Genomic DNA, 47,626 nt, shown 5'->3' with positions numbered 1-47,626 from the left:
CTTCCCTGATATCAATCAACCCCGACCCACCCCCCTGGCCCCCTAAAATATCCCCGCCGCGCCTGGTCACCCGGACGACCATCCATCGCGAACTACAGGCCCCCACGCCTGCGTCACGGCAGCGCACCCGCGGCAGGGAAAGCGAATGCCTCCCCGGGCCTCGCTTTCCACCCACAGGGTTCGGAAAAAGCAGCCATCACGGCTTTTTCAGCCTCTATCCCATGCAAAAAAGCAATGGCCCGTGGGCCTGGAACACCCGTTCCATTTGCTTTTCCCCATGCCGATTGTGCATGGGGTAGCCGTTTCCGGCATTAGACGCGAAGAAGGGGGGTGGGAATCATGCGCCCTTTTTTTCGCCACCCCGGCCATCCCGGTGGCGGGCGAAACCCCCGACTTCCACAAGAACCAAGGGTGAACACATATGGGCAAAGCCAAGCTCAGCCTCGCCTGGCAGATCGTCATCGGTCTGGCACTGGGCATCGCCATGGGTACCGTGCTGAACCACTTCAGCGCGGAGAAGGCCTGGTGGATCAGCAACATCCTGCAGCCGGCGGGCGACATCTTCATCCGCCTGATCAAGATGATCGTGGTGCCGATCGTCATCTCCTCGCTGATCGTCGGCATCGCCGGCATGGGCGACGCCAAGAAGCTCGGGCGCATCGGCCTGAAGACCATCGTCTACTTCGAGATCATCACCACGGTGGCCATCGTCGTCGGCCTGGTGCTGGCCAACCTGTTCCAGCCCGGCGCCGGCATCGACATGAGCACCCTGGGCACGGTGGACATCTCCAAGTACGCGCAGACCGCCAAGGAAGTGGAACACCACCACGCGTTCATCGAGACCATCCTCAACCTGATCCCGTCGAACATCTTCGCCGCCATGGCCCGCGGCGAGATGCTGCCGATCATCTTCTTCTCGGTGATGTTCGGCCTGGGCCTGTCGTCGCTGCCGGCGCCCACCCGCGAGCCGCTGGTGAAGATGTTCCAGGGCGTGGCCGAGGCCATGTTCCGCGTCACCCACATGATCATGCTCTACGCGCCGGTCGGGGTGTTCGCGCTGATCGCCGTGACTGTCGCCAGCTTCGGCTTCGCCTCGCTGCTGCCGCTGGCCAAGCTGGTGCTGCTGGTGTACTTCGCCATCGCCTTCTTCGCCTTCATGGTGCTGGGCCTGGTGGCGCGGCTGTTCGGCTTCTCGATCATCAAGCTGATGCGCATCTTCAAGGACGAGCTGGTCCTGGCCTATTCCACCGCCAGCTCCGAGACCGTATTGCCGCGCATCATCGAGAAGATGGAAGCCTACGGCGCGCCCAAGGCGGTGAGCAGCTTCGTGGTGCCCACCGGCTACTCCTTCAACCTCGACGGCTCGACGCTCTACCAGAGCATCGCGGCGATCTTCATCGCCCAGCTCTACGGCATCGACCTGTCCATCGGCCAGCAACTGATGCTGGTGCTGACGCTGATGGTCACCTCCAAGGGCATCGCCGGCGTGCCGGGCGTGTCCTTCGTGGTCCTGCTGGCCACCCTGGGCAGCGTCGGCATCCCCCTGGAAGGCCTGGCCTTCATCGCCGGCGTCGACCGCATCATGGACATGGCGCGCACCGCGCTGAACGTCATCGGCAACGCCCTGGCGGTGCTGGTGATCTCCAAGTGGGAAGGCATCTACGACGGCAAGCAGGGCGCGCTCTACTGGCAGGCGGTGGAACAGGGCCGCGGCGAAGAGCTGCTGAGCGACGCCCGGCAGAACACCGCGCACTGAGCCAGGCCGAACGGCGGATAACGCGAAGCGTTATCCGCCGTTACACCGGGCGCATGCCCGGCTTCGGGATCGAGCCCGGAGGCGCTTTGCGGCCTTGGCGTTTCTGGCAGCGATGCACGCGCGCCGTTATCATCGCGGCCAACGTCCTTGGGGGGATACCCATGCTCAACGGCCTCTGGCTCGGCTTTTTCCTGGTCGCGGCGGTCACCGCGCTGTCGCGCTGGCTGCTCGGCGGCCAGGCCGACGTGTTCGCCGCCATGGTCGAGAGCCTGTTCGCCATGGCCAAGCTGTCGGTGGAGGTCATGGTCCTGCTGTTCGGCACCCTGACGCTCTGGCTGGGCTTCCTGCGCATCGCCGAGAAGGCCGGCCTGGTGGAGCGCCTGGCGTGGCTGCTGGGCCCGCTGTTCCGCCGGCTGATGCCCGAGGTGCCGGCCGGTCACCCGGCCATCGGCCTGATCACCCTGAACTTCGCCGCCAACGGCCTGGGCCTGGACAACGCCGCCACCCCCATCGGCCTCAAGGCGATGAAGGCGCTGCAGGAACTCAACCCCAGCAGCACCACGGCGAGCAACGCGCAGATCCTCTTCCTGGTGCTCAACGCCTCGTCGCTGACGCTGCTGCCGGTGACCATCTTCATGTACCGCGCGCAACAGGGCGCGGCCGACCCCACCCTGGTGTTCCTGCCGATCCTCCTGGCCACCAGCGCCTCGACCCTGGTCGGCCTGCTCTCGGTGGCGGTCATGCAGCGCCTGCGCCTGTGGGACCCGCTGGTGCTCGCCTACCTGGTCCCCGGCGCCCTTGCCCTGGGCGCCTTCATGGCGCTGCTGGCCGGGCTTTCCGCCACGGCGCTGGCACAGCTCTCCTCGCTGCTGGGCAACCTCACCCTGTTCGGCCTGATCGTGGCGTTCCTGGTGCTCGGCTGGCTGAAGAAGGTGCCGGTCTACGAAACCTTCGTCGAAGGCGCGAAGGAAGGCTTCGACGTGGCCAAGAACCTGCTGCCCTACCTGGTGGCGATGCTCTGCGCCGTCGGCGTGCTGCGCGCCTCCGGGGCCCTGGAGATGGTGCTCGGCGGCATCCGCTGGACGGTCGAGGGCCTGGGCTGGGACACCCGCTTCGTCGACGCCCTGCCCACCGCGCTGGTCAAGCCGTTCTCCGGCAGCGCGGCGCGCGCCATGCTGCTGGACACCATGCAGAGCCAGGGCGTGGACAGCTTCGCCGCGCGCCTGGCGGCCACCGTGCAGGGCAGCACCGAGACCACCTTCTACGTGCTGGCGGTGTACTTCGGCTCGGTGGGCATCCAGCGCGCCCGCCACGCCGTGGGCTGCGCCCTGCTGGCGGACCTGGCCGGGGTGCTGGCGTCCATCGGCGTGTGCTACTGGTTCTTCGGCTGAAGCCCGGTCGTTTAATTAACAAAAGCGGAAAATATTTGAATATCCTTATTCTTCTGAAGTTTCTTTCAGAAACAATTAGGTAATTGGATTTTTAATTAAGGATTCGCGCCACTTAATAGGGTTAATTTTCCATAAGAACTTTCCTTTAATCGAAATTAGATTTTCCTCAAATCAAATTAAGGAAAATCGCAATGAGAGGGAAAGTTAGCTGCCTGGCGCTGTGCGCCCTGCTGGCCGGCTGCAACGGCTGGGTGAAGCCGGAAGTCGATGGCCAGCTCAATTCGCGTTATTTCACGGTGTTGTCCGGCCTTCCGGCGCCGGGGCTGATGGTGGCTTCGGCGGTGCAGTGGAACGCCGACTATGCGGTGACCGCTGCCCACGTGCCCTATCTGTCGGACCTGGCCTATTCCTGCAGCACCCGCTGCGACCTGGTGTTCATCCGCCGCAAGGCCGACGGGCCGCTGCCGCACTGGCGCGCGCCGCGCAACGGCGAGGCGGTGACGGCGCTGGGCAGCAGCACCCTGCTGCTGCCGGTGAGCTCCCGCGGGCGGGTGTGGCCGGTGCCCTACCGCAACCTCAACGAGCCCAACGAAGAGCTGTACGGCATCCATGACGCGGCCCTGGCCCAGGGGATGTCCGGCGGGCCGCTGGTGGCGGCCGACGGCAGCGTGCTGGGCATGAACATCGGCTACAAGGGCACGGCCTGGGGCGGCGTGCAGCACCCGGGGCTCAAGGGCGCCAAGCGCATCAGCGTGTTCGTGCCCTACGCGGTGATCGAGCGCGAATGGAAGCTGTTCCAGGTGAAGCTGGCGCGGGAACGGGAAGCGGAAATGGGGCGCCGGTTGCAGGCGAGCAATCCCTAGGCAGGAATGACGCTTGCCATACCTGCCAATCTTTTGTGAATTTTCCGACGAGCTGTCACGAAGCTTTCATCAGCCTTTCAAACCCTTGTAATTCGGGCCTTTCAGCCATTTTTCATTTGATCTCGGGCAGTTTTTACACATAGGGTTACAAATATCTTCCCGGCCGCTGCCTGCCTGCTCGCATCCGGGAAGGGCCCCGTGATCGTCAGAATGGTGTTTCCCATGGCTTCCAAGAATTCCAAGGCCAAGGCCGTGTTCCGCGTGGTCAGCGGCAACTTTCTCGAGATGTACGACTTCATGGTGTATGGCTTCTACGCCACCGCCATCGCCAAGACCTTCTTCCCCGGCGACGACCCCTTCGCCTCGCTGATGCTGTCGCTGGCCACCTTCGGCGCCGGCTTCCTGATGCGCCCATTGGGGGCCATCTTCCTCGGCGCCTACATCGACCGCCACGGCCGCCGCCAGGGCCTGATCATCACCCTGGCGCTGATGGCCATGGGCACCCTGCTGATCGCCTTCGTCCCCGGCTATTCCACCCTCGGCGCGCTGGCGCCGCTGCTGGTGCTGCTCGGCCGCCTGCTGCAGGGCTTCTCCGCCGGTGTCGAGCTGGGCGGCGTGTCGGTGTACCTGGCGGAGATCGCCAGCCCCGGCAAGCGCGGCTTCTTCGTCAGCTGGCAGTCCGCCAGCCAGCAGGTGGCGGTGGTCTTCGCCGGGCTGCTGGGGGTCATCCTCAACCACTGGCTGAGCCCCGCGCAGATGGGCGAGTGGGGCTGGCGCGTGCCCTTCTTCGTCGGCTGCATGATCGTCCCGGCGCTGTTCGTCATCCGCCGCTCCCTGGAGGAGACCGAGGCCTTCCAGCAACGCAAGCACCACCCGCGCCTGGGCGAGGTGCTGCGCTCCATCGGGCAGAACTTCGGCCTGGTGCTGGCCGGCACCGCCATGGTGGTGATGACCACCGTGTCCTTCTACCTGATCACCGCCTACACCCCGACCTTCGGCCGCAATGAGCTGCACCTGTCGGACTTCGACGCCTTGCTGGTGACCATGTGCATCGGTCTGTCGAACTTCTTCTGGCTGCCGGTGATGGGCGCGCTGTCCGACCGCGTCGGCCGCCGCCCGCTGCTGCTCGCCGCCACCGTGCTGGCGCTGCTGACCGCCTATCCGACGCTGTCCTGGCTGGTGGCCGAGCCCAGCTTCGCCCGCCTGCTGACGGTGGAGCTGTGGCTGTCGTTCCTCTACGGCAGCTACAACGGCGCCATGGTGGTGGCGCTGACCGAGGTGATGCCGGCGGACGTGCGCACCACCGGCTTCTCCCTGGCCTACAGCCTGGCCACCGCCACCTTCGGCGGCTTCACCCCGGCGGCCTGCACCTGGCTCATCCACGCCCTGGACAACAAGGCCGCCCCCGGCCTGTGGCTGAGCGGCGCGGCGTTGCTGGGCCTGGCCGCCACCCTGGTGCTGTTCCGCCGCCGCGGCCGCGCGGCCACTTCCGGCGGCGCGCTGGCCGGCGCCTGAGGGGCTGCGGCGCTTTGCCACTGGCCGCCCCCGGCCGGCCTTGACCTCGGTCAAGGGTGGCCGGGGGCGGCAGGAGAAGGATAGGTCAATGACATTTCCTTCTTCTCCTCGGAGACAACGCCATGCCCACCCCCCTGCACCAGCAAGCCGCGGCGCTCGCCGCCGGCGGCCATGACCACTGGATCGAGACGCTCGACGACGGCAGCCACGTGCTGATCCGCCCGCTGCGCGCGGAAGACCGCGAACTGGAGCGCAACTTCCTCGAACGCCTGTCGCCGATGACGCGCAAGCTGCGTTTCCACGGCGAAGTGAAGATCAGCGACGCGCTGCTCGACAGCCTGATGGACGTGGATTACCAGGACAACATGGCATTCGTCGCCCTGGTGCACGATGACGGCGAACTGCGCGAAATCGGCATCAGCCGCTACGCCAAGGTGGACGCGAACCAGTGCGAATGCGCCCTGACCACCGCCGACGACTGGAAGCGCCGGGGCCTGGGCAAGGCGCTGATGCGCCACCTGATCGACGTGGCGCGGCGCAACGGCTTCACCCAGATGTACAGCATCGACCAGGCCATCGACCGCGACATGCGCGACCTCGCCGTGGAACTGGGTTTCCGCGCCCAGCGCGACCCGGACGACGCCACCCGGGTGATCCGCCGCCTGGCGCTGTAAGGCTCAGCGCTTGCGCCGGCGGCACCACAGCCACAGTGCCGCCGGCGGCAGCAGCACCAACAGCACCGCGCCGGCGGCCAGCGGGTAGACCATGTCGTCGTCCAGCAGCGGCTTCTCGATGCGCAGATAGCCTTCGTCCTTGAACAGCTGGCGCGCCGTGTCGTTGGCCAACTGCAGGCTGACCTTGGCCAGGCGCCGGTCCTCGTTGGGGAACTGGCTGCCGTCGTAGTCGCCCAGCGCGCCCCAGTAGTAGTCGGCGAGGCTGGCGTTGCTCGGCGTGCTCCAGGCCAGCTGCGCCCGCTGCACCCGCTGGATGCGGGCGAAGCGCTGGGCATCCAGGCCGTGCTGGCGGATGTTCTCCACCACCTCGCGCAGGGCCTTCAGGGTGGCGTCCTCATCCTCCCGGGCGATGTCCGCGTTGAGGCTGAGGAAGCCCTGGTTGGCGTAGGAGGTGCGCTCGCTCCAGGGCCCGTAGGACAGCTCGCGATGGACCCGCAGGTCGGCATAGAGGGCGTCGCTCAGGTAGGCCTGCAGCAGGTCTAGGGCGGCGCCGTCGGCCTCGGCCGGCTCGGGGAAGATCCAGTGCACCACCGCGCCCTCGCCGAACAGGCCGCTGTCCAGCGTCCGCTGGCGCGCCGCCGGGCCCTGCATTTCCGGCAGTTCGCGGCGTTCCGGCGTAGCCCGGTCGGGCAGGCTGCCGAAGGTGTGGCTGAGGTAGGCGGGCAGGCGCGGGTCGAGGTCGCCGACCACGATCAGCGTCATGTTGGCCGGCACGTACCAGTCGCTGCGCAGCTGCTCCAGCTGGGCCTGGGTCAGGTGCGCCACCTGCGGGCGCTCGGCGCAGGCCAGGCCGAGTTCCACGGCCAGCTGTTCCTGGCCCGGGCGGCTGGTGTTCTGGTGGTCGAGGAAGCGCTGCAGGTGCGAGTAGTGGCCGCCGTCCTCGCGGATCAGCACCTGCTTGGTGGCCTCCACCTTGGCCTTGTCCAGTTGCGTGCGGGTGAGCACTTCCAGCAGCAGGTCGAGCACCTGGCGCTGGGTGGCCGCCGGCGCCTCGATGACGAAGGTGGTGTCGCCCTCGCTGGTGTAGGCGTTCCACTGGCCGCCCAGGGCCTGCATGCGCGCTTCCAGGCCGGCCTCGTCGCCGCCGTCCAGGCCGCTGAAGAACAGGTGCTCCAGCAGGTGCGGCAGCTGCCGGTCATGGCAGCTGAAGTCGGAGAAGCCGACGCCCACCACCAGGCGGATGGACACCGAGCCGCGCTGGCTGGTCGGCTTGAACAGCACGCCCATGCCGTTCTGCAACTGGTAGCCCTCCACGGTCGAGCGCGAATCGGCCAACGACCAGCCGCCGCCGAGCAGGAACAGGAGGGGGAGGAACAACCAACGCATGGGCCAAGCCTGGAAAAAAGCAAAGCCAGGAGAATAGCGGATTGCCGCCGATCCACCTACCCATGGGCGGCACCCTTGGCGACGGGCTGCGACCTGCCCCGGCCCGGTCTATCATCAGGCGTGGCGCGAAGGGTGATTGATAGCCTTTCGCTAGCGGCATCGCCCTGCCGTATCGTCCAACGCGGAGGCCGCTCCCATGCGCGTCCTGATCACCGGCGCGGCTGGCCACATCGGCCAGAACCTGCTCAACGAACTGGCGGTCCAGCACCGCGACTGGACGCTGGTGGCCGCCGACGTGCGCAGCCTGCCGACGCAGCACCTGCGGCCGAACATCGAGCCGGTGCAGCTGGACATCGGCCACCCCAGGCAGGTCCGCGAGTGCGTGCGGCAGTGGCGCCCGCAGGCCATCGTGCACCTGGCCTCGGTGGTCAACCCGCCGCCGCAGATGTCCGCCACCCGCCTGCACACCATCGAGGTCGGCGGCAGCCGTGCGCTGTTCGAGGCGGCGGTGGAGCACGAGGTGGGCCAACTGGTGGTGGCCAGTTCCGCCGCGGCCTACGGCTTCCACCCGGACAACGCCGAGCTGATCGACGAGAACCACCCCCTGCGCGGCCAGTCGCAGTTCCCCTATGCCCGCCACAAGCACGAGATCGAACAGCTGCTGGCCGGCCTGCGGCAGAGTTGTCCACAGCTGTGCCAACTGGTGCTGCGCCCCGGCACCATCCTCGGGAGGGGTGTGCACAACCCGGTCACCGACCTGTTCATGGGGCGTTCGGTGCTGGGGATAAGTGGGCGCTGCAGCCGCTTCGTGTTCATCTGGGACCAGGACGTGGTGAACATCATCCGCCAGGGCCTGGAGCAGGGCAGCGAAGGCATCTACAACCTGGCCGGCGACGGCGCGCTGAGCCTGCGCGAGATCGCCGGGCTGTTGCGCAAACCCTACCGCACCCTGCCGGCGCCGCTGCTGCGCGGCGCGCTGGCCATGCTGCGGCCGCTGGGCCTGGCGCCCTTCGGCCCGGAGCAGGTGGACTTCATGCGCTACCGGCCGGTGCTGGACAATGCGCGGTTGAAGCGGGAGTTCGGGTATCAGCCGCGGTATTCGAGCCGGGAGGCGTTTCTGGCGTTCATCGCGGCGCGGGGGTTGCGGGCGGGGTAGGGGGGCTTTTCGTAGGAGCGAGCTTGCTCGCGAACGGGGCTCAGCGGTGATTTCGGTGTTTTGGTTTGGCTCCGTTCCCTCTCCCCAACCCTCTCCCTGAAGGGAGAGGGGGCTTGTCCGTGCCGAGAAGGGATTTGGTGTCAGCCGGGTACTCGGTACAAGCCGGCTAACGCCGAAATATCAGCATCTGCCCAACGGTCCCCTCTCCCTTCAGGGAGAGGGTTAGGGAGAGGGCGCTCTGAACCCCAACACCCGCAGCTCCCAGGAAACACCATTCGCGAGCAAGCTCGCTCCTACGAAGAACAACGCCCTCATTCAAGCGTTGCGCCGCCCCTCCCAGAAATTCCCCGCCATCATCCTCAACCCCGCCGCCAACTCCGCCACCCGCGCCGCACTGGCCTGGCTATGGCTGGCGCTGGCGGCGTTACCGTCGGCCGACTCACGGATGGCCAGCAAACTGCGTTCGATCTCCTCGCTGGCGCAACCCTGTTCCTCGATGGCGCCGGCAATCTCCAGGCTCATGCGCTGGATCGCCGAGACCTGCCCGGCGATTTCCTCCAGCGCGCCGGCGGCGCGGCCGGCCTGGTCGAGGCTGGTGTGGGCCTGTTCGCAGCTGTGGCGCAGGGCCTGCACCGAGGCGCCGGCGCCGCGTTGCAGGTCGCCCACCAGCCTGTGGATATCCAATGCCGAGTCGGCGGTGCGCGAGGCCAGCGCGCGGACTTCGTCGGCCACCACGGCGAAGCCGCGCCCGGCCTCGCCGGCGCGGGCTGCCTCGATGGCGGCGTTGAGCGCCAGCAGGTTGGTCTGCCCGGCGACTTCCTGGATCACCTGCAGCATCCGCGAGATGCCCTCGCTGTGCCCGTGCAGCTGTTCCACCGCCTCGCTGGCCCGGCGCACCGCGTCCTCCAGGGCGGCGAGCTGGCCGCGGGTGGCCTGCACCTCGCCCTGGCCGGCCTGGGTCACCCGCTCGCTGCATTGCGCCGCCACCGCGCTGTGCTGGGCGTGGCGCGCCACTTCCTGGACGCTCTGCGCCAGCTGCTGCATGGCGCTGGCCACCTGGTCGGTCTCCTGCTGCTGGCGGCGCGTGCCGGCGCTGCTGTCGGCCACGGTGCCGGCCAGCTGCCCGGCGTGTTCGGCGAGCTGGCGCGAGGCCTCGGCCATGCGCCCGACCACCGCGCCGGTCTCGGCTTCGAGCATGCGCAGGGCGAAGTCCAGCTCGCCGAATTCGTCGTTGCGGCCGCTGTACAGGCGTTGGCTCAGCGGGTTGTCGGCGACCTGCCGGGCGCGCGCCAGCAGGGGCCGCAGCGGCTGCAACTGGTGCGCCAGCCAGGCGCCGGAAAGCAGCAGGGCGAGGCCGAAGGCCAAGGGCGCGGGCGCCAGGTACGCCAGCAGTGCGCCCAGGACCTGCGCCAGGCCCAGGCCGGCGAGCAGCCGCGGCAGCAGGCCCAGACGTGGCCGGCGCGGCAGCCAGCCGGCGCGCATGCGCGCGTACAGCTGCTCGGCGGCCTCGACCTCGGCGGCGCTGGCGCGGGTGCGCACCGACTGGTACTCCACCACCTTGCCGCAGTGGCGGATCGGCGTGACGAAGGCGCTCACCCAGTAGTGGTCGCCGTTCTTGCAGCGGTTCTTCACCAGGCCCATCCAGCTGCGCCCGGCCTGCAGCGTCCGCCACAGGTGGGCGAAGGCGGCCGGCGGCATGTCCGGGTGGCGCACGCGGTTGTGGTTGTGCCCCAGCAGTTCCTCGGCGCTGAAGCCACTGATGCTCAGGAAGTCCGGGTTGACGTGGCTGACCGCGCCCTTGAGGTCGGTGGTGGAGAGGATGTTGGCGCTGGCCGGCACTTCGACCTGGCGCCCGCTGACCGGCAGGTTGAGCTTCATCGGTGGGTCTCCATGGGCGCGGGGTGCAGGATGTGGGGCGGCAGCGGCGGGCTGAACAGGAAGCCCTGGGCGAAGCGGCAGCCTTCCTTGCGCAGGAATTCCAGGTGCTCGGGGTGCTCGACGCCCTCGGCCACCACCTCCAGGCCGAGGCTGCGGCCCAGGCCGATGATGGCGCGGCAGATGGCGCTCAGCTCGGGGTCGTCGGGGACCTTGCCGATGAAGCTGCGGTCGACCTTCAGCAGGTCCAGCGGGAAGCGCTTGAGGTAGCCCAGCGACGAATAGCCGGTGCCGAAGTCGTCCAGCGCCAGGCGCACGCCGTGGGCGGCCAGCTCGCGCAGGCAGGCGAGGGTCTCGGCGCCGTCCTGCATCATCAGGCTCTCGGTGATCTCCAGCACCAGGCTCTGCGGCGCCAGGCCGGTCTCGGCGAGGATCTGCCGCACCCGCTCGGCGAAGCCCGGCTGCTGCAGCTGGCGGATGGACAGGTTCACCGAGCAGTACAGCCAGGGTTGGCCGTCGCGCTGCCAGGCGCGGGTCTGCCGGCAGGCCTCGCGCAGCACCCAGTCGCCGACGCGGACGATCTCGCCGGATTCCTCCAGCGCCGGGATGAACTGCAGCGGCGACACCGGCTGGCCGCCGGAGCGCCAGCGCAGCAGCACTTCCACGGCGATGCGCCGCGGCGGGTCGACGTCGATGCGCAGGATCGGCTGGTAGTGCAGGCTGAATTCGCCGCGCTCCAGCGCCTGGCCCAGCGCGCTCTCCAGCTCCAGGCGGCGCTGCGCGGCGGCCTGCAGCTCGCTGGAGAAGCGCGCGTACTGCGCCTTGCCGGCCTCCTTGGCGCGGTACAGGGCCAGGTCCGCGGCCTGCAGGGTGTCGATCGCCTGGCCCTCGGCGATCAGCCCGGTGATGCCGATGCTGGCGCTGACCACCAGGGTGCGGCCGTCCAGGTGCAGCGGCTGGTGCAGGCAGTCGAGCATGCGCTGGGCGACCTGTTCGGCGTCGGCCAGGTTGGCCATGTCGTCCAGCAGCACCACGAACTCGTCGCCGCCGAAGCGCGCCAGGTGGTCGCCGGGGCGCAGGCAGCGCAGCAGGCGCTGGGCCACCTCCACCAGCACGCGGTCGCCGACGCCATGGCCGAGGCTGTCGTTGATCAGCTTGAAGCGGTCCAGGTCGATGAACAGCAGGCCGGCCTCGCGCGCGCCGGGGCGGCCCTGGCGTTGCAGGGCCTGCTGCAGCAACTCGTCCAGGCGCAGGCGGTTGGCCAGGCCGGTCAGCGGGTCGTGGCGCGCGGCGTGGCTGAGCTGATGCTCGCTGGCCTTGCGCTGGCTGATGTCGCTCTGCGAGCCGGCCATGCGCCCGTCGGTGATCACCCCGCGGGCCTGCACCCAGAGGTAGCCGCCGTCGCGCTGGCGGATGCGGTATTCGTGGTTGAGCAGGGCGGCGCTGCCGCGCAGGTGGGCGTCGATGGCCTGGCGCAGGCCGGGCAGGTCGTCGGGGTGCACGCGGGCGAACCAGCTGGCGCTGCCCTCGCCGAGGCTGTCGCGGTTCAGCCCGAGCATGCGCGCCCAGCGCTCGGAGACGTACAGCCGGTCGTTGGCCAGGTCCCAGTCCCAGATGCCGTCGTTGGCCCCGCGCAGGGCCCGGGCGAAGCGCGCCTCGCTGTCCTCCAGGGCCTGGCGCTGGGCGGCGCCGTAGGTGTCGATGGCCAGCGACATGTCGAAGAACACCCGCTTGAGCAGGCTGGCGAAGGTCTGCGCCTGCGGCGCGTCGCCGAGCAGCTCGTCGAGCATGTGCTGCAGGTACAGGCGGTAGGCGCCCAGGTACCACTTCAGCTCCACCCCCACCTGCTGGTGGACCAGGCCGATGCGCAGGCGGTCGCGCACGTAGCCGCCGTCCTGCGGGGCCTCCCAGAGCTGCTCGTAGTACTGCGCCTGGCTGCGCTTGAGGCGCTGCAGGGTGGCCGGCTCGGCGAGGATGGCCGCCAGCGGCGGGAACTGGCCGAGGTGCGCGTAGAGCTGGTCGATGAAGCGCGCGTGGCTGTCGCCGCGCTCGGCGGCGGCCTGCTGCAGGCGCTGCTCGTCGGCTGGCTGCCAGTGCAGGTAGCGCAGGCGCTGGTCGATCTCCGCCGGCGACAGGCCGATGCGGTCGAGCATGTGGTCGAGCTTCGGTCCCAGGCCCATGCTTGCCTCCTTGTTTTTCTGCGGGCATGAAAAAAGCGCCGCGCCCGTCGCACGATGAATTCGGCGACAGGCGCGGCGCTTTGTCTTGCAGGCCCTTGGCGTCCTGCCCGGCAAAGCCGGCTTCCGCGGTGGCGGAACGTTGGTCGGGGTTTTTTACACCATCGGCGGGGAGGCGGACAACTCCCGCAAAGCGGCCTCCAGGCGCAGGCGCAGTTGCCCCAGCTCGCGCGAGCGGAAGGCGTGGCGGCTGCGTTCGAGCACGCCGACGGCGTCGGCCAGCAAGGCGTGCAGGCGCGCGGTATCGCTCAGCGCGGCATCCTTGAACCAGCGGCACAGCGGGGCCTGCTCACAGTCGCCGGGGCCGGCGAGTACCGCGCAGGGCACCTGGTAGACCGTGAGCAGGGCGCGCACCTGGCGCGCCACGCTCTCGTCCTGGGAGGTCACCAATAACTGGGCCGGAAGCCGGCTAAGGGTCATGGCGTCATGCTCGTGGATAGCAAAGGGCCACTACCCTAGCCGAACGCCATGCCTGGGCATTGACGCGGATCAGTCCCGCGGCGAGCTGCCACACGCCGGGACCTCAGCCGGCCGCGCTGGAGCCTGGTGGCACGCCGTGGCCCGGCGGTTGGGCGGCATCTTCCAGGGCCTGCTCGACGTAGTCGTCCTCGGCCTCCTCGCCGCTGCCGGCCTCGGGGTTGTCGAGGACGGCGTAGGCGATGGCGCAGAACAGCGAGTTCAGGCGCTTCATGTCGGCGATCAGGTCCAGGTGCAGCGAGCTGGTCTCGATGCTCTGCACCACCTGCTGGCGCAGGCGGTCGACGTGGGAGTGGGCGTAGCGGCGCTCCTGCAGGCGGAAGCGCTGCTTGGCCCGGCGCAGGCGCCGCGCGCCTTCCTGGTCGCCGTTGAGGAACACCGACAGGCTCAGGCGCAGGTTGACCAGCAGCTGGCTGTGCAGCGCGGTGATCTCGGCCAGGCCGTTGTCCGAGAAGGAGCGGCTGCGCGAGGTCTTCTTGTCCTGCACGGCGCTGAGCATATGCTCGATGATGTCGCCGGCCTGCTCCAGGTTGATGGCCAGCTCGATGACCTCGGCCCAGCGCCGGCTGTCGCGCTCGCTCAGGTCCTCGCGGGGCATGCGCGCCAGGTACAGCTTGATCGCCGTGTAGAGCGCGTCGACGTCGTCGTCGAGCTTGCGGATCTCCTTGCCCAGCAGCGGGTCGCCGCCGCGGGTCACCTGCAGCAGGTTGATCAGCATCTGCTCGACGATGTCGCCCATGCGCAGCGTCTCGCGCACCGCGTTGACCAGCGCCAGGCTCGGCGTGTCCAGCGCCGCCGGGTCGAGGTGGCGCGGGCGCACGCGGTCCTCGGGGGCGGCGCGGTCGGGCATGATGCGCGTGCAGAAGGCGGCCATCTGGGTGGTCAGCGGCAGGCAGGCGAGGCAGCGCACCGAGTTGTAGAGCACGTGGAAGGCGATCACCAGCTCCTGGGTGCGGAACGGCCAGCCGTCCACCCACTGCGCCAGCGGGCCGATCAGCGGCAGCACCAGCACGCAGCCGGCGACCTTGAACAGCAGGCTGCCCAGGGCCACCCGGCGGCCGGCGGCGTTCTGCGAGCTGGAACCGATCAGGGCCAGGATGCCGGTGCCCAGGTTGGCGCCCACCACCAGGCACAGCGCGACCTTCAGCGAGATCACCTTGGAGGTGGCGAGGGTCGCGGTGAGCAGCACGGCGGCCAGGCTGGAGTAGGAGATCATGGCGAACAGCGCGCCGGTCAGGGCGTCGAGCATGACGTCGCCGGTGAGGCTGGAGAACAGCACCTTCACGCCCTTGGCCTGGGTCATGGGTTCGGCGGCCTCGACGATCAGTTGCAGCGCCAGGATGATCAGGCCCAGGCCGATGAACACCCGGCCCAGCTGGCCCAGGCGCGTCTGCTTGCGGGTGAGGAAGAAGATCACCCCGAAGAAGATCAGCAGCGGCGACAGCCACGACAGGTCGAGGGTCAGCACCCGCGCCATCAGCGCCGTCCCGACGTCGGCGCCGAGCATGATCGCCAGCGCCGGAGCCAGCGCCATCAGGCCGCTGGCGACGAAAGAGGTGGCCAGCAGCGCGGTGGCGTTGCTGCTCTGCACCAGCGCGGTGACGCCGATGCCGGCGGCGAAGGCCAGCGGCCGTTTCTGCACGCTGCGGCTGAGAATGCGCCGCAGGTCGCTACCGTACACCCGGAGGATGCCGGTGCGCACGATGTGCGTGCCCCACACCAGCAAGGCGACGGCGGAAAGCAGGTTGAGCAGTGTCAGCATGGCGGCCCCCCTCGTTACTGCATGGCCGCCCAGGCGTGACTACGCTGTGGGACGACTCTGGCCGATTTTTCTGTCATCTAATTGTCATGGTAGACCCCTGCGGTCCCTCGGGGGTTCGACAAGATGCTGATTCGTCGGGGTGTTTACCTTGAGTAAAGCCGTTGGGGCGGGGTTTTGCAGGGCGGCCCGGAAAATCGCGATCGTAGGAGCGGACGTTGTCCGCGATAGCTGGAAATATCGGCGCGATTCGCGGATGAGATCCTACGGTTCCAGGAAGCACGGCTTTTCGTAGGATGGCGTTGAGCGAAGCGATACCCATCAGCGCAACTGCGCCACCCGCACCATTTCCCTGTAGGAGCGCGCCCTGCGCGCGAATCGCGGGCAGGGCCCGCTCCTACAAGGGGTATCCGAACCACGGTTTCTCCCGGCCACCGCCGCGGGCTAGACTGCCCCGGACACATCGCCAGCGGAAACTCCAATGCCCAAGCGCCTTCTCGCCACCCTGCGCCTGTTCCTCGCCCTCGGCCTGATCCTGGGCCTGGGCGCCTGCGCCAGCCTGTTCGGCAACGACCCGCTGAAGATCGACCTGGTGGGCCTGGAGCCCCTGGCCGGGCAGGACATGGAAGCGCGCTTCGCGGTCAAGCTGCGGGTGCAGAACCCCAATGACCGCGACATCGACTACGACGGCGTGGCCCTGGACCTGAGCATCAACGGCCGCCCGCTGGCCAGCGGGGTGAGCGACCAGCGCGGACAGGTGCCGCGCTTCGGCGAGGCGGTGCTCAGCGTGCCGGTGAGCATCTCCGCCTTCCGCCTGGTGCGCCAGGCCTGGGGCCTGGGCAACGCGCCGCCGCGCCAGGGCATGCCCTACGAAATCAGCGGCAAGCTCGGCGGCGGCCTGTTCGGCACCGCTCGCTTCAGCGACAAGGGCACCCTGGAGTGGCCGGCCGGGGCGCCCTTGCCGACGCTCTAGGGCGCTACTGGCCGGGAATGTCCCGGCGCAGCTGCACCGGCTCGACCGGCTTGCGCCCGCGCGCCGTGCGCATGCGGATGTTCAGCGCTTCCACCGCCAGCGAGAAGGCCATGGCGAAGTAGACGTAGCCCTTGGGTACGTGGACCTCGAAGGCTTCGGCGATGAGCACGGTGCCGACCACGATGAGGAACGACAGCGCCAGCATCTTCAGCGACGGGTGCTTGTCGATGAAGTCGCTGATGGCCCCGGAGGCGAGCATCATCACCAGCACCGCGACGACGATGGCGGCGACCATCACCGGCACGTTGGAGACCATGCCCACCGCGGTGATCACCGAGTCCAGCGAGAACACGATGTCGATGATGGCGATCTGCACGATGGTGCCGAGGAAGCCGCCGAGCAGGCTCTTGGGCTGCTGCTCGGTCTCGTCCTCGCCTTCCAGGCCGTGGTAGATCTCGCTGCTGCTCTTCCACAGCAGGAACAGGCCGCCGAAGAACAGGATCAGGTCACGCCCGGAAATGCCCTGCTCGAACACCGTGAAGAGGTCGGCGGTCAGGCGCATCACCCAGGTGATCGACAGCAGCAGGAGGATGCGCGTGACCATCGCCAGGGCCAGGCCGAACAGCCGCGTGCGCGCCTGCAGGGCCTTGGGCATGCGCCCCACCAGGATGGAGATCATGATGATGTTGTCGATGCCCAGGACGATCTCCAGGGCGGTCAGGGTGAGGAGCGCGACCCAGATTTCCGGGTTGGTCAGCCATTCCATTTACGGTTTTACCAGTCGTCAGTCGTTGAACAGGGGGAACAGCCCCAGCAGCAGGGCGGCGGCGAGGATAGCGAGACAGACCAGCACTGCCCAGCGCAGGGTGAAGCGCTGGTGGTCGCCGAAGTCCACCTTGGCCAGCCCCACCAGCAGGTAGGTGGAGGGCACCAGCGGGCTGAGCAGGTGCACCGGCTGGCCGACGATCGAGGCGCGGGCCATTTCCACCGGGGTTATGCCGTACTGCGCGGCGGCCTGGGTCAGCACCGGCAGCACGCCGTAGTAGAAGGCGTCGTTGGACATGAAGAAGGTGAACGGCAGGCTGACCAGCGCGGTGATGGTCGCAAGATACGGCCCCAATGCCGGCGGGATCACCGCCAGCAGGCTCTTCGACATGGCCTCGACCATCCCGGTTCCGGAGAGGATGCCGGTGAACACGCCGGCGGCGAAGATCAGCGAGACCACCGCCAGCACGTTCTCGGCATGGGCGCCGATGCGCTTCTTCTGCTCGAGGATGCACGGGTAGTTGACGATCATGGCGATGCTGAAGGCGATCATGAACAGCACCGGCATCGGCAGCAGCCCGGCGATCAGCGTGCCCATCAGCACCAGCGTCAGCGCGCCGTTGAACCACAGGAGCTTCGGCCGCCGCGCCTCGGGGTACTGCGAGACGCTGACCTCGGCCGCGTCCAGGTGCTCGCCGGGCAGGTGCAGCTGGCCCAGGCGCGCGCGCTCGCGCTTGCCGTAGGCCCAGGCGATGCCGAACACCGTGGCCAGGCCCGCGACCATCGCCGGGATCATCGGCACGAATATGTCCGCCGGGTCCACGTGCAGGGCGCTGGCGGCGCGGGCGGTTGGGCCGCCCCAGGGGGTCATGTTGAGCACGCCGCTGGAGAGCATGATCAGGCAGGCCATCAGCAGCGGGCTCATGCCCAGGCGCTGGTACAGCGGCAGCACCGCGGCCACGCAGATCATGTAGGTGGTGGAGCCGTCGCCGTCGAGGGAGACGATCATCGCCAGCGCGGCGGTGCCCATCGACACCTTCAGCGGGTCGCCCTTGACCAGCCGCAGGATCTTGCGCACCGCCGGGTCGAACAGCCCCGAGTCGATCATGATGGCGAAGTAGAGGATGGCGAACATCAGCATCACCCCGGTCGGCGCCAGGGTGCGGATGCCGTCGAGCATCATCGGCCCGAGGCCGGCGGCGAAGCCGCCGAGCAGGGCGAAGGCGATGGGCACCAGGATCAGCGCGATGAGCGCCGAGAGGCGCCGCGTCATGATCAGGAGCATGAAGGTCGCCACCATGGCGAAGGCGAGCAGGGTCAGCATCGGGAGGGCCTCCGTCGGGGGTCAGCGCGGCGGCTGGCCGGGCAGGGACGGGGCGGGTCGGCGGTTCAAGCGTGTCATGGCATCACCCGTGTTGTTCTTGTGTGGATAACCCGCCGCCGGGCAGCGGAGGGGAGGGCGGATGCTAGGGGCTCAAGCTTTCAGCAGCCTTTCTTGGGAAAAACCGGCGATCGTCGGCGAAGGGCTGGTGTTTCTGGATGTTTCAGAACGGGCTCTTCGTAGGATGGGTTGAGCCTTGGCGAAACCCATGCGGGCGTGGCGATGGGTATCGCTGCGCTCAACCCATCCTACGTCGGCGTTCCTCATGCCCCTGTGGGGCATTCCCCCGCCCCGTTGCGGTGCACCGCGGGAAAAACGCCGGATTCGCTTGAATCCCCCGCCCTGCCTGGGTTATCCATGCTTCGCCCTTTCGCTGAAGCCATGGATACGCCGTATGACTTTCCCAGTGCCAGCCCACCTTGCCGAAGGCGCCGACAAGCCCGCCGGCCGCATTCGCCAGAAGAACGAGGAAGTCATCCTCGCCGCCGCCGAAGAAGAGTTCGCCCGCCACGGCTTCAAGGGCACCAGCATGAACGCCATCGCCCTGCGCGCCGACCTGCCCAAGGCCAACCTGCACTACTACTTCAGCAACAAGCTGGGGCTCTACACCGCGGTGCTGGGCAACATCCTCGACCTCTGGGACAGCACCTTCAACCACCTGTCCGCCGAGGACGACCCGGCCACCGCCCTGGCCGGCTACATCCGCGCCAAGATGGAGTTCTCCCGCCGCCACCCGCTGGCCTCGCGCATCTTCGCCATGGAGATCATCAGCGGCGGGCAGTGCCTGAGCAGCCACTTCAACCAGGACTACCGAGCCTGGTTCCGCGGCCGCGCCGCGGTGTTCGAGGCCTGGATCGCCGCCGGCAAGATGGACCCGGTGGACCCGGTCAACCTGATCTTCCTGCTCTGGGGCAGCACCCAGCACTACGCCGACTTCGCCACCCAGATCGCCTTCGTCACCGGGCGCAAGCGCATGTCCCGGCAGGACTTCAACGACGCCGCCGACAACCTCATCCGCATCATCCTCAAGGGCTGCGGGCTGACGCCGCCGGCCACGGCATGAGCTTCACCCTCGCCGGCCCGGCCAGCTACGCCGAGGAAATCCGCAAGAGCCGCTTCACCTGCCTGGCCGCGCCCATCGCCAGCGAGGCCGAGGCCCAGGCCTTCCTCGCCGCCCACCGCGACACCAGCGCCGGGCACAACTGCTGGGCCTGGAAGCTCGGCGCGCAATACCGCTTCAGCGACGACGGCGAACCCGGCGGCACCGCCGGGCGGCCGATGCTCGCGGCCATCGAGGGCCAGGCCATGGACCGCGTGGTGGTGCTGGTCAGCCGCTGGTTCGGCGGCATCAAGCTCGGCACCGGCGGCCTGGCCCGCGCCTACGGCGGCTGCGCGGCCAAGTGCCTGCAGGACGCCGCGCGCATCGAACTGGTGCCCAGCAGCCGCCTGGCCTTCGCCTGCGGCTTCGCCGAGCACGCGCTGCTCAAGGCGCGCATCCTTGCCCTGGGCGCCAGCATCGAGGACGAGGCCTACGGCGCCGAGGGTGTGGATATCCGCCTGAGCCTGGCCGATGCCAAGGTCGAGGAGCTGCAACGCCTGCTCGGCGACCTCAGCCGCGGCCGCATCCAGGCCACCCGCCTCGACGACTGAAGGCAATTATCCCCAGGGCTTTTCCAGCGGACGCGGGTTTTTGTCCCCGGTTCCTGTGCGGCATCCTGTGGACAAACTGTGTCCCCTCCTTTCCAGGCCACGCCAGCCGTGGCCTGCATGGCATTGCGCAGAATTTGTGCAAACGGCGGAAAAGGCCGTTTTTGGCTATCCCCGGATAGCGTGGGCAAGGCTGTGGAAAAACTGTCGATGAAGGCCCCGGAAGCAGGCATTCCGGGGGCTGCGCGAGGCTGTACGTTTTTTGTTCTGTGACGGGCTGAAAGCCGCGCCAATCAAGGGCTTAGGCCAGGTCTTGATGCCTCGGAAAAGGGGCCTGGACAAGTTCGGTATAAGCCCTTGGCAAGCTGTGAATATCCTGGTGGAAAACTGTGCCATGGGCGGTACTTATGCAGGGCTGGGGAAGGAGCGGGGAGAAGCCGGTGGAATCGGGGTTTTCCACGGATGGGCGAATGGATTGCTCACAGAGGCCGTGGACAGTGTTGTGGATATCCTCTGGGGAAAACTGCCCATGCCAGAACCGCCGCCGGCTGGCGAAAACTGTACGTTATTTGAGCAAAAAGCCCCGGAATTGCTGGGCTGCAGAAAGGTATCCACAAATCGGCGAGGCAAAAAAGCGACCATGGAGGCTCCCTGTGGAAGCCTGCTGCCTGTGGACAGCGAAAACCGCTTTTCAACAGTGGATAACAGGAACGTAGGGCGAATAACCATTCGCGGTTATTCGCCCTACGTATGGTTTGCCTCGCTGCACAGGGCTTTCCATTCGACGCCGCTGCGCGTGGTGCGCGGCGGGGCGTCCCGGTGGTAGCGGGCGATGACCTGGGCGGCCACGGCGATGGCCACTTCCAGCGGGCGCTTGCCGGGCACCTCGGGCAGGCCGATGGGGCAGTGCAGGGATTCGATGGCGGCTGTGGAAAAGCCGCGCTGCTCCAGGCGCATGTGAAAGCGCTGGGCCTTGGTGCGCGAGCCGATCATGCCGAGGAAGCCGGCGTCGCCGCGCTTGAGCACGGCCTCGGCGAGAGCGTAGTCCAGCGGGTGGTTGTGGGTCATGATCAGGTAGTAGCTGCCCGGCGCGGCCTTATCCACAGCTTCCAGCGGTTCGTCCAGCAGGCTGCAGCGCACCCCTGTGGGTAACTCGGCGGGGAATTCCGCAGCGCGGCTGTCCACCCATTCCAGGCGCAGCGGCAGCCCGGCCAGCAGCGGCGCCAGGGCGCGGCCGACGTGCCCGGCGCCGAACAGCAGCACCTGCGGCCCGCGCACCGCGAAGCACTCGAACAGCAGGCTGGCGCGGCCGCCGCAGCACTGGCCCAGGCGCGCGCCGAGGGGGAAGTGCTCCAGGCTCTGCGCGTCCTTGCCGGCCAGCAGCAGCTGGCGAGCGTGCTCGGTGGCGGCCAGTTCCAGGTGGCCGCCGCCGATGGTGTCGTAGCAGGCGTCGGCGGTGACCAGCATCTTGCAGCCGGCCTCGCGCGGGGTGGAGCCCTGCACGCCGATGACGGTGACCAGCACGTAGGGCTCGGCGCCGTCGCGCAGGCGGGCGATGGCGTCCATCCAGGTGGGGGTCATGGGGTGGGCTCCTGGGGTGGGTTGCTGGTGTTGGTTGGGTACTTCTGTGCTGGCGGTGAGGTGGGTTCCCTCTCCCCAGCCCTGGCTGCGCGCCCCGCTCCGAAGGGAGAGGGGGCTTGTTCGGTGTGGCGGGAAAGTAATGGCGCTGGAGATTTATCCATAGTGTCCGGCTGACTCCGTTGTTTCGCTTCACGCCAAACGGTCCCCTCTCCCTCTGGGAGAGGGCTAGGGTGAGGGCATGCCGCGTCTTCCAGCGAACCATCCACAGCCCACCCCTTCAACGCCTCGCACGCCCACAACACCCGCTCCGGAGTCGCCGGCGTATCCAGCGCCGGGCTCACCCGGTAGTCCGCCAGGCTGGCGATGGCGTCGCGCAGGGCCGACCACACCGAGATGGCCAGCATGAACGGCGGCTCGCCCACGGCCTTGGACAGGTACACGCTGTCTTCCTCGTTGGGCCGGTCGAACAGGGCCACGCGGAAGTCTTCCGGCACGTCGCTCACCGCCGGGATCTTGTAGGTCGCCGGCCCCGTGGTGAGCAGGCGGCCCTTGGCGTCCCACTTCAGTTCCTCGCTGGTCAGCCAGCCCATGCCCTGGACGAAGCCGCCCTCGATCTGGCCGATGTCGATGGCCGGGTTAACGCTGCGGCCCACGTCGTGGAGGATGTCCACCCGCAGCAGGCGGTATTCGCCGGTCAGGCTGTCCACTTCCACCTCGGACACCGCCGCGCCATAGGCGAAGTAGAAGAACGGCCGGCCCTGGCCGGTCTCGCGGTCGTAGTGGATCTTCGGCGTGCGGTAGAAGCCGGTGGCGGACAGCTGCACCCGCGCGAAGTAGGCGGCCTGCACCACCTCGGCGAAGTCCAGCGCCTTGTCCCGGACTTGCACCTGGCCGTGGGCGAAGCACACTTCCTGGGGCGTCACGCCCTCGCGCGCGGCGAGGAATTCCGCCAGCCGCGCCTTCAGCGTGCGGGCCGCGTCGCGGGCGGCCATGCCGTTCAGGTCGGTGCCGCTGGAGGCCGCGGTGGGCGAGGTGTTGGGCACCTTGTCGGTGCGCGTGGCGGTGATGCTCACGCGCTCCAGCGGCACCTGGAATTCCTCGGCGACGATCTGCGCCACCTTGACGTTCAGGCCCTGGCCCATCTCGGTGCCGCCATGGTTCAGCTGGATGCTGCCGTCGGTGTACAGGTGGATGAGCGCGCCGGCCTGGTTCAGGTGCTGGGCGGTGAAGCTGATGCCGAATTTCACCGGGGTCAGCGCCAGGCCGCGCTTGAGCACCGGGCTGGCTGCATTGGAGGCTGTGATGGCGGCGCGGCGGGCGCGGTAGTCGCTGCTCGCTTCCAGGCGTTCGATCAGCTCGCCCAGCAGGTTGTGTTCCACGCGCTGGTGGTAGGGCGTGAGGTCGCGGCCGCTGCCGCCGTAGAGATTGAGCTTGCGCACGTCCAGCGGGTCCTGGCCGACGGCGCGGGCGATGTCGTCCATGGCGCGTTCGATCAGCATCATCCCCTGGGGCCCGCCGAAGCCGCGGAAGGCGGTGTGCGAAACGATGTTGGTGAAGCTGCGGTAGCCGGCCACGGCCACGTCGGGGATGAAGTAGGCGTTGTCGGCGTGGAACATGGCGCGGTCGACGATGGCGTCGGAGAGGTCCGGCGAGTGGCCGCAGTCGCCCACCACTTCCAGCTGCGCGGCGAGCAGCCGGCCCTCGGCGTCGAAGCCCACGCGGTAGCGGTTGTGGAAGGGGTGGCGCTTGCCGGTGGCGCGCATGTCGTCGGCGCGCGGCAGGCGCAGCTTCACTGCGCGCGCGGTCTTGCGCGCCAGCAGCGCGGCCAGGCAGGCCCAGGGCGCCGCCTGGGTTTCCTTGCCGCCGAAGCCGCCGCCCATGCGTCGCACTTCCACGGTGACCTTGGCCAGGGGAATGGCCAGCACCTCGGCCACCAGCTTCTGCACTTCGCTGGGGTGCTGGCTGGAGGTGAACACGAACATGCCGCCGTCGTCCGTGGGCTGAGCCATGGACACCTGGCCTTCGAGGTAGAAGTGCTCCTGGCCGCCGACGAACTGGCTGGCCTGCAGCACGTAGGGCGAGGCGGCCAGGCCGTGCTCGGCGTCGCCGCGGCGCATGAAGTGCGGCGGGCGCACGAAGCGTTCCTCGGCCTTGGCCCGCAGCGGGTCCAGCAGCGGCTGTTCCTCGGCGTATTCCACCTTGGCCAGGCGCACGGCGCGGCGGGCCTGCAGCTGGGTTTGCGCGGCCACGGCGAACAGCGCCTGGCCGTGGTACTTCACCCGCTCGCCGGCCAGCAGCGGGTCGCCGGGGAACACCGGGCCGATGTCGGTGTGGCCGGGCACGTCGTCCAGGGTCAGCACGGCGACCACGCCGGGGGCCTTGCGCACAGCCTCCAGGTCCAGCTTGTGGATAACCCCGCAGGCGATGTCCGTGAGGCCGACGGCGGCGTGCAGCAGCTCGCGCGGTTCCTTGATGTCGTCGACGTAGCGCGCCGCGCCGCTGACGTGCAGCTCGGCGCTGTCGTGGGGCCGGGCCTGGCCGGCGCTGCGGGTTTCGCTGGCGCCGCCGTTGGCGGCCAGGGGAGGCAGGCTACGCATGGCGCACCTCCGCAGGGGTTGCCGTGTATTCCACTAATGCGCGTTGCAGCAGGTTCTGCGCCACCTTCAGGCGATAGGCGGCGCTGGCGCGCAGGTCGTCGATGGGCTGGAAGTCCTCGGCCAGGGCGGCCTGGGCCGCGGCCACGGCGGCGGCGTCGAACGCCCGGCCGCTCAGCGCGGCCTCGCTGCGGCGGCCGCGCAGTGGAGTGGCGGCCATGCCGCCGCAGGCCAGGCGCGCCTCGCGCACCAGGCCCTGGTCGTCGAAGTCCAGGCGCAGGGCCAGGCACACGGCGGAAATGTCGTCGTCGCGGCGCTTGGAGACTTTGTCCACACGGAACAGCTGGCCTTCCCTCAACCTGGGGATAACTATCGCCTCGATGTATTCCCCCGGCTGCAGCACGCTCTGCCGGTAGCCGGTGAAGAAGCCATCGATGGGCACCTCGCGCACCTGCCTGGCGCGGCGCAGACGCAGCCGCGCATCCAGGGCCAGCAGCACCGGCGGCATGTCGCCGATGGGCGAGGCGTTGGCGATGTTGCCGCCGAGGGTGCCGCGCTGGCGGATCTGCAGCGAGCCCAGGCGTTCCAGCAGCTCGGGCACGCCGGGGAAGGCGCGCAGCGCGTCCGTGCAGTCGGCATAGGGCCGCGCGGCGCCGATCAGCAAGTGATCGGGGTATTCCTCCAAGCGGCGCAGCTCGGCCACGCGCTCCAGGTGGATCAACTGCGGGAAGCGCTTCAGCGCCTGGGTCGCTTCCAGGGCCAGGTCGGTGGCGCCGGCCACCAGGCGCGCCTGTGGATAGTTCATCAACAGGGTGTCCAGCTCTTCCAGTGTGGTGGGCAGCCAGGCGTGCTGTTCGCCGTCGTCCAGGCTGGCGCCGGCGGGCAGGGCGCGCAGGCGTTCGGCGGTGGCGCGGGCCGAGGCGTCGAAGCGATCGGCGCCGGCTTCGCCGGCGATGCGCCTGGCGGCTTCGAGGATCGGCCGGTAGCCGGTGCAGCGGCACAGGTTGCCGGAAAGGGCCGTCAGCGCGCTCTCGCGGTCGTGGGCGCAGGCCGCGTGGCGCCAGGCGAACAGCGACATGACGATGCCCGGGGTGCAGAAGCCGCATTGCGCGCCGTGGCAGTCGACCATGGCCTGCTGCACCGGGTGCAGGCGTTCGCCTTCGGCGAGGCTTTCCACCGTCAGCAGCTGGCGCCCGTGCAGCGAGCCCAGCGGGGTGATGCAGGCGTTCACCGCGCGGTAGCGCAGGCCCTCGCCGTCGGGTTCGGCGAGCACCAGGGTGCAGGCGCCGCAGTCGCCGGAGGCGCAGCCTTCCTTGGTGCCGGTGCGCCCCAGTTGGGTGCGCAGGTAGTCGAGCAGGCTCGTTTCCGGCGCCAGGCCGTCCACCTGGCGCAGCTCGTCGTCGAGCAGGAACTGGATCATGCGTAACCTCGCTGGAGCGCGTTCGCGCCGCCCGCCGGGGAGCGGGCCTGACGCGGCGGCAAAGCTGTCCATGTGGTCAGGTAATGCACGAACTCTGCCAGCCGAAAGGGCCGGCTCCATAAGCAAAGCATAGGCTTGCGGCGCTTTTTGACCAGTTGGCCAGGAAATTGCTTTGGCCCCCGCCACTGGTGAAGCCCGCCCATGCCCACAGCCCCTGGCGGCCGTGCTTACAGGCCTCAGGCGGAGCGCTGCGGTATGAACGCTTTTCGTAGGATGGGTTGAGCTTGCGAAACCCATGCGGTTGCGGCGATGGGTATCGCTTCGCTCAACGCCATCCTGCGACGGTGCTGCTTCAGGGATAGGCCATGGCCGGCGCCGGCACGTCCGCTGCGGCTGATGGCTTGCGGGCTGCCGTTGGTCGGGAAGATGCTCTTCGCCCAGGATGCGCTGGTCTACCTCGTTCGCGCGGTTAGCCCCGGTGTCCCTGGGGCAGCCGTGGAAGGCCGGGCACCGAGCTGTCACGAGGCGGTCGTGTCGGTTGTGCAGGATGGAGGATGGCATCGCTCATCGATAGCGGTGCTCTTCCTTTTATAAGTCCGCTGATAGAGAAAGCCAATTTGTTTGATGGCCTAAATCAATGGGCCATCCGGGCTAATAGTGGATAATCTTGCCCACGTCGAATTTCATAACCAATTCGATCAACCCATCTCTACGAGGAATGCCGAATGAACCTGATCAACACCCAAGTCCAACCGTTCAAGGTCAACGCCTTCCACAACGGCAAGTTCATCGAAGTCACCGAGCAGTCCCTGAAGGGCAAGTGGTCGGTCCTGATCTTCATGCCGGCAGCCTTCACCTTCAACTGCCCGACCGAGATCGAAGACGCCGCCAACAACTACGCCGCCTTCCGCGACGCTGGCGCCGAAGTCTACATCGTCACCACCGACACCCACTTCTCCCACAAGGTCTGGCACGAAACCTCCCCGGCCGTGGGCAAGGCCCAGTTCCCGCTGATCGGCGACCCGACCCACCAGCTGACCAACGCCTTCGGCGTGCACATCCCGGAAGAAGGCCTGGCCCTGCGCGGCACCTTCGTGATCAACCCGGAAGGCGTCATCAAGACCGTCGAGATCCACAGCAACGAGATCGCCCGTGACGTGTCCGAGACCCTGCGCAAGCTGAAAGCCGCCCAGTACACCGCCGCTCACCCGGGCGAAGTCTGCCCGGCCAAGTGGAAAGAAGGCGAGAAGACCCTGGCTCCCTCCCTGGACCTGGTCGGCAAGATCTAAGTAACACCCTCCCCCGGCGGACGGCCCCCACAAGGGCCGCCCGTCCTGCCCAAAGCCTACCCGCAAGCGTGCAGGGCGGACGTACAGCGTCCGCCGCGGGAACCCTTTTGCCCGAATTTCGTAGGAGCTGAATTCATGTTGGACGCCAATCTTAAGACCCAGTTGAAGGCCTACCTGGAAAAGGTCACCCAGCCGTTCGAGATAGTCGCGTCCCTCGATGACAGCGACAAATCCCGCGAGCTGAGCGAACTGCTGCACGACATCGTCGGCCTGACCGACAAGATCACCCTGCGCGAAGACGGCAGCGACGAACGCAAGCCGTCCTTCTCGCTGAACCGCCCGGGGGCGGACATCGGCCTGCGTTTCGCCGGTATCCCCATGGGCCACGAATTCACCTCCCTGGTGCTGGCCCTGCTGCAGGTCGGCGGCCACCCGTCCAAGCTCGAGCCCGAAGTCATCGAGCAGGTCAAGGGCATCCAGGGCCGGTTCGAGTTCGAAACCTACTTCTCGCTGTCCTGCCAGAACTGCCCGGACGTGGTCCAGGCGCTGAACCTGATGGCGGTGCTCAACCCCAACATCCGCCACGTCGCCATCGACGGCGCGCTGTTCCAGGACGAGGTGGAAAAGCGCCAGATCATGTCGGTGCCGAGCATCTACCTGAACGGCGAAGTCTTCGGCGCGGGCCGCATGGGCGTGGAGGAAATCCTCGCCAAGATCGACACCGGCGCCGCCGCTCGCGAAGCCGAGAAGCTGGCCGCCAAGGAAGCCTTCGACGTGCTGGTGGTGGGCGGTGGCCCGGCTGGCGCCTCGGCGGCCATCTACGCCGCGCGTAAAGGCATCCGCACGGGTGTCGCCGCCGAGCGCTTCGGCGGCCAGGTGCTGGACACCATGGCCATCGAGAACTTCATTTCGGTGAAGGAGACCGAAGGCCCGAAACTGGCCCGCGCGCTGGAAGAGCACGTGAAGCAGTACGAGGTCGACATCATGAACCTGCAGCGCGCCAGCGCGCTGGTCCCGGCGAAGAACGCCGGCGAGCTGCACGAAGTGAAGTTCGAGGGCGGCGGCAGCCTCAAGGCCAAGACCGTGATCCTCGCCACCGGCGCCCGCTGGCGCGAGATGGGCGTGCCCGGCGAGCAGGAATACAAGGCCAAGGGCGTGTGCTTCTGCCCGCACTGCGACGGCCCGCTGTTCAAGGGCAAGCGCGTGGCGGTGATCGGCGGCGGCAACTCCGGCGTCGAGGCGGCCATCGACCTGGCCGGCATCGTCGCCCACGTGACCCTGCTGGAATTCGACAGCAAGCTGCGCGCCGACGCCGTGCTGCAACGCAAGCTGTACAGCCTGCCGAACGTGGACGTGATCACCAGCGCCCTGACCAGCGAAGTGAAGGGCGACGGCCAGAAGGTCACCGGCCTGGTCTACAAGGACCGCAACTCGGAAGAGTTCAAGTCGGTGGAGCTGGAGGGCATCTTCGTGCAGATCGGCCTGCTGCCGAACACCGAGTGGCTCAAGGGCAGCGTCGAGCTGACCCCGCGCGGCGAGATCATCGTCGATGCGCGCGGCGAGACTTCGCTGCCGGGCATCTTCGCCGCCGGTGACGTGACTACGGTGCCGTACAAGCAGATCGTGATTGCGGTGGGCGAGGGGGCGAAGGCTTCGTTGTCGGCCTTCGATCACCTGATCCGTAGTTCTGCGCCGGCCTGATGACCTTGCGCTAGTCAAAACGCCCGGTTCACTTGAGTGAGCTGGGCGTTTTTCTTTGTTCGCTGCACGTTGCGGTGGGGCTTGGTGTAGGGCGTATAACGCTCCGCGTTATACGCCGTTTGACCTTGGTTTCAGGCGCGCTCCGGGTTCGAACCAGAGGCCGGGAACAAGGACGGTGTGGCAGCGTACAACCGCGAACGGTTGTACGCCCTACAGAATCGGCGAAACCAACCGCGCCACCCGCATCCCCAGCTGCTGCAACTGCCCGCTGCGCTCCGTGCCCAGCTCCACCGCCTGCTCGAAATCCGCCAGCAGCATGCTCTCCACGTCGCGGGCGAAGGCTTCGTCCACCGTTACCAGCATGATCTCGAAGTTCAGCCGGAACGAGCGGTTGTCCAGGTTGGCGCTGCCCACCGCGGCGCAGTCGTGGTCCACCAGCACCACCTTCTGGTGCAGGAAGCCCGGCTGGTAGCGGTACACCTTCACCCCGGCGCGCACCGCGTCCTGGGCGTAGAGGCTGGAGGCGGCGTAGACGGTGCGGTGGTCCGGGCGCGAGGGCAGCAGGATGCGCACGTCCACGCCGCGCAGCGCGGCCAGGCGCAGGGCCGAGCTGACCGCCTCGTCGGGGATGAAGTACGGGGTGGTTATCCACACCCTTTCGCTGGCCGCGTTGATCATCTCGACGAAGAACAGCGAGCAGGTTTCCTGCTTGTCCGCCGGGCCGCTGGCCAGCACCTGGCAGATCACCCCCTGCTCGTCGTAGCTGTCCGGCAGCAGCAGGGTGGGCAGGGCGTGGGTGGCCCAGAACCAGTCCTCGGCGAAGCACTCCTGCAGGCAGGCCACGGCCGGGCCGCGCAGTTCCACGTGGGTGTCGCGCCAGGGCGACAGCGGCGGCTTCTCGCCCAGGTATTCGACGCCGACGTTGTGCCCGCCGACGAAGCCGCGCAGGCCGTCGACCACCACCACCTTGCGGTGGTTGCGGAAGTTCAGCTGGAAGCGGTTGATCGCCCCGTGCCCGGTGCTGAAGGCCTGCACCTGCACGCCGCCGGCGCGCAGGCGCTCGACGTAGCGCCCGGGCAGGCCGTGGCTGCCGATGGCGTCGTAGAGCAGGAAGACTTCCACACCGTTGGCCGCGCGCTCCAGCAGCAGCTGCGCCAGGCGCTGGCCGAGGGCGTCGTCGCGGACGATGAAGAACTGCACCAGCACCACCTGCCTGGCCTGGGCGATGGCCTCGAAGATGGCGTCGAAGGTGGCTTTGCCGTTGACCAGCAGGCGCACGTGATTGTTCGCCAGGGTCGGCATGCGCGCCAGCGCGGTCAGGGCCTTGAGCGCCTTGTAGTTCTCCGACTGGCTTGCCGTCAGGGCCTCTTCCACCCAGGGCCGCCAGTCCAGCTCGGCGGCGGCCAGGTGCATCTCCTCGTTGGCCTGGCGCCGCGCGCCTATGTAGGCGTCGAAGCGGCTGCGGCCGAACACCAGGTAGGGCAGCAGGGTGAGCAGCGGCATGAACACCAGGGAAATGGCCCAGGCGATGGCGCCCTGCGCGGTGCGCACGGTGAGCACCGCGTGGACGGCGGCGACCACGCCGAGGATCTGGATGGCCACCAGGAAATGGGCGATGTAGGCGGAGTAATGCATGCGCGCGAACGAGTCCTTCTGCCGTGCGTGTTAGCGCAGCTTAGCCTCGCTCGGGGGGCCGCGGCCATCCCGGCAGTTCGCCACGCCAGGTTTCGCAGGCCTTGCCCAGGCGCAGCGCGCTCATGGGGGACTCCGGTAGGGAACCATGGCACGACCCTGGCCTATTGCGGGGGAAAGCGGCGTAGGGCGAATAACGCTCCGCGTTATCCGCCGTTTGGCCTTGGTTGCCGAACGGGGGATTCAACTGGGTGACTTTGGGAGAGGCCGGTGGTTTTGGGGGGCTGGCCCGCCCGTGGTTCCCTCTCCCCAGCCCTCTCCCTGAAGGGAGAGGGGGCTAGTCCGTGCCGAGATGAGCATGGCTTTAGCCGGAAACCGCAGAGTTGCCGGCTAACTCGGGAATATCCACACGCTCCGAACGGTCCCCTCTCCCTTCAGGGAGAGGGTTAGGGAGAGGGCGCTCTTCAGGACAAGCCCCAAAGCCCCGGCAGAACACTGTTCGCGAGCAAGCTCGCTCCTACGAAAAGCAAAGAGCAAAGAGCGAAGAGCGCGAACGAGCGCTACTCAGGGCCGCGGCACCAACGCCGGCAGCAGCTGCCGCGAAATCGCCTCGCGCACCGCCGGCAGCAGCGTCGCGTTGCCGCCCAGCATCTCCTCCACCAGCCGGCGCAGGGCCATGGAGCGTTCGGGGGTGAGGGCGCGCACCGCGTATTCGCAGGCCTGTTCCGCGGTGACGTCCGGCGGAACGGCGAAGCCCAGCGCTTGCAGGCGTTCGCGGAAATCGTCCTGGTCGATCAGGTCGGCGTGCATCATCGCGGAGTCCTCCGTGAGGTTGGGCTTCCCCGGATTCTCGGAACAGCGCCGGCCGGGCGCAAGCACCCGGCCGGCGGAGTGTCCTTCACAGGCAAGAGCAGGTCGTTTTCCGACCGGGACGGCCCGCGACCGGCTTTAGTTCAGGCCCAGCTTGCCGCGCATGGTCGAAAGGTCTTCCGCCAGGGTGTTGACCGGCCCGGCCAGAGCCTTGCGGTCCTTGGCGCTGAGCTTGTCGTAGGTCTGGTAGCCGCCGTCCCTGGTCTTGTACTTGGCGAGGATGCCGTCGACCGTGGCGAAGTTCTTCTCCACCTTGGCGACGAAGGCCGGGTCCTGCTTGGCCAGTTGCGGGCGGAACAGCTCGACGATCTTCTTGGCGCCGTCGACGTTGCCCTGGAAGTCGTACAGGTCGGTGTGGCTGTAGCGGTCTTCCTCGCCGCTGACCTTGGTCGCGGCCACTTCCTCCATCAGCGCGGCGGCGCCGCCGACCACCTTCTCCGGCGGGAAGGGCAGGCCTTCCACGCGCTTGCGCAGCTCGTGCACGTCGGCCATCAGCTTGTCGGCCAGCGGGCCCAGGCCTTCGGTGCTGTTCTTGCTGAACAGGCCGTACTCGATGCGGTGGAAGCCGGTGAAGTCCGGGGCGTCGACCTTCTTCTCGTGGTCGTCCTCGCGGGAGTCGATGGCGCTGTCCAGGTCGCTGAACAGCTCGGCCACCGGCTCGATCGACTCATAGAACACGCGGGTCGGCGCGTAGAGCTTCTTCGCCGTGGCCAGGTCGCCCTGCTTCACCGCGTCGGTGAACTGCTGGGTGCGCTTGACCAGCTCGTCGAGGTTGTCGGTGACATAGAGCTTGTAGTCGGCGATGGGGCCGACCAGGTCCAGCGGCGAGCCGGTGGCGGCGAAGGTGGCCAACGGCGCGGCGAGCAGGCCGAGGCTGAACAGCAGGGCGAGGGAGGTGCGTTTCATGTCCGATGGCTCCAGTGCGTTGTCGTCGTTCAGGCCAGCAGGCTGCGGCCGAGGAAGTCGTCCGGCCCGGTGACCCCCGGCAGGACGAAGAAGTAGCCGCCGCCTTGCGGCTTCAGGTATTCCTCCAGCGGCTCGCCGTTCAGGCGCGTCTGCACGGCGATGAAGCCGCGCGCCAGGTCCGCCTGGTAGCAGATGAACAGCAGGCCCATGTCCAGTTGGCCGTTGCTGGCCGCGCCGTTGGAGTAGTTGAACGGCCGGCGCAGGATGAGGTTGGCCTGGCTCTGCGCGGTGCGCGGGTTGGCCAGGCGGATGTGGGCGTCCAGCGGCGTGCGCTTGCCCTCGGGGTCGCGGGCGTAGTCCGGCACGTCGGTTTCCACCCGGCCGTCGTGGGGCGCGCCGCTGGCCTTGATCCGGCCGATGATGCTTTCCTGCTCCTGCAGCGGCGTGCGGTCCCAGCGTTCGACGAAGTTGCGGATGATGCGCACCGCCTGGTAGCTGCCGCCCGCCGCCCAGGCCGGCTCGCCGCTGCCGGGCTGCACCCAGACGATGCGGTGCATGGCCGCCTCGTCGCTGGAGTCGGGGTTGGCCGAGCCGTCGCGGAAGCCCAGGAAGTTGCGCGCGCTTTCGGTGGGCTGGCCGGGGCGGCTGGGCTGCACCGGCACGCTGCCTTCCTGCTTCCAGCGCACCAGCAGCAGGTCCGGGGTGTTCTTCACGATGTCGCGCAGGGCGTGGATGTTGGTGTCCGGGGTGTTGGCGCAGAACTGCAGGCACAGGTCGCCGTGGCAGCGCGCCGGGTCCAGGGCGTCGTTGGGGAAGCCGGCCATGGGTTGCAGGTGGCGTGGCTTGCGCGCCGCCAGGCCGAAGCGCTCGTCGAACAGCGAATCGCCCACCGAGACGGTGACGGTCAGGTTGTCCGGGATCACCACCGGGCCGAGGATGCCCGAGTCCAGCGGCGGCAGCTTGGGGTCGACCTGCTGCACCGCTCCGCCGGCCATGAGGAAGCGGATGCGTTCGTCGAGCACCCGGAACAGCCGCTCCAGGCCGGCGCGGTCGCTGGCCAGCACGTCGAAGGCGACGATCATCCCGGCCGCCGGGCGCGGCGTGACTATGCCCGGCTGGTGGCGGCCGAACCAGGCGTTGCGCTCCTGGGTGCGTTCGCTGGCCGGCGCGTGGGTGACGGCCGCGGTGTCGGCGGCCCGCGCCGGGCCCGCCAGGCTGGCGCCGGCCAGGGCCATGCCGGCGGCGCCGAGGCCGAGCAGCACGCGGCGGCGTTGGGCGTTGGCGGGGCTGTCGTCGTTACTGTGCATCGGTACTTCCTCGGATCAGGGTTGGGCCAGGCCCAGGGCCGGCGCCACGGCGTCCAGCGCCTCGGCCAGGCGGGTGGCCGCAGCGGCCAGCTGCTGGCGCTGGGCGGCCGTGACCTGGTCGTAGGGCTTGCCGGCCAGTGGCGCGAGGCCGGTGTCGAGCGCCGCGGCGGCGGCGTCCAGGCGCGCGGGCAGTTCGGGGGCCTTGCGTTGCAGCAGCGGGCGCAGCAGGTCGATGACCTTGCGCGCGCCTTCCAGGTTGGCGGCGAAGCCGGCCAGGTCGCTGTGGCTGTAGCGTTCCTCGTCGCCGTTCACGCGCTGCTCGGCCAGGTTGCGCAGCAGCCGCGCGGCATTGCCGGAGAGCTGTTCGGGCGGCAGCGACTGGGCCATGAGGGCGTCCTTCAGGGTGGCGACGTCGGCCTGCAGTTGCGTGGCGACCGGCGCCAGGCCGGCGGTCGAGTCCTGGGCGAACAGGCCGTACTCGATGCGGTGGAAGCCGCCGAAGGCCGGGTCTTGCTCGCGCTGTTCGAAGGCGTCGGCGCGCGGGGCGATGCGGTTGTCCAGCTCGGCCAGGCGCTGCGCGCTGGCGGCGATGCGCTGGTAGGCGGCGCGGCCTTCCAGGTAGTGCGTGCGGGCGCCGCCGAGGTCGTTGGCTTCCAGGGCCTGGCGCAGGGCGTCCAGGGCGCGTTGCAGCTGGCGCGACTGGACGGCCAGGTAGACGCGGTATTCGGCCAGCGGGGCGACGAAGTCCAGCAGCGGCGAGCGCGCCTGCTGGGCGGCGCTGGCGGCCGCGCTGGGGGTGACGTGCAGGCTGCCGTGGGGGTTGCTGAGCAGGCCGCAGGTGACCTGGTAGTCGCCGGGGGCGAGGTAGGCCGAGAGCGACTGGTTCATGCCCGGGGCGATGTTCTCGCGTTCCTCCACCACCATCACGCCGTCGAGGATTTCCCACTCCACCGCGCGGTCGGAGCGGTTGAGGATGCGGAAGCGCGCCTGCCCGGCCGGCACGCTCAGGGCGTTGGGTTGGCAGCCGTGGGGCAGCACCGTGACCTGCACTTCGTCGTTTTCCAGCTTGGCCTGGTGGGCGTGGCGCGCGGCGTAGTAGAAGGCCGCCGCGGCGAGCACGGCCAGCGCCGCCGAGGCCGCCACCGCGGCGTTGAGCAGCAGGCGGCGGGCGCCCACCGGCGGCTGGGGTTCCGGCAGGCTCATTCGGCGGTGCTCCGGGCAGGGGCCGCGGGGCGCGGCGGCAGGAAGAACAGCGTCAGGCTCAGCGCCAGGTAGGCCAGCCAGGCGCCAAGGGTGCTCAGGGTGGGGCTCTGCTGGTAGCCGAACAGCCCGGCCAGCAGCGAGCCCAGGGCGCCGTCCTCGGGCAGGCTGGCGCCGCTGTCCCACAGGGGCGCCTGCAGCAGGTTCCAGACTCCGGCCTCGTGCAGCGAGCGCACCGCGTTGGCGAGGATGCCGGCGGCCACCACCAGGATGAACAGCCCGGTCCAGCGGAAGAAGCGCGCCAGGTTCAGGCGCACGCCGCCGCTGTAGATGCCGTAGCCCAGGGCCACCGCCAGCGCCAGGCCGAGCAGCGCCCCCAACGGCGCGCCCGGGCCGTCGCTCTGCTGGAACACGGCGAGCAGGAAGAACACCGTCTCCAGGCCTTCGCGGGCCACGGCGAGGAACACCATGGCGATCAGCGCATAACCCTGGTGGCGGGAGTGGAAGGCCTGGTCCAGCGCGGCCTGCAGCTCGCCCTTGATGGAGCGCGCCATCTTGCGCATCCAGAACACCATGGAGGTGAGGATGGCCACTGCGGCCAGGCTCACCAGGGCTTCGAACAGTTCCTGCTGCTTCTGCGGGAACTCGGCGCTGGCCAGCTCCAGCCCGGCGCCGACGAACAGCGCCAGGGCGGCGGCGAGGAACACCCCGATCCACACCGCCGGCATCCAGTGCGCGCGCCCGGTGCGGCGCAGGTAGCTGGCGATGATGCCGACGATGAGCGCGGCCTCCATGCCCTCGCGGAGCATGATCAGGAAGGGGACCAGCATGGTTTCACCTGGGGCAGGGCCGCGCGGCACGGGGGTCGGCGGCGGCTGAGAATGCAAACAAGAAGGATTCTCGATGTCGTCGCCTTAAGGATTGCTTAAGGGGCCGTGCCTAGTTTCGTTGCCTGTCCGCGGCGGATACGCGCACGTCGTTTTCGGCAAACCCGAAGTTGGCGAAGCAGCCACACTGGAGCCATGCCGCTGCGGTCGATACCGAAGTAGGTGCTTGTCACACTGGGAGCCTTGACGGCTCGCTTTCGTCCCCTGTCGCGCGTCGGGCGCGGTGGGGGATTTTTTTATCGTTCGCCCTGGTTGGCTTTTCGTAGGATAGGTATCGTTGCGCTCGACACCATCCTACGGCGCTCCTCCTGCACCTTGCAGGGGAGGGGCGGCGTAGGAGCGGATCTCATCCGCGAATCGCGCCGATATGTCCGGCTATCGCGGACAAGGTCCGCTCCTACAGGGGGAATGCCATGCATCCCAGCGAACTGTAAGCGGGCCCTGCCCGCGATTTCGCGCGCAGGGCGCGCTCCTACATGGGGACGGTGTGGGTGGCGCAGCGTAGCGCGGATTTCATCCGCGAATCGCGCCGGGACGTCCGGTTATCGCGGACAAGGTCCGCTACGGTTCCAGGAAGCACGGCTTTTCGTAGGATGGCGTTGAGCGAAGCGATACCCATCAGCGCAACCGCATGGGTTTCGCAAGCTCAACCCATCCTACGAAGAGCACCTCGGCGCAAGACAGTTGCTCCTACGAAAAACCGCCTGCGCTCAATCCAGACGCCGGGCCAGCGCCTCGAACAGTGCCTCGTACAACCTATCCACCTCCGCCAGCTCCCGTGCCCGCAGGCAGCCGTGGACCAACCCCGGGCCGGGAAAATAGTCCACCTCTACCCCATCCCTGCGCAGTCGCTCGGCGTAGCGCCGCCCGTCATCCCGCAACGGATCGAACTCGGCCACACCCACGAATGCTGGCGCCAATCCAGCGAAATCATGGGCCCGCAAAGGCAAGGCGAGAGGCCGATGCCGTTGCAATGGATCAGGCAAATAGGCATCGATGCACGCCCGCATGTCAGCAGCGGACAACAGCGGCGCATCCGCACACTCGACTCGCGAATCCGTCGCCTCGTCACCCAAGGCCGGATAGACCAGCACCTGAACCCGCGGCTGCGCCTCGCCCGCATCGCGCAGGGCCAGGCACAGGGCGGCGGCCAGGTTGCCGCCGGCGCTGTCGCCGGCCACCGCCAGGCGGGTGCGGTCGAGGGGTTCGTCCAGCGCGCCGCCCTGCAGGGCTCGCCAGGCCGTCAGGCTGTCCTGCAGGGCGGCGGGGAAGGGGTGTTCCGGGGCCAGCCGGTAGTCCACCGCCAGCACCAGCAGGCCCAGGCGGGCGGCCAGTTCGGCGCAGAAGAAGGCGTGGGAGTCGAGGTCGCCGAGCATCCAGCCGCCGCCGTGGAGGAACAATACCGCTGCCCAGCCCGTGGTAGGCGGTGTGCCCGCCGGGCGGAACAGGCGCAGCGGCGGCAGGCCGGCCAGGGCCAGGTCGCTCACCCGCAGGCCCGGCGGGCGCAGCGGGGTGAAGGCAGCGGCCATGCGCGAGTAGGCCTTGCGCTGCGCCGCCAGGGACGGATCGGCGCTGGCGAAAGCGCGGGTGCGCGCGACGAAGTCCGCCATGCCGGCGGACAGCGGGTACTCGCGCGCCATGCTCAGCCCGGCAGGCCGATCACCCGGCCGACGTGCGCCGGCCGCGGCAGGGCGCGGTGCGCCTCGGCCAGGGCCAGCACGCGCTCCAGCACCACGCCCTCGAAGGGCGCCGAGCGCGGGCCGTCCAGGCTCACGTGCAGCAGCATCTGTTCGCTGGCCGCCAGCGGTTCGTCCTCGCCGGGGCGGTGCAGCGTGTGGTGCACGTGCAGGCGCTTGCGGTCGTGGGCCAGCAGCTGGGTGCGCACTTCCACCGGCTCGCCCTGCTTCACCTCGTGCAGGTAGTTCAGGTGCACCTCCAGGGTGAACAGCGAGTGGCCGCTGGCCTCGCGGCCGGCGCTGTCCAGGCCCAGGTGGTCCATCAGGGCGTCGGTGGCGTAGCTGAAGATCAGCAGGTAGTAGGCGTCGCGCAGGTGGCCGTTGTAGTCGGTCCACTCGGCCAGTACCGGGGTTTCGTAGGTTTTCAGGGTGGGCATGGGTGCGCTTCCGACAGAGCCCCTCTCCCCAGCCCTCTCCCGCAAGCGGGAGAGGGGGCGGTTCGGAGTGGGCGGATAGTCCGAGGTTAATCCACGAAGGCGAAGCCGTGGCGGGCCTTGGTGTCCTTGATGGCGCCGAGCACTGCCAGCAGGCAGTCGTCGCGGTAGCGTTCCAGCTCGGCGATGCTGCGCTTGCCCTGCTGCTCGGCGGTGCCTTCGACCACCTTGTCGATCAGCGATTCGGTCAGTTCCGGCGCCGGCAGGTAGGTCCAGGGCAGTTGCAGGGCCGGGCCGAACTGGGCCATGAAGTGGCGCATCCCGGCGTTGCCGCCGGCCAGGGTGTAGGTCAGGAAGGTGCCCATGAACGACCAGCGCAGGCCGGCGCCGAAGCGGATGGCGTCGTCGATCTCGCCGGTGCTGGCGACGCCGTCGTTGACCAGGTGCAGGGCCTCGCGCCAGAGCGCTTCGAGCAGGCGGTCGGCGATGAAGCCGGGGACTTCCTTGCGCACGTGCAGCGGGCGCATGCCCAGGCTGCGGTAGACCGCGATGGCCGCCTGGATGGCCGCCGGGTCGGTCTTCTCGCCGCCCACCACTTCCACCAGCGGCAGCAGGTACACCGGGTTGAACGGGTGGCCGACCACGCAGCGCCCGGGGTGCGTGGCGTCGGCGTAGAACTCGCTGGGCAGCAGGCCCGAGGTGCTGGAGCCGATCAGAGCGTCGGGCTTGGCGGCGGCGCTGATCCTGGCGTGCAGCTCGCACTTCAGGTCCAGGCGCTCGGGGGCGCTTTCCTGGATGAAGTCGGCGTCGCGCACGCATTCCTCGACGGTGTCGACGAACTTCAGGCGCTCCTGGGACGCGCCGGGCACCAGCCCGGCCTTCTGCAGCGCCGGCCAGGCGTTGGCCACGCGCTGGCGCAGGGCGGCCTCGGCGCCCGGCGCCGGGTCCCAGGCGACCACGTCGAGGCCATGGGCCAGGGCGCGGGCGATCCAGCCGCTGCCGATGACGCCGCTGCCGAGGGCGGCGAAGGTCTTGATTTCGGTGATGTAGGACATGAAGGGCTCCAGCGGGAAAGGGGGATGGCCTGTAGGAGCGAGCTTGCTCGCGAACCGGGTCCGCTGCGGAGCCGTTCGCGAGCAAGCTCGCTCCTACGAAAAGCGGGTTTCAGGGGCGGGGCTTGAGGTTCATCTTCTTGCGCCCCTCGGCCGGGGTCAGGGCGCGGCCGCCGAGGCGTTCGATGATCTCGATGGCGCGTTCCACCAGGCTGCCGTTGCTGGCGTGCACGCCGCGGTCCAGCCAGATGTTGTCTTCCAGGCCCACCCGCACGTTGCCGCCCAGCAGCATGGCCTGGGCGACCATGGGCATCTGCGAGCGGCCGATGCCGAAGCCGGCCCAGGTGATGCCCGCGGGGATGTTGTCGGCCATGGCCTTCATGGTGGTGGTGTCGGCCGGCGCGCCCCACGGGATGCCCAGGCAGATCTGGATCAGCGGGTCTTCCAGCAGGCCTTCCTTGAGCATCTGCTTGGCGAACCACAGGTGGCCGGTGTCGAAGATTTCCAGCTCGGCCTTCACCCCCAGTTCGGTGATGCGCTTGGCGCCGGCGCGCAGCTGGGCCGGGGTGGAGACGTAGATGAAGTCGCCGTCGCCGAAGTTCAGGGTGCCGCAGTCCAGGGTGCAGATTTCCGGCAGCAGCGCCTCGACGTGGGCCAGGCGCTCCAGCGGGCCGACCAGGTCGGTGCCGGCGCCGAATTCCAGGGGCTGCTCGCCCTTGCCGATCTCCAGGTCGCCGCCCATGCCGGCGGTGAGGTTGATGATGACGTCGGTGTCGCTCTCGCGGATGCGCTCTACCACTTCGCGGTAGAGGTTCACGTCGCGGCTGGGCTTGCCGGTCTGCGGGTCGCGCACGTGGCAGTGGGCCACGGTGGCGCCGGCCTTGGCCGCCTCGATGGCGGCGGCGGCGATTTCCTTGGGGGTGACGGGGATGGCCGGGTGCTTGCCGACGGTGTCGCCGGCGCCGGTCACCGCGCAGGTGACTATGACTTCATGGTTCACGGTGGTGTCCTTTCTTCAGGCGTACGGGGGCCCTGCGCGGCGGGCACGCCGCGCAAGGGTGGGGCGTTGTTGGCTTATTTCAGGCTGGCGACGAAGGCCGGTTCTGCCGGCTTGCCGTCGAAGGTGGTCACCCCGTCGAGCCAGGCCTTGAGCTGGTCGGGATGGGCCTTGAGCCAGGCGCGGGCGGCGTCCAGCGGCTGGCTGCGGTCGAGGATGGGTTCCATCACCTGGCTGACTTCCTGGCTGCTGAAGCGCAGGTTGTGCAGCAGCTTGGCGACGTTGCCGCACTGCGCCTGGTAGCCGGCGGCGGTCATGATGGAGACGGTGGCGGCGCCTTCGTTGGGGCCGAACACGTCGTCGCTGCCGGTGAGGTATTTCATGTCGATCTGCAGGTTCATCGGGTGCGGTTTCCAGCCGAAGAACACCACCCACTGCTGGCGCTTGATGGCGCGCTTGACCGCGGTGAGCATGCCGGCCTCGCTGGATTCGACGACCTGGAAGCCCTTCAGGCCGAACTTGTCCTTGGCGATCATGTCCGCGGTGATGCGGTTGGAGCCGCTGCCCGGCTCGATCAGGTAGATCTTGTTGTCCAGCTTGTCGCGGAATTTGGCGATGTCGGCGAAGGTCTTCAGGCCACCGTCGTAGACGTAGGTGGGCACCGCGTAGGTGGACTGCGCGTCGCCCAGGGTGGCCGGGGTGATGACTTCGATCTGCTGCTTGTCCAGGTAGGGCTTGGCCACCGGCTGCATGGTCGGCTGCCAGTAGCCGAGGAAGACGTCGAGCTGCTTGTCGGCCATGCCGGCCAGGATGATCTGCTGCGAGGCGCTGGTCTGCTTGACCTTGTAGCCGAGGCCGTCGAGCAGGGCCTCGGCCACGGCGCTGCTGGCCACCACGTCGGTCCAGTTCACCGAACCCATGCGCACGTTCTGGCACGACGCCGGCTCGGTGGCCCAGGCGCTGCTGACCAGGGTGAACAGCGCGGCGCAGGCGCCCGCTTTGATCGATAGCTTCATGACTTCTCCTCAAGGCCTTTGCGGCAATGGTTATCGTTGTTGTGTCATGGCCCCGCGCGGCGGTGGCTGGTGTTCAAATTACGCACGGCCTGCGACGGAAAATCGCACTCCGGCGACCTGCACTTGCACGCTGGCGACCTCGGCCATTGCCAGGGCCGGGCAAATGCTCCATACCAACGGATCGCCGCCCGAATCACCTGGATGAGGCCATGTCGAACGACTTCTGGTTCCTCCTGCTGCCCGGTTTTTCCCTGATGGGGTTCATCTCCGCCGTGGAGCCGCTGCGCGTCGCCAACCGCTTCCGCGGCGGGCTCTACCGCTGGCACCTGCTGAGCATCGACGGCGGCCCGGTGCTGGCCAGCAGCGGCATGTCGATGAACGCCGACGGCGCCCTGCAGGCCCTGGGCCGCGGCGACACGCTGTTCGTGGTGGCCGGCTTCGACCCGCTGCAGGCCTGCTCCCCGGCGCTGCTGCACTGGCTGCGCCGCCTCGACCGCGAGGGCGTGACCCTCGGCGGCATCGACACCGGCAGCTTCGTCCTCGCCGAGGCCGGGCTGCTCGACCGCCATCGCTGCACGCTGCACTGGGAGGCGCTGGACGCCTTCCGGGAGACTTATCCACAGCTGCAGGCGACCCAGGAGCTGTTCGAGATCGACGGCTCGCGCATCACCTCCGCCGGCGGCACGGCGTCCATCGACCTGATGCTCGACCTGATCGCCCGCGCCCAGGGCCCGGAGCTGGCGGTGCAGGTTTCCGAGCAGTTCGTGGTCGGGCGCATCCGCACCCGCCAGGACCACCAGCGCCTGCAACTGGCGACGCGCTACGGGGTGACCAACAAGAAGCTGATCCAGGTGCTGGGCGAGATGGAAAGGCACACCGAGCCGCCGCTCTCCACCCTGGACCTGGCCGAGCGCATCCAGGTCACCCGCCGCCAGCTGGAGCGCCTGTTCCGCCTGCACCTGAACGATACGCCGTCGAACTTCTACCTCGGCTTGCGCCTGGACAAGGCCCGGCAATTGCTGCGGCAGACGGAGATGAGTGTGCTGGAGGTGGGGTTGGCTTGTGGGTTCGAGTCGCCTTCGTATCTGTCGCGGAGTTATCGGGCGCGGTTTGGGGTTTGTCCGCGGGAGGATCGGGGGGTGTTTGCGGGTGGGGCTTCGGTGAGTGTTTCCAAGAGCCCCTCTCCCCAGCCCTCTCCCTGAAGGGAGAGGGGGCAGTCTGTGCCGAGAGGAGGAATGGTTTCAGCCGGAAATTACGGTGCCAGCCGGCTAACGCCGAAATACCCAAGCACTCCGAACGGTCCCCTCTCCCTTCAGGGAGAGGGTTAGGGAGAGGGCGCTCTCCAGGACGAGCACCGAAGCCACAGGTGGGCACCGTTCGCGAGCAAGCTCGCTCCTACGAAAACGAAAAGCCGTTCGGCACCTTGGCAACATCCGTGGGACCAGTGTCATTCCTCCAAACCCACCTACGGCGCACCATGACCAGAACCCCCACCCCAGGAGCCCCCATCATGAGCGAAGCCCGCCCACCCCTGCCGCCCTTCACCCGCGAGACCGCCATCCAGAAGGTGCGCGCCGCCGAGGATGGCTGGAACAGCCGCGACCCACAGCGCGTGTCCCTGGCCTACAGCCCGGACAGCACCTGGCGCAACCGCTCCACCTTCATCCGCGGCCGCGTGCAGATCGTCGAGTTTCTCACCGGCAAGTGGCGCCGCGAACTGGACTACCGGCTGATCAAGGAACTCTGGGCCTTCACCGGCGAGCGCATCGCCGTGCGCTTCGCCTACGAGTGGCACGACGACTCGGGCAACTGGTTCCGTTCCTACGGCAACGAGAACTGGGCCTTCGACGAGCAGGGCCTGATGGTCGAACGCCATGCCAGCATCAACGACCTGCCCATCAGCGAGGACGAGCGGCTGTTCCGCTGGCCCCTGGGCCGGCGCCCGGACGATCACCCGTCGCTGAGCGATCTCGGACTCTGAGCCGGCCGCGGGAGCGAGGCGGGCGCCGCGCCCCCGCGGTGGGCTTTCAGTGCGCTTCTTCCAGGTCGTCGTGGAGCAGCCCGAGGATTTCGCGCTTCATCTCGATGAACGGGCGGTCCATCACCATGTCCAGCGAGCGCGGGCGCTCGATGGGCACGTCGAGGATGCGCTTGATGCGCCCCGGGCGGGCGCCCATGACGTAGACGCGGTCGCCCAGCAGGATGGCTTCGTCGATGTCGTGGGTGACGAACACCACGGTCTTCTTGCTGTGGTCCCACACGCGCAGCAGCAGCTTCTGCATTTGCATGCGCGTCTGGCTGTCGAGGGCGCCGAAGGGCTCGTCCATCAGCAGGATCTGCGGGTCGTTGGCCAGCGCGCGGGCGATGGCCACGCGCTGCATCATGCCGCCGGAGAGCTGCTTGGGGTAGTTGCCGGCGAAGTTGGCCAGGCCCACCTCGTTGAGGTAGTAGTCGACGATCTCCTTGCGCTCGGCGGCCGGCAGGCCGCGGCGCTTCAAGCCGAACTCGACGTTCTCGCGCACGGTCAGCCAGGGGAACAGGGTGTAGCTCTGGAACACCATGCCGCGGTCGGCGCCGGGGCCGTCGACGCGCTGGCCGCCGACGTAGATGTCGCCCTCGGTGGGCTCGGACAGCCCGGCGGTGAGGTACAGCAGGCTCGACTTGCCGCAGCCGGAGGGGCCGACGATCACCGCGAACTGCTGGTCCGGCACCTCGAAGGAGACCTTCTCCAGCGCGGCGAAGGTGCCGCCCTCGGGGGTGCGGTAGCGCAGGCTGACCTGGTCCACGCGCAGCCGCGCCGGCTGCGCCCCTTGTGCGGCCGGTGCCGCGTCGTTGCGTTGCATGGCTGCTACTGCGCCCATGAGGCCACCTTCAGTCGGAGGATGCGGAAGAGTTGGTCGGTGATCAGCCCGAGCAGGCCGATGATGGCGATGGCCAGGAAGATCACGTCCACCTGGAAGCCGCGCATGGCCTTGAGGCTGATGTAGCCCAGGCCGCTGGAGGCGGCGACCAGCTCGGCCACCACCAGGTAGGTCCAGGCCCAGCCCATGGTCACCCGCAGGGTGTCCAGCACGCCGGGCAGCGAGGCCGGGCCGAGCACGTGCAGCACCACGTCGCGGCGGGTGCAGCCCAGGGTGTAGGAAGCGTTGACCAGGTCCTTGGCGACGCCGCGGGAGACGTCGGCGATCATCACCAGCTGCTGGAAGAACACGCCGAAGATGATCACCGTGACGCGCTGTTCGATGCCGATGCCGATCCACAGGATGAACAGCGGCACGAAGGAGGTCACCGGCAGGTAGCGGATGAAGTTCACCAGCGGTTCGAGGAAGGCCTGGACGATGCGGAAGCTGCCCATCAGCAGGCCCAGGGGCACGGCCACCAGGGACGAGACCAGGAAGCCGATCATCACCACCTCGACGCTGGCCAGCACGTGGGTGCCCAGGGTGCCGTCGCGGCCCAGGCGCACGGCGGCGTCCAGCACCGCGCCGGGGCTGGGCAGGAACATCGCCGGCACCACGCCGCCGTAGGAGAGCAGGGCCCAGAGGCCGAACACCAGCAGCCAGCACAGGGCGCTGGCGGACCACACCAGGCGCACCGGCAGCTCGACCTTGGGCGTCAGGCAGCGGTTGAGCCAGGATTTATTCGGACGTGACATCGCGGATTACCTCCATGCGGACGGCCGCAAGCCTTCCGCCAGGATGTTCGTGGAACGAAGGATGGGAAGGGGCGGGCGCGCGGCCCGCCGGGTTCACTGGACGACGAAGCGGGTGTCCACCAGGTCGTCGTAGCTGACCTGGAAGGTCTTGCCCTGCAGCTGCGTCCAGGTCTCGTTGGCCAGGCCGATGATGTCCTTGATGTCGCCGGCCTTGCCGGGGGCGCCGAGGAGCTTCTCGCTCATGGCCTGGTCATAGAAGCGCACGCCCTTGGCCGCCTCGGCCAGGTCCTTGGGGTCGGACAGGTAGCCGCCGACGCCCTTGGCCATGATGGCGTAGGCCTCCTGCGGGTGCTCCCGGGTGTACTGCACGGCCTTGTACAGGCCCTTGACCAGGGCCTTGACGTCGTCGGGCTGCTTGTCGATGACGTCGCAGTTCAGCGCCACCACGTCGACGATCACCCCGGGGGTGCTGGTGCTGTCCACCAGCACCTTGCCCTGCTGCTTCTGGCGCACCATCGACAGGTGCGGCTCCCAGGTCACCGCGGCGGGGATGCGCCCGGCGATGAAGGCGGTGGCTGCATCGTCGGCGGTCATGTTCTGCACCTTGATGTCGCTCATGCTCATGCCGGCGTTCTTCAGCAGGTACGACAGCCAGAACTGCGACACCGAGCCTTCGTTGACCGCCACTTCCCGGCCCTTGAGCTGGGCCAGGCTGGTGACGTCCTTGCCCACCAGCACGCCGTCGCCGCCATGGCTGTCGTCCAGCGCGGCCACGGCCTTGAAGCAGAACTGCGGGCGGTACTTGAGGATTTCGTCGATGGTCGAGGCGGAGCCGGAGAGTTTCCCGGAGGCCTGGGCGGCCATGTACATCGCCGCTTCCTCGATGGGGGTGAGCTGCAGGTCCAGGCCCTGCTCCTTGAAGTAGCCCAGGTCGCGGGCCAGGTACAGGGTGCCGTAGCCGACCCAGGTGGTATGGCCGATGGACAGGGTGCCGGCCTGGGCCGCCCCGGCGGCGCCGGCGAGCAGCCCGGCGAGGGCGAGGGGACGGGTGAAACGCGCAAGCAAGGACTTGTTCATGAAGCACTCCCACAGCCTGTTGGGCTTGTTATTGGATAACTGCGGCAGTGGCCAGATGGCCGGAGGTTTCACAGCGAAGCGGAACGTGCGTGGCGATGGGCTCTGCGGCCCCTGGGCCCGCAGGGCGGGCGGCACGTGACAGGGCGGATGGTGGCGGAAGCGGGAGGCTCGGAAAATTATTAAATATGTCGTTGCGACATAAGAAAAAGCTGCCTTTCGCCGCCGGGGCCCGGGCTTGCCGCGTTTGTGGCGCCTCGACCGGCGGCGGGCTGCCAGTCGCTTCCTCAGGGATTTCCTACGCTTTGTGCATCCTTTTCGCCGTGGGCGCCGCGCCGCGCCGGGAATAGACTCCCCCGGCCGTCGGAAATCGCCCCAGATGGACCTACAAGCTACAAGGCCCACGTCGCCGTGTATCGGAAACCTTACCTTCTTGACCAACACGGAATAATCGCCAGACACGGGCCTGTTAAGGTTTCCTTAAGGCCGGGGCCCTCCCGCCGTCCAAGGAAAACCACCGGAGCGACCCTCCGGCGTTCGAGAGTCCCCATGCTGCAACGCTACTTCTGGAAGCTGCTGCCCAAGGTCCAGCGCAACTTCCTGCTCAGCCGCCTGCCGGTGCAGGAACGCCAGATCGTCAACAAGGCGATGTCCGGCAACGCCCATTTCCCCGCGTATTTCCGCGAGCGCCGCTGCCTGTTCGTGCACGTGCCCAAGTGCGCCGGCAGCAGCCTCTGCGCGGCGCTGTTCGACGGCGGGCGCCCCGGCCACCTGCCGCTGTACTGGTACGAGCAGCAGTTCCCCGGCGAATATGCCGAAAGCTTCAAGTTCAGCTTCGTCCGCGACCCGTTGGAGCGCGCCTACTCGGCCTATGCCTACCTGCGCGGCAACCAGCTGCCGCAGCGCGACCGGGCGGCGCACCAACTGGTCTGCCAGTTCCGCGACTTCGACGACTTCGTCGACCGCTGGCTGCACCCGGACAACCTCCAGCGCCAGCTGCATTTCGTGCCGCAGGTGGCCTTCCTCTGCGATTCCCTCGGCCACCTGGGGCTGGACTTCATCGGCCGCCAGGAGAACCTGGAAGCGGACTTCCAGACGCTGTGCGAGCACCTGGGCATCAGCGGCCAGCTGCCCCACCTGAACGCCTCGCGGCAACGCCAGGCCGGCCCGGCCCGGGACTTCTGCAGCACTCGCACGCGGCGCCTGGTGCGCCGCGCCTATCAACGCGACTACCAACTGCTTGGCTATGAGTGACCTCAAAGTACCCCTGTTCCCCGTCACCGGCAGCGTGCGCCGCGAAGCCCGCGCCGCGCTCAAGGGCCAGCGCCCCTGCTGCATCTGGCTGACCGGCCTGTCCGGCTCGGGCAAGTCGAGCCTGGCCAACGCCCTGGAGCTGGCCCTGCACCGCGAGCGCGTGCACAGCTTCCTGCTCGATGGCGACCAGGTCCGCGGCGGCCTGTGCAGCGACCTGGACATGAGCCCCGAGGGCCGCCGCGAGAACATCCGCCGCCTGGCCCATGCCGCGCGGCTGATGACCGAGGCCGGGCTGGTGGTGATAGTCGCCGCCATCTCGCCGTTCCGCGCCGAGCGCGATGCCGCCCGCGCGCTGTTCCCGGCCGACGAGTTCCTCAGCGTGTATCTCAGCACGCCGTTGCGGACCTGCGCCGAGCGCGACCCCAAGGGCCTGTACAAGGCCGCCCGGGAAGGCCGCCTGCGCAACTTCACCGGCATCGACAGCCCCTACGAGCCGCCGCTGGACGCCGACTTCGAAGTGGACGCCACCGACACCTCCACCGACGAGGCCTGTCGTAGGCTGCTCGGGCTGGTCCTGCAGCGTTGCCGCCCCGGTCCGGCCTGAGTTCCGGGCCCGGCTTGCCGTCGCCGCGCGCGGCTGGGCAAGATGGGCGCCCAACCACCGCCGCGGGGTATCCGTGTCCGTTCTCTTCGAGGCCCTCTGGCCGCTCTTCGCGCTTATCGTCGGCGGCTACCTGCTGCGCCGCCGCGGCTTCCCCGGCGAGGCCTTCTGGCCGGCGGCCGAACGCCTGAACTACTTCATCCTGTTCCCCGCGCTGCTGTTCGCCAGCCTGGCCAAGGCGCCGCTGCGCGACCCGGGGCTGGGCCGCCTGGCCCTGGCGGTGGCCCTGGGCCTGGGCGGCGCCTGGCTGGCGCTGCTGGCCAGCCGGCGCCTGCGCGCCTGGAGCGCGGCGCGCTTCGGCGCCATCGCCCAGGGTGTGCTGCGCTTCAACACCTACCTGGGCCTGGCCGCGGTGGGCAGCCTGTACGGCAAGGAAGGCCTGACCCTGGCGGCGCTGATGCTGGCGCTGATGGTGCCGACGGTGAACCTGATGTCGGTCTGGGCGCTGACCGCCGAACGCGGCATCAGCGCCCGCGCGCTGCTGCTGCCGATCCTCAGGAACCCGCTGATCCTCGCCTGCGCCGCCGGTGCCCTGGTCAACCTGGCCGGCCTGGAACTGGGCGGC

General features: G+C 68.5%; 40 protein-coding genes (1 of these 40 running past the window's edge). 16 read left to right on the top strand and 24 right to left on the bottom strand.

Features of this window, described 5'->3' with window-relative positions; all coding sequences use genetic code 11:
- Window positions 1-421 precede the first annotated feature (421 nt).
- From gltP to RN02_RS19480, 5 genes are all read left to right on the top strand, one after another.
- Complete coding sequence (gene gltP, locus RN02_RS19500; RefSeq protein WP_009614388.1) at window positions 422-1,756, top strand: glutamate/aspartate:proton symporter GltP; 1,335 nt, start codon at window positions 422-424, stop codon at window positions 1,754-1,756.
- Window positions 1,757-1,917: 161 nt separating this feature from the next.
- Window positions 1,918-3,147, top strand: a complete 1,230-nt coding sequence (locus tag RN02_RS19495) for a nucleoside recognition domain-containing protein (RefSeq protein WP_043316053.1) — start codon at window positions 1,918-1,920, stop codon at window positions 3,145-3,147.
- A 191-nt stretch (window positions 3,148-3,338) separates the two neighbouring features.
- Window positions 3,339-4,010 carry a S1C family serine protease gene (locus RN02_RS19490; protein ID WP_009614386.1) on the top strand — a complete coding sequence of 224 codons (672 nt, stop codon included), beginning with the start codon at window positions 3,339-3,341 and terminating at the stop codon, window positions 4,008-4,010.
- 222 nt (window positions 4,011-4,232) lie between these two features.
- Window positions 4,233-5,525 carry an MFS transporter gene (locus tag RN02_RS19485; RefSeq protein WP_043316051.1) on the top strand — a complete coding sequence of 431 codons (1,293 nt, stop codon included), beginning with the start codon at window positions 4,233-4,235 and terminating at the stop codon, window positions 5,523-5,525.
- A 122-nt stretch (window positions 5,526-5,647) separates the two neighbouring features.
- A complete protein-coding gene (locus RN02_RS19480) occupies window positions 5,648-6,199 on the top strand; it encodes a GNAT family N-acetyltransferase (RefSeq protein ID WP_009614384.1) in 552 nt (183 codons plus the stop codon).
- Between the two features lie 3 nt (window positions 6,200-6,202).
- On the opposite strand, the gene RN02_RS19475 is transcribed toward RN02_RS19480, so the two are convergent.
- Window positions 6,203-7,585 (bottom strand): M16 family metallopeptidase, encoded by a 1,383-nt coding sequence (locus RN02_RS19475; RefSeq protein ID WP_043316049.1) that lies wholly within the window; start codon window positions 7,583-7,585, stop codon window positions 6,203-6,205.
- A 196-nt stretch (window positions 7,586-7,781) separates the two neighbouring features.
- On the opposite strand from RN02_RS19475, the gene RN02_RS19470 reads away from it, so the two are divergent.
- Window positions 7,782-8,741: an NAD-dependent epimerase/dehydratase family protein gene (locus RN02_RS19470; RefSeq protein WP_043316047.1), complete on the top strand. Its 960-nt coding sequence runs from the start codon at window positions 7,782-7,784 to the stop codon at window positions 8,739-8,741.
- Between the two features lie 315 nt (window positions 8,742-9,056).
- Here the strand turns inward: RN02_RS19470 and RN02_RS19465 are convergent, their stop codons facing one another.
- The 4 genes from RN02_RS19465 to RN02_RS19450 form a co-directional block, all read right to left on the bottom strand.
- Window positions 9,057-10,619 (bottom strand): methyl-accepting chemotaxis protein, encoded by a 1,563-nt coding sequence (locus RN02_RS19465; RefSeq protein ID WP_043316046.1) that lies wholly within the window; start codon window positions 10,617-10,619, stop codon window positions 9,057-9,059.
- Window positions 10,616-12,796 (bottom strand): putative bifunctional diguanylate cyclase/phosphodiesterase, encoded by a 2,181-nt coding sequence (locus RN02_RS19460; protein WP_043316044.1) that lies wholly within the window; start codon window positions 12,794-12,796, stop codon window positions 10,616-10,618. Before RN02_RS19460 ends, RN02_RS19465 begins: the two co-directional genes overlap by 4 nt.
- A gap of 153 nt (window positions 12,797-12,949) precedes the next feature.
- Window positions 12,950-13,273 carry a hypothetical protein gene (locus tag RN02_RS19455; protein WP_009614372.1) on the bottom strand — a complete coding sequence of 108 codons (324 nt, stop codon included), beginning with the start codon at window positions 13,271-13,273 and terminating at the stop codon, window positions 12,950-12,952.
- 103 nt (window positions 13,274-13,376) lie between these two features.
- Entirely contained in the window at window positions 13,377-15,092 is a 1,716-nt protein-coding gene (locus tag RN02_RS19450; RefSeq protein ID WP_043316042.1) for a Na/Pi cotransporter family protein, read from the bottom strand.
- 478 nt (window positions 15,093-15,570) lie between these two features.
- Between RN02_RS19450 and RN02_RS19445 the strand changes: the two genes are divergently transcribed.
- Window positions 15,571-16,062 (top strand): LEA type 2 family protein, encoded by a 492-nt coding sequence (locus RN02_RS19445; RefSeq protein ID WP_043316040.1) that lies wholly within the window; start codon window positions 15,571-15,573, stop codon window positions 16,060-16,062.
- 4 nt (window positions 16,063-16,066) lie between these two features.
- On the opposite strand, the gene RN02_RS19440 is transcribed toward RN02_RS19445, so the two are convergent.
- Entirely contained in the window at window positions 16,067-16,828 is a 762-nt protein-coding gene (locus tag RN02_RS19440; RefSeq protein WP_043316039.1) for a TerC family protein, read from the bottom strand.
- Between the two features lie 18 nt (window positions 16,829-16,846).
- Window positions 16,847-18,151, bottom strand: coding sequence for a CitMHS family transporter (locus RN02_RS19435; protein WP_043316037.1), 1,305 nt, complete (start codon window positions 18,149-18,151; stop codon window positions 16,847-16,849).
- Window positions 18,152-18,602: 451 nt separating this feature from the next.
- Between RN02_RS19435 and RN02_RS19430 the strand changes: the two genes are divergently transcribed.
- Together RN02_RS19430 and RN02_RS19425 are read left to right on the top strand one after the other, a co-directional pair.
- A complete protein-coding gene (locus RN02_RS19430) occupies window positions 18,603-19,271 on the top strand; it encodes a TetR/AcrR family transcriptional regulator (RefSeq protein WP_009614361.1) in 669 nt (222 codons plus the stop codon).
- Window positions 19,268-19,858, top strand: coding sequence for an IMPACT family protein (locus RN02_RS19425; protein WP_043316035.1), 591 nt, complete (start codon window positions 19,268-19,270; stop codon window positions 19,856-19,858). Before RN02_RS19430 ends, RN02_RS19425 begins: the two co-directional genes overlap by 4 nt.
- 741 nt (window positions 19,859-20,599) lie before the next feature.
- Here the strand turns inward: RN02_RS19425 and xdhC are convergent.
- From xdhC to xdhA, 3 genes are read right to left on the bottom strand one after another with little or no spacing between them, the layout of a single operon-like run.
- Window positions 20,600-21,436, bottom strand: a complete 837-nt coding sequence (gene xdhC / locus RN02_RS19420) for a xanthine dehydrogenase accessory protein XdhC (RefSeq protein WP_043316033.1) — start codon at window positions 21,434-21,436, stop codon at window positions 20,600-20,602.
- The gene (gene xdhB / locus RN02_RS19415) at window positions 21,433-24,033 is read right to left on the bottom strand and encodes a xanthine dehydrogenase molybdopterin binding subunit (protein ID WP_043316032.1); all 2,601 of its coding nucleotides are present in this window, start codon (window positions 24,031-24,033) and stop codon (window positions 21,433-21,435) included. The genes xdhC and xdhB overlap by 4 nt, the downstream gene beginning before the upstream one ends.
- Window positions 24,026-25,450, bottom strand: coding sequence for a xanthine dehydrogenase small subunit (gene xdhA, locus RN02_RS19410; RefSeq protein ID WP_043316030.1), 1,425 nt, complete (start codon window positions 25,448-25,450; stop codon window positions 24,026-24,028). Before xdhA ends, xdhB begins: the two co-directional genes overlap by 8 nt.
- Before the next feature lie 725 nt (window positions 25,451-26,175).
- On the opposite strand from xdhA, the gene ahpC reads away from it, so the two are divergent.
- The gene (gene ahpC, locus RN02_RS19405; protein WP_009614349.1) at window positions 26,176-26,739 is read left to right on the top strand and encodes an alkyl hydroperoxide reductase subunit C; all 564 of its coding nucleotides are present in this window, start codon (window positions 26,176-26,178) and stop codon (window positions 26,737-26,739) included.
- 135 nt (window positions 26,740-26,874) lie between these two features.
- Entirely contained in the window at window positions 26,875-28,440 is a 1,566-nt protein-coding gene (gene ahpF, locus RN02_RS19400) for an alkyl hydroperoxide reductase subunit F (protein WP_009614347.1), read from the top strand.
- Between the two features lie 210 nt (window positions 28,441-28,650).
- Here ahpF and cls read toward each other — a convergent pair whose 3' ends face one another.
- The 11 genes from cls to choX form a co-directional block, all read right to left on the bottom strand.
- Window positions 28,651-30,075 (bottom strand): cardiolipin synthase, encoded by a 1,425-nt coding sequence (cls, locus tag RN02_RS19395; protein ID WP_009614345.1) that lies wholly within the window; start codon window positions 30,073-30,075, stop codon window positions 28,651-28,653.
- Between the two features lie 561 nt (window positions 30,076-30,636).
- A complete protein-coding gene (locus RN02_RS19390; protein ID WP_009614343.1) occupies window positions 30,637-30,885 on the bottom strand; it encodes a hypothetical protein in 249 nt (82 codons plus the stop codon).
- Between the two features lie 135 nt (window positions 30,886-31,020).
- Complete coding sequence (efeO, locus tag RN02_RS19385; RefSeq protein WP_043316028.1) at window positions 31,021-31,848, bottom strand: iron uptake system protein EfeO; 828 nt, start codon at window positions 31,846-31,848, stop codon at window positions 31,021-31,023.
- A 29-nt stretch (window positions 31,849-31,877) separates the two neighbouring features.
- Complete coding sequence (gene efeB / locus RN02_RS19380) at window positions 31,878-33,155, bottom strand: iron uptake transporter deferrochelatase/peroxidase subunit (RefSeq protein ID WP_043316025.1); 1,278 nt, start codon at window positions 33,153-33,155, stop codon at window positions 31,878-31,880.
- Window positions 33,156-33,170: 15 nt separating this feature from the next.
- The gene (gene efeO, locus RN02_RS19375; protein WP_052267768.1) at window positions 33,171-34,358 is read right to left on the bottom strand and encodes an iron uptake system protein EfeO; all 1,188 of its coding nucleotides are present in this window, start codon (window positions 34,356-34,358) and stop codon (window positions 33,171-33,173) included.
- Window positions 34,355-35,185, bottom strand: a complete 831-nt coding sequence (efeU, locus tag RN02_RS19370; RefSeq protein ID WP_043316023.1) for an iron uptake transporter permease EfeU — start codon at window positions 35,183-35,185, stop codon at window positions 34,355-34,357. The genes efeO (RN02_RS19375) and efeU overlap by 4 nt, the downstream gene beginning before the upstream one ends.
- 767 nt (window positions 35,186-35,952) lie before the next feature.
- A complete protein-coding gene (locus RN02_RS19365) occupies window positions 35,953-36,882 on the bottom strand; it encodes an alpha/beta hydrolase (RefSeq protein WP_043316021.1) in 930 nt (309 codons plus the stop codon).
- A 2-nt stretch (window positions 36,883-36,884) separates the two neighbouring features.
- Window positions 36,885-37,355, bottom strand: coding sequence for a thioesterase family protein (locus RN02_RS19360; RefSeq protein ID WP_043270204.1), 471 nt, complete (start codon window positions 37,353-37,355; stop codon window positions 36,885-36,887).
- An 86-nt stretch (window positions 37,356-37,441) separates the two neighbouring features.
- Window positions 37,442-38,407, bottom strand: a complete 966-nt coding sequence (locus RN02_RS19355; RefSeq protein ID WP_043316019.1) for an L-carnitine dehydrogenase — start codon at window positions 38,405-38,407, stop codon at window positions 37,442-37,444.
- Between the two features lie 109 nt (window positions 38,408-38,516).
- Window positions 38,517-39,404, bottom strand: a complete 888-nt coding sequence (locus RN02_RS19350; RefSeq protein WP_043316017.1) for a 3-keto-5-aminohexanoate cleavage protein — start codon at window positions 39,402-39,404, stop codon at window positions 38,517-38,519.
- A 74-nt stretch (window positions 39,405-39,478) separates the two neighbouring features.
- Entirely contained in the window at window positions 39,479-40,417 is a 939-nt protein-coding gene (gene choX / locus RN02_RS19345; RefSeq protein ID WP_043316015.1) for a choline ABC transporter substrate-binding protein, read from the bottom strand.
- Window positions 40,418-40,626: 209 nt separating this feature from the next.
- Between choX and RN02_RS19340 the strand changes: the two genes are divergently transcribed.
- Both RN02_RS19340 and RN02_RS19335 read left to right on the top strand, forming a co-directional pair.
- Window positions 40,627-41,619 carry a GlxA family transcriptional regulator gene (locus RN02_RS19340; protein WP_043316013.1) on the top strand — a complete coding sequence of 331 codons (993 nt, stop codon included), beginning with the start codon at window positions 40,627-40,629 and terminating at the stop codon, window positions 41,617-41,619.
- 308 nt (window positions 41,620-41,927) lie between these two features.
- Window positions 41,928-42,398 carry a nuclear transport factor 2 family protein gene (locus RN02_RS19335; protein ID WP_043316011.1) on the top strand — a complete coding sequence of 157 codons (471 nt, stop codon included), beginning with the start codon at window positions 41,928-41,930 and terminating at the stop codon, window positions 42,396-42,398.
- Between the two features lie 46 nt (window positions 42,399-42,444).
- Here RN02_RS19335 and RN02_RS19330 read toward each other — a convergent pair whose 3' ends face one another.
- The 3 genes from RN02_RS19330 to RN02_RS19320 all read right to left on the bottom strand — a co-directional run bounded on the left by RN02_RS19330 (window position 42,445) and on the right by RN02_RS19320 (window position 45,149).
- Complete coding sequence (locus RN02_RS19330) at window positions 42,445-43,278, bottom strand: ABC transporter ATP-binding protein (RefSeq protein ID WP_009614324.1); 834 nt, start codon at window positions 43,276-43,278, stop codon at window positions 42,445-42,447.
- Complete coding sequence (locus RN02_RS19325; RefSeq protein WP_009614323.1) at window positions 43,266-44,072, bottom strand: ABC transporter permease; 807 nt, start codon at window positions 44,070-44,072, stop codon at window positions 43,266-43,268. Before RN02_RS19325 ends, RN02_RS19330 begins: the two co-directional genes overlap by 13 nt.
- A 93-nt stretch (window positions 44,073-44,165) precedes the next feature.
- Complete coding sequence (locus RN02_RS19320) at window positions 44,166-45,149, bottom strand: ABC transporter substrate-binding protein (RefSeq protein WP_043316010.1); 984 nt, start codon at window positions 45,147-45,149, stop codon at window positions 44,166-44,168.
- A gap of 546 nt (window positions 45,150-45,695) precedes the next feature.
- Here RN02_RS19320 and RN02_RS19315 point away from each other — a divergent pair.
- The 3 genes from RN02_RS19315 to RN02_RS19305 all read left to right on the top strand — a co-directional run.
- Window positions 45,696-46,400: a sulfotransferase family 2 domain-containing protein gene (locus tag RN02_RS19315; RefSeq protein ID WP_009614317.1), complete on the top strand. Its 705-nt coding sequence runs from the start codon at window positions 45,696-45,698 to the stop codon at window positions 46,398-46,400.
- A complete protein-coding gene (cysC, locus tag RN02_RS19310; protein ID WP_009614315.1) occupies window positions 46,393-47,004 on the top strand; it encodes an adenylyl-sulfate kinase in 612 nt (203 codons plus the stop codon). The genes RN02_RS19315 and cysC overlap by 8 nt, the downstream gene beginning before the upstream one ends.
- Before the next feature lie 73 nt (window positions 47,005-47,077).
- On the top strand, window positions 47,078-47,626 hold the 5' portion of the coding sequence (locus RN02_RS19305) for an AEC family transporter (protein WP_043316008.1). 369 nt of this gene lie beyond the right edge of the window; only the first 549 of its 918 coding nucleotides appear in the window; the start codon lies at window positions 47,078-47,080; its stop codon lies beyond the right edge, outside the window.

The organism is Pseudomonas sp. PI1 (assembly GCF_000812405.1).
Taxonomy (GTDB): domain Bacteria; phylum Pseudomonadota; class Gammaproteobacteria; order Pseudomonadales; family Pseudomonadaceae; genus Pseudomonas; species Pseudomonas citronellolis.
Note: the sequence above shows the minus strand (reverse complement) of the source record. Positions and strands in the feature narration are given on the sequence as shown.

Coding starts and splice junctions, on each gene's coding strand:
- gltP (WP_009614388.1), top strand. CDS start 422: ATGGGCAAAGCCAAGCTCAGCCTCGCCTGGCAGATCGTCATCGGTCTG.
- RN02_RS19495 (WP_043316053.1), top strand. CDS start 1,918: ATGCTCAACGGCCTCTGGCTCGGCTTTTTCCTGGTCGCGGCGGTCACC.
- RN02_RS19490 (WP_009614386.1), top strand. CDS start 3,339: ATGAGAGGGAAAGTTAGCTGCCTGGCGCTGTGCGCCCTGCTGGCCGGC.
- RN02_RS19485 (WP_043316051.1), top strand. CDS start 4,233: ATGGCTTCCAAGAATTCCAAGGCCAAGGCCGTGTTCCGCGTGGTCAGC.
- RN02_RS19480 (WP_009614384.1), top strand. CDS start 5,648: ATGCCCACCCCCCTGCACCAGCAAGCCGCGGCGCTCGCCGCCGGCGGC.
- RN02_RS19475 (WP_043316049.1), bottom strand. CDS start 7,585: ATGCGTTGGTTGTTCCTCCCCCTCCTGTTCCTGCTCGGCGGCGGCTGG.
- RN02_RS19470 (WP_043316047.1), top strand. CDS start 7,782: ATGCGCGTCCTGATCACCGGCGCGGCTGGCCACATCGGCCAGAACCTG.
- RN02_RS19465 (WP_043316046.1), bottom strand. CDS start 10,619: ATGAAGCTCAACCTGCCGGTCAGCGGGCGCCAGGTCGAAGTGCCGGCC.
- RN02_RS19460 (WP_043316044.1), bottom strand. CDS start 12,796: ATGGGCCTGGGACCGAAGCTCGACCACATGCTCGACCGCATCGGCCTG.
- RN02_RS19455 (WP_009614372.1), bottom strand. CDS start 13,273: ATGACCCTTAGCCGGCTTCCGGCCCAGTTATTGGTGACCTCCCAGGAC.
- RN02_RS19450 (WP_043316042.1), bottom strand. CDS start 15,092: ATGCTGACACTGCTCAACCTGCTTTCCGCCGTCGCCTTGCTGGTGTGG.
- RN02_RS19445 (WP_043316040.1), top strand. CDS start 15,571: ATGCCCAAGCGCCTTCTCGCCACCCTGCGCCTGTTCCTCGCCCTCGGC.
- RN02_RS19440 (WP_043316039.1), bottom strand. CDS start 16,828: ATGGAATGGCTGACCAACCCGGAAATCTGGGTCGCGCTCCTCACCCTG.
- RN02_RS19435 (WP_043316037.1), bottom strand. CDS start 18,151: ATGCTGACCCTGCTCGCCTTCGCCATGGTGGCGACCTTCATGCTCCTG.
- RN02_RS19430 (WP_009614361.1), top strand. CDS start 18,603: ATGACTTTCCCAGTGCCAGCCCACCTTGCCGAAGGCGCCGACAAGCCC.
- RN02_RS19425 (WP_043316035.1), top strand. CDS start 19,268: ATGAGCTTCACCCTCGCCGGCCCGGCCAGCTACGCCGAGGAAATCCGC.
- xdhC (WP_043316033.1), bottom strand. CDS start 21,436: ATGACCCCCACCTGGATGGACGCCATCGCCCGCCTGCGCGACGGCGCC.
- xdhB (WP_043316032.1), bottom strand. CDS start 24,033: ATGCGTAGCCTGCCTCCCCTGGCCGCCAACGGCGGCGCCAGCGAAACC.
- xdhA (WP_043316030.1), bottom strand. CDS start 25,450: ATGATCCAGTTCCTGCTCGACGACGAGCTGCGCCAGGTGGACGGCCTG.
- ahpC (WP_009614349.1), top strand. CDS start 26,176: ATGAACCTGATCAACACCCAAGTCCAACCGTTCAAGGTCAACGCCTTC.
- ahpF (WP_009614347.1), top strand. CDS start 26,875: ATGTTGGACGCCAATCTTAAGACCCAGTTGAAGGCCTACCTGGAAAAG.
- cls (WP_009614345.1), bottom strand. CDS start 30,075: ATGCATTACTCCGCCTACATCGCCCATTTCCTGGTGGCCATCCAGATC.
- RN02_RS19390 (WP_009614343.1), bottom strand. CDS start 30,885: ATGATGCACGCCGACCTGATCGACCAGGACGATTTCCGCGAACGCCTG.
- efeO (WP_043316028.1), bottom strand. CDS start 31,848: ATGAAACGCACCTCCCTCGCCCTGCTGTTCAGCCTCGGCCTGCTCGCC.
- efeB (WP_043316025.1), bottom strand. CDS start 33,155: ATGCACAGTAACGACGACAGCCCCGCCAACGCCCAACGCCGCCGCGTG.
- efeO (WP_052267768.1), bottom strand. CDS start 34,358: ATGAGCCTGCCGGAACCCCAGCCGCCGGTGGGCGCCCGCCGCCTGCTG.
- efeU (WP_043316023.1), bottom strand. CDS start 35,185: ATGCTGGTCCCCTTCCTGATCATGCTCCGCGAGGGCATGGAGGCCGCG.
- RN02_RS19365 (WP_043316021.1), bottom strand. CDS start 36,882: ATGGCGCGCGAGTACCCGCTGTCCGCCGGCATGGCGGACTTCGTCGCG.
- RN02_RS19360 (WP_043270204.1), bottom strand. CDS start 37,355: ATGCCCACCCTGAAAACCTACGAAACCCCGGTACTGGCCGAGTGGACC.
- RN02_RS19355 (WP_043316019.1), bottom strand. CDS start 38,407: ATGTCCTACATCACCGAAATCAAGACCTTCGCCGCCCTCGGCAGCGGC.
- choX (WP_043316015.1), bottom strand. CDS start 40,417: ATGAAGCTATCGATCAAAGCGGGCGCCTGCGCCGCGCTGTTCACCCTG.
- RN02_RS19340 (WP_043316013.1), top strand. CDS start 40,627: ATGTCGAACGACTTCTGGTTCCTCCTGCTGCCCGGTTTTTCCCTGATG.
- RN02_RS19335 (WP_043316011.1), top strand. CDS start 41,928: ATGAGCGAAGCCCGCCCACCCCTGCCGCCCTTCACCCGCGAGACCGCC.
- RN02_RS19330 (WP_009614324.1), bottom strand. CDS start 43,278: ATGGGCGCAGTAGCAGCCATGCAACGCAACGACGCGGCACCGGCCGCA.
- RN02_RS19325 (WP_009614323.1), bottom strand. CDS start 44,072: ATGTCACGTCCGAATAAATCCTGGCTCAACCGCTGCCTGACGCCCAAG.
- RN02_RS19320 (WP_043316010.1), bottom strand. CDS start 45,149: ATGAACAAGTCCTTGCTTGCGCGTTTCACCCGTCCCCTCGCCCTCGCC.
- RN02_RS19315 (WP_009614317.1), top strand. CDS start 45,696: ATGCTGCAACGCTACTTCTGGAAGCTGCTGCCCAAGGTCCAGCGCAAC.
- cysC (WP_009614315.1), top strand. CDS start 46,393: ATGAGTGACCTCAAAGTACCCCTGTTCCCCGTCACCGGCAGCGTGCGC.